The organism is Ralstonia sp. NFACC01 (genome assembly GCF_900115545.1).
Classification (GTDB): domain Bacteria; phylum Pseudomonadota; class Gammaproteobacteria; order Burkholderiales; family Burkholderiaceae; genus Ralstonia; species Ralstonia mojiangensis.
Genome location: NZ_FOWV01000013.1, coordinates 1 through 56,255, shown reverse-complemented (window position 1 = coordinate 56,255; position 56,255 = coordinate 1). Strand labels below are relative to the sequence as shown.

Genomic DNA, 56,255 nt, shown 5'->3' with positions numbered 1-56,255 from the left:
CCCACAGGTGGGCATCACCTCGTAGCCCGCAGCGCGCAGCAACACAGCGCGCGCGGCGACTTCCACCGGAGGCAGGGGCTGCCCCGAGTCTTCATCGCGCACCAGCCGGCCCAGTTGGGCAAACGGCTGGCGCAGCAGATGGTCCAAATCCAGCGAACCGCAGTACCGCATCACATCACCTTCTTCCAAAATGGCGGCGGCACCGCGGTGCGCCGTTACATCGATTCGTCCACCAGTTCAGGGCACGCAACAACCGTCCGGCGCACACGCGCATAGGCGGCACGCTGGGCCCAGATCGCATCGGTCAGGGCCGCGATGAGCGCGTCGCGGGGCAGGCTTTGCGATGCCACGCCGAACTGCGCCTCCACGGTACGTAGAGCCTCCGTCACTTCGCTTCGCCATCGGGCGTCGAGTCGCTGGGTCATGTTGTTCTCGTTGGGTCGGTTCTGGCGCGGTGGGCGGCGGGCTTGTGCCCACTCTGGCCGCGCTGGGAAGGGATTGGCGGAATGGGTTCCGCTCTTGTTTGTGAAGAACGGCACACGGGGCCGAAACTTGATTGCCGCGGCGGGGGGTAAACCGGCGCCTCCGTCGGACCTGGCGACACCCGGCGCCACTCCGCCAAACGGCCTCCCCCATTCGCGCAGCAACTTCGGCGGGTGCCCGTGGCCCAATCGGTTCTGCAACCGCCACCGAGCCACCGATGAAGATGGAGCGTCACGTGTCCCGACTGTCTTTTCTGCGCCGTGCCGTGCTGGCCCTTGCCTGCGCACTGGCCCTGCCCGCCGTCGCCACGGCCGGCGCGCCCGACCCGCGTCAATACATGCATGGCATCGGCGCGGTGCCTGGCGCAACGGCCAACACCTTCAACGTGTTCTTCAGTAGCTCCGGTCTGCCCCCGCGCGGCGCCGATCGCAGTGGCAGCTGGCCGCACGATGTCTATGTCGCGCAATGGCATGCCGACACGGGGGTGCTCGATGCCCCGCGCATCTTCATCCAGAAGCCCGAAGCGCAGGAGCCGGTGACGGTGGCCCGCAATCGCGCGGGCCAGGTGATGGTGTCGTTTGAAGACGGCTGGAATGCGCCGGAGAACGTTAACCAGCGCTTCGGCATCTACGACACCGCGTTGCGGCCCATCAAGCCGTATCCGCAACAGGTGGAATCCGGTGGCCACTCGGGCCATATCACGGCCGTGGGCGACCGTTTCGTGGTGTTCTATTCCGACGGCTGGATCACCGGCGGCGGTGTCGACAACCTCGGCAGCGGCAACGGTGTCTACCTGAAGGTCTACGACGGGCGCGGACGCCGCCTGCACAACGTCGATGTTGCCGATGGCCGGCGCGAATGGTGGCCCATGGTGGCAGGCGGCAGCACCAACGCGCTGCTGGCCTGGCAGCAGTTCGTGCCGGGCCAGACGGAGGCCAATCTGAAGATCGCCGTCTTTGATCCGGTGAGCGGACGCGTAACGGGCGAGCAGCTTCTGCACAAGCATCTGCAGTACTACACCTACAGCGTCACATGGATGCCGGCGATCGAGCGGTTCCTGCTGGTGGGCGTGGCCAAGGGCAACGGCTTTGCCGATCTGATCGACACTACGGGCAAGGTGCGCGCATCCATTTCATGCATGCCGGCAACCGTGCGCGAAGCCGGCATCGCCGTGAAGCAGAACACCGCCTACACGCCCGCCGCCGATGGCCGTCTGCTGCAACTGCAGGCGGGGCCGGATTCGCTCACGCTATCGGCTACGTTGCTGAACACCGACGGCAAGCGCGTGCAATGGCGCCCGGTGGGCAGCACCGGTTTGCTGCGCACGTCGGGCGCAATCGACTGGATGTCGCTGACGGAAAAGGGGCTGGAGCAGTTGCACTTCGACCCCACCAAGACGCAGCCGGCCAACGCGGTTGACCAATGCCGTTAGCGCGACAGGCTCAAGCGTCCGTAACAAGCACGCGCAGGCGTACGAGGCCATCCCACCTGGCGTGGATGGCATCGGCAATGCGGGCGATTTCGGCAGCCAGTGCCGGCGGCAGGACCAGGTCGACCTCCACCGCGCCATCGACGTAATGCAGCACGCAGTGGCGCGCGTCCAGCGGCGTGCCGGGCGGCAGCAGTTGTGCCAGCACGGCATGCAGCGCATCGCGATCGGGTAGCGGCACGGGGTCGGTCGCGATGTGCTCGCGCGGGTCGACGTGAATCTGCACGTCGAGCACCGCCATCGCCGTGTGTGCCGTCAGCACGTTGGTGCGGGCCCGGACGGCAATCGCATGGCCCTCGCTCACGGAGACACGCGGGTCCACCTCGATATGCGCGTCCACCAATGCCTGGTCTCCCGTCACACGCGTGCGCAGATCGTGCACATTGATCACGCCCGGCGTGGCTTCCAGGCTGACACGGATCGCCTCCACCTGCGCGGGCGGCAAGGCCCGGTCCATCAGGTCATTGAGCGCCTCCCAACCAAAGCGCACGCCCACACGGCCAATCATCAGCCCGACGATGCAGGCGGCCACCGGGTCGAGCCAGTGATAGCCCATCAGGTTGCCCGCCACGCCAATTGACGCCACCAACGACGACACCGCATCGGAACGCGCATGCCACGCATTGGCAATCAGCATGCGTGAGTTGATGCGCTTGGCCACGGCCAGCATGTAACGGAAAAGTCCTTCTTTGGCCGCCAGCGCGATCAGCGCCACCACCAGCGCCAGACCATGTACCGGCGTCGGCCCCTGCGGCGAGCGCAGGCTCTCCACGGCGGCCCAGATCATGCCCGCGCCCGCCCCGATCAGCAGCAGCCCCAGCCCGAGCGACGCGGCGTTCTCATAGCGCGCGTGGCCGTATTGGTGATCTTCGTCTGGTCCCTTGTGGCTGTTGCGGTTGGCAATGAAAACAATGCCATCGGCGATCAGGTCGGACAGCGTATGCAGCCCGTCGGCCACCAGACCCTGCGAATGCGACCACAACCCCGCCGCAATCTGCCCCGCCGAGAGCAGGCAATTGACGCCTGCACTCACCAAGGTTGAGCGTTCGGCGCTCTGCTGGCGCGCGGCCGCTGAAGGTGCTGTCGAGGATGTAGGCGTCATGGGAAATCGGTGCGATCAAGCGTGCGAAGCAATCGCGAGCATTGTGCCACGCAGCGGCGCGCCGCCCTGGTCCGAAATCATGGCTGCGATCACAACACGTAGCCACAAATCTGCACCAGAAAAGCGCAGATCGGGGTGTACGAATAGGACTTTTCCGATGTTCCGCCCTGGAGGCTTCGGCGATTCTCAGCAATGCGGCAAACACGTTGCCGCACGTTACACGCTCGGAGACACATCGACATGCAGACCCCAGTCCAACTCGTCATTGCAGATGATCACCCCGGTGTGGTGGCAGCCCTGCGACGCCTCGTGTCGGCGGTCGACGGCTTCGAGGTGGCGGGCGAAGCCACCAACGCCGATGAGCTGCTCGCCGTGCTTGGCCGCGTGCGCTGCGACCTTGTCATCACCGACTACGCCATGCCCGGCAGTCGCTATGGCGACGGCATCCTCCTGCTCGAATTCCTCGTGCGCCGCCACCCGGACCTGCGCGTGATGGTGCTCACCATGCTTGAGACCCGTGCACTGATGAGCAACATCCTGCGCGCGGGCATCAAGGTCATCGTCAGCAAATCCGACGAACCGCAGCACATCCTCGAAGGCATGCAGGCGGCGGCGGACGGTCGCATCTATCTCTCGCCAATGCTCAATGTCAAGCTGCTCTGCCGCAACGGCGAACCGCAGCCCGTCCACGACGACCCGGTCTCCAAACTCGGCAAGCGGGAGCTGGAAGTGCTGCGCATGTACGTGACCGGCAAGACGGTCAGCGAGATTGCCGTGCAGCTCAACCGCAGCGTCAAGACCATCAGCTCGCAGAAGCAGACGGCCATGCGCAAGCTCGAGCTTGGCACCGAGGCGGCGCTGTTCGACTTTGCCGTGCGCCACGGGCTGCTGGGCAGCAGCGAGGGCTGACACGATGATGGCGTGGCTCGCGCCCAGGGCGGCTGCCCACCTGCGCGTTGGTATCGTTGCGGGGTTGCTTGCCTGCGCGGCGGCATTTGTCTGGCTGGGCGGAGCGCGCAATGCCGACGCGGAGGACGCCTCACAGACCATTCAGCGGCTCAAGCAGTTTCCACCCAAGGTAACGGTCGGCGTGATCAGCGACGCCATGGCTCCACTCGAAGGCGTGGAAGCCGACCGGCTCAGCGGCTTCTCGGGTGATCTGCTGATGCATCTGATTCCGCAGGATCAGGTGCGCGTCATCCCGCGCGTCTTCGCACGGCGTGACGAGCTGCTCAAGGCGGCTTGCCGGGGCGACGTCGACATCATCATGAGCGTGGCACCCCGCTCGCAATACGATCACTGCCTTATCTATTCCGCGCCGTACCTGGAACGTCCCACCGCAGTGGTCGCGCGCATCGACAACGCGCAAGTCGCGCAGAACCCGTTTGCCTCAGGCATGCGCATCGCCGTCGAGCAAGGCTCTTCGCTCGAAGAGGAACTGGCGGTTCAGTACCCGAGCATCCGGCTGATCAGTACCCCCACGGCAGCCGACGCCCTCGATGCCGTGCTGCACGACGCGGCGGACGCTTACGTGGGTGTGACCTACCCCACGCGGGAGTTGATGTCGCAGCCGCGCTACCGGCGGCTGTCGATCGTGCAACTGGTGAACCAGCAGGTTGACGCGCTGCACTTTGCCGCGCCGCGTGAGCAGGCGATGCTAATCCGCTATCTGGACCGCCACCTTGCCCAGTTGCCCGACGCCACCATGAGCGAGCTGCGCGCGCGGTGGATCACGCAAGGCGGCGGTTCGTTGGCAGGCCTGCAGTTGTCGGCCGAGGAGCGGGCCATGCTGGCGTCGCTGCCGCCGCTACGCTACGCCGCCGACCCCGACTACATGCCGTACACCTTCAACGGATCGGGCGGCGGGATGCTCGGCATCTTTCCCGAGTACCAGAGCTTTCTCTCGCGGACGCTCGGGTTGCGCTTCGAGCGGGTGGCCGTGCGCGACTGGGCCGAAGCACTCGCGAAGGCGCATAGCGGCGAGGTCGACATCCTGCTCGGCATATCCGACCAGGATTCCCGCCCGCCGGGCTTTACGCTCACCCAGCCGATCGATGCCACGCCGATGGTGATCGTCGGGCGCACCGACGCGCTCACGGTGGCCGCGCTGCCCGAGCTTTCCGGCAAGACCGTCGCGCTGCCGACGAGCGAGACGCTGACCACCCTGCTGCGCGAGAACGTGCCCAAGGTCCGCATCCTGCCTGCCGGGTCTGTCAACGACGCGTTGTCCATGGTGGCGACAGGCGAGGCCGACTTCACCATCGCCAATCTGCCGGTGGCCGACGCGCTCATCCGCCATCACTTTCCGGGGGAACTGAAGGTCACGGGTTCTGCGAACACGATCGAGAGCATCGGCGTGGGCGTGTCGGCGCAATACGCCGCACTGGTTCCACTCATCAACCGCGCGCTCTTTGCCATGCCCCAAGGCGAGCAGGTGACCATCCGCAACAAATGGCTGTCGGTCAGCTACCAGCTTGGCCCGTCGGCGTCGGCCGTGCTCGCCAAGTTTGGGCCGGTAGCCGCCCTGGTGCTGGCGGCGCTGATCGCACTGTTCATCAAGCAGATGCAGCTACGCCGCGAAAACCACCAGCGCCGCCGCGCCGAAGAAAGCCTTGCCCGCCAACTGAGCTTCCAGCGTGCGCTGATGGAAGCGGTACCGTTCCCGCTCGTCGCCAAGGACGCGGCGCACCGTTACGTGGCGGTGAATGCGGCGTTCTGCAATATGTTCGGCCGGACACGCGTATCGCTGCTCGGGCGTACGCCGCAGGAACTGGGCCTGTATTCGGTCAGCACCACGGCGCCGCTGGCCGATATCAACCGGCGCGCTGTGCAGACCTGCGAAAGCACCCGCGAAGAACTCGTCATTGACACGCCTGACGGGCAATCACGCAACGTGCTGTACTGGATCGAACCGTTCCACCTGTCGGACGGACAACCTGCGGGCACCGTGGCCTCGCTGGTCGACATCAGCGAGATCCGGGAAGCGCAGGCGCGCGCGGAGCGCCTCGAGCAGCGCTTGCGCGAAGTCACCGAATCGCTGCCGGCGCTGGTCTATCAATTTGAGCTGCCGCCCGGCCAGACACGGGGCCGCATCACCTACGTCGCAGGCAAGGCCCACGAAACGCTGGGCGCACAGCCTCAGGATCTGCTGAGCTACCTATCCACGCCGGAACGGCTCATTCACGAAGACGACCGGCAGCGCATGCTCGACACGGTGCTCGTCTCGGCGCAGCAGTTGACGCCGTTCGACCAGCAATTCCGCCATGTCTGCGAAGACGGTGCGGTGCGCTGGCTGCACGCGCGGTCGATCCCGCATCGCGAGCCGGACGGCCGTACGGTCTGGAACGGCTACGTGAGCGACGTCACCACGGAGCGCGAGCAAGCCGACGCACTCGAAGCGGCCAAGAACGCAGCGGAATCGGCGTTGCATGCGAAGGATCGCTTCCTGGCCATGATGAGCCACGAAATCCGCACGCCCATGAACGGCGTGCTTGGGCTGGTCGAGCTGCTGCAGCAGACGAAGCTCGAAGGCGAGCAGAAGCAGATGGTCTCGATGGTGCAGGATTCGGGGCGCGCCCTGCTGCACATCCTCGATGACATCCTCGATTACGCAAAGGTCGAGGCCGGTCGACTGGACATCTCGCCGTCGCCCACAGACTTGCGCGAGGTCTTTGACGGCACGGTCGGCCTGCTGGCAAGCCGCGCCCACGAGAAGGCGCTCGCCGTGCACGTGGACGTGGCCGCCAACGTACCGGCCAGCGTCTCGGTCGACAGCATTCGTCTACGGCAGATCCTCTTCAACCTGCTCTCCAACGCCATCAAGTTCACCGACACGGGCAGCGTGCGGCTTTCGGCGGAGTGCACGCGCATCGAGAACGACACGGCGCACCTTGCCATCTGCGTCAGGGATACGGGCATCGGGATCTCATCCGAGGTCCAGGCCACGCTGTTTGCACCATTCGTGCAGGCTGAGCGCTCGACCACGCGGCGCTACGGCGGCACCGGTCTGGGCCTGGCGATTTCTCGCCAGCTTGCCGGCCTGATGGGCGGCAAGCTCGTCATGGAGAGTGCGCCCGGGCACGGCACGGCGGTCACGCTGCATTTAGCCGTGCCGATGCTTAAGGCACGGTATGCGTTGCCGCAACTGGCGGGCTGCAGCGTTGCCATTGTTGTGGACGACCCGGCTGTGCGGCACAGCCTCACGCAATTCGCGATCGCAGCCGGACTGCAAGCGGGCCCCGTCGCCAACGCCGACCTCCTCTTGAGCTCGACCGCCCAGGCGGATGCGCGCGCCATCCGCATCACCCCGGAAGCGTGTTATTCCGGACCCGGCAACACGCTGAGCATCAATCCTCTGAACTGGCACGCATTTGTGCAGGCGTGCGAGCGCGCGCTCCCCCCATCTGATCATCTGCAGGCGACCAGCGCCGCTGCACATGCGCTGCCGGCCCCAACACCCTGTGATGCGCCGGGCGCGCACATCCTCGTGGCGGAAGACCACCCGATCAACCGTGAACTGATCGCCAAGCAACTCCGGCTACTGGGTTATCGCGTCACGCTGGCCGAAGATGGCGTCGTCGCGCTCGAGCGTCTGCACGAACATCATTTCGATGCGTTGCTCACGGACTGCCACATGCCGCGCATGGACGGCTTCGACCTGGCGCGGCACATCCGCCACGAAGAGCGCGCCGGCGGCCCTCGCCTACCCATCATCGCCATCACGGCAACCACGCTCGCCGAGGAGCACGCGCGGTGCCGTGCCGTGGGAATGGACGCAAGCCTGCTGAAACCCACCACGCTTGTCACGCTGCAAGACGCGCTGTCTGCGCTATGGGAAGCCGCAGAACCTGCGGAAGCGCCCCTGGAGGGGCCATTCGCCCTGTCGCTCGACGATCTGCACGCCGCGCTGGGGGCCGACCCTGCCGTAGCCGGGCTGGCACAGGTCTTCCTGTCGTCGCTGGCCGAGGATGCGCAGCGGCTGCAGCCGCTGCTGGACGCAATGGACCGCGTAGCGCTGCGCCAGTGGGCCCATCGCACCGGAGGCGCGCTGGCGCTGCTGCACAACCCGAGCGTCGACGCCACGTTGGAAGCCTTCCTCCATGCTGTGCATGACGGTAGCGAGCGTGACATCCGCCTCTCGGGGCGCCATGTCATGCGGCTTCTTGCGCACATCAACGCGTTGTTGAGTGCCTTCGCGCCGGCAGCCCCTGACGTTGTGCACCGCACGCAAGTGACGGATTCCTAAGGGAAAACCGTTTCAAGCGATCGATGCATCGCTTTTAGATGAACCGTTCCAATCGGTCGATTGACTCGGTCTAGGCAGCCTCCTACGATGACATCGATCAATGTCACATTAAGAGGCGCCCAAGTGGTGCCCACGGAGACACCACGTGAACGCACGGACCGATTTTCCGCGCCCCGACGCTTTTGCGCCGACCCCGCGCAGCCCTGACGCCCCCATCCTGATCGATGCCGCCATCATCGGGACGGGATTTGCCGGCCTGGGCATGGCGATCCAGCTCAAGCAGAACGGCATCGACAACTTCCTGGTCTTCGAAAAAGCGGGGTCTGTCGGCGGCACGTGGCGCGACAACCATTACCCCGGCTGCGCGTGCGATGTGCAATCGCACCTGTATTCGTTTTCGTTCGCGCCCAATCCGGACTGGTCGCGCATGTATTCGCCGCAACCAGAAATCCGCGCGTATCTGGAGCGCTGCACCGATGAATTTGGCGTGCGCCCGCATGTGCGCTTCCATCACGAACTGGCGCGCGCGGCCTTCGACGACGCTGCGGGCGTGTGGAACCTGGAAATGGCCGACGGCCGCCGCTACCGTGCCCGCACGCTGATCTCCGGCATGGGCGGCCTGAGCCGTCCGGCCTGGCCGAACATTCCCGGCATCGAAAACTTCCAGGGCAAGGCTTTCCACTCGCAATTGTGGGAGCACGACTACGACCTGCGCGACAAGCGCGTGGCCGTGATCGGCACTGGCGCCTCGGCCATCCAGTTCGTGCCGCAGATTGCGCCAAAGGTCGGCCGCCTTGACCTGTATCAGCGCACACCACCGTGGATCCTGCCCAAGCCCGACCGCAAGGTGTCCCGCGCGGAGCATTGGCTGTTCCGCCACCTGCCGTTCACGCAAAAGCTGATGCGCACGAGCATCTATTGGATGTTGGAATCGCGCGTGCTCGGCTTTGTGATCCATCCGAAGCTGATGAAGGCGGTGGAGCGCATGGCGCGCGGTCATATCAAGCGCCGCATTGCCGATCCCGTGCTGCGCGAGAAGGTCACACCGAACTACACCATCGGCTGCAAGCGCATCCTGATCTCGAACGACTATTACCCGGCGCTTACGCGCGAGAACGTCGACGTCATCACCTCCGGCATCGCACGCGTCGAACCCAATGCCATCGTCACCACCGATGGCACGCGGCGCGAAGTCGATTGCCTGATCTTCGGCACGGGTTTTCATGCAACGGACCCGTTCCCGCGCGGCGTGCTGCTTGGCAGCCAAGGCGTGGACATTGTCGACGCGTGGGACAAGCACGGCGCCGAGGCCTACCTCGGCACCACGGTGTCGGGCTTTCCGAACTTCTTCATGGTGGTGGGCCCGAACACGGGACTCGGCCACTCGTCGATGGTGTTCATGATCGAGTCGCAGGTGGCGTACATCGTCGACGCGCTCAAGTCGATGCGTGCGCACAACGTGGCGGCCATCGACGTACGCCCCGACGTGCAGCGCCGCTTCAACGACGGCATCCAGAAGCGGCTGTCGAATGCGATCTGGTCTGCCGGCGGCTGCGTGAGCTGGTACCTCGACCCGAAGACCGGCAAGAACACGACGCTGTGGCCGGGATTCACGTGGCAGTTCCGTCGCGCGACCGCGCATTTCCGGCTGGCGGATTACCGCACGCGCCCGATGACGGTACCGAAGGGCGTGCCGTTGCGCGTGCCTGCCCGCACAGTGCCCGCCGCTCAGAACACCCCTAACGAAGAAGCGCTCGACCGCGTCTGACGCGCGCCAGCCCCAAGGAGACCACGCCATGAAGTCATTCAACAATCAGGTTGCCGCCATCACGGGTGCCGCGTCGGGCATGGGTCGCTCGCTGGCGCTGCAGCTGGCACGCGAAGGCTGCCACCTCGCGCTGGCCGATCGCAACGAAGCGGCGCTCGCGCAGACGCTGCAACTGGTGCGCGCGCATGAAGGCGACCGCATCCGCGTGACCACGCACGCCGTCGACGTGGCTGACCGCGCCGCCGTGTACCGCTGGGCCGAAGAAGCGGCCGCCGCGCACGGCAAGGTCAACCTGATCTTCAATAACGCGGGCGTGGCGCTGTCCAGCACGATCGAAGGCATGGAAGACGACGAACTCGCCTGGATCATGAACATCAATTTCTGGGGCGTCGTGCACGGCACCAAGGCGTTTCTGCCGCTGCTCAAGGCGACCGGCAACGGCCACATCATCAACACGTCGAGCATCTTCGGCATCTTTGCGCAGCCGGGCATGGGGGCCTACAACGCCAGCAAATACGCCGTGCGCGGCTACACCGAGGCGCTGCGCCAGGAACTGGATCTGATGAACTGCGGCGTGTCGGCCACGTGCGTCCATCCGGGCGGCATCAAGACCAACATTGCCAAGTCGAGCCGCGTCTCGCCGAGCATGAACGGCTTCCTGGTGCGCGACGAACAGCAGGGCAAGGCGGAATTCGAGAAGTTCTTCATCACCTCGGCAGACAAGGCCGCGGAGGTGATCCTGGACGGCGTGCGCAAGAACAAGCGCCGCGTGCTGATCGGCCCCGACGCCCACGCCGCCGATGTGATGGCCCGCGTGCTGCCGGCCGCATACCAGGCGCTGGTCGTGCGCGAAGCCCGCCGCACGCGCAAAAAGGCGCTGCGCGACGATACGGCGCCGGCCACCGCCCGCGCAAAGTAGGAGGCCGCCGATGAACACGGCCACCACCGGAGAATTGTTCGCCAGCCCCCCGCGCGCGAACCTGCTCAACGTTGCACGCGCCATGCTGCGCCCCGGCCGCATCGGCCTGCGCAGCATCGGCCGCGATGTGCTGATCGCACGCTACGCCAAGCCGCAATCGCGCTACCTGCCGTTGATGGGTACGCGCGTGCATTACACCGACGAAGGCGCTGCCAACGCCGAAGGCACGTTGCTGCTGATCCACGGTTTTGGCGCGTCACTGCATACGTGGGACGGCGTGCTGCCGCAGCTCACGCGGCGCTATCGCGTGATCCGGCTCGACCTGCCGCCATTCGGCATCACCGGCCCGCTGCGCGACGCACAAGGCCGCCCGCGCACGATGGAACTGCCGCTGTATCGCGACTTCATCGACGCGTTTGTCGATACGTTGGGCTTGTCGAAACTCACCCTGATCGGCAACTCGCTGGGCGGCATGGTGTCGTGGGATTTTGCCGTGCGGCACCCCGGCCGCGTCGAGAAGCTCGTGCTGATCGATTCGGCAGGCTTTCCGATGAAGCTGCCGATCTACATCGATCTGTTCAATCACCTGGGCGTGCGGCTGACATCGCCGTGGATGCTGCCCGAGGGGATCATCCGCGCCGCCACGCGCGATGTGTATGGCGACCCGTCGCGCGTGTCCGAACCCACGCTGCGCCGCTACGCCGATTTCTTCTATGCCGACGGTGCACGACAGGCCATCGGCAAGATGGTGCCGAAGTTCCGCTTTGACGATGTCGATACCAGCGGGCTGGCCTCGATCCGAGTGCCCACGCTCATCCTCTGGGGCCAGCGCGACCGGTGGATCCCGCCCGCGCATGCCGGCGAATTCGCCCGCCGCATTCCCGGCGCCACGCTGCGCATGTACCCGGCGCTCGGCCACATCCCGATGGAGGAAGACCCCGTGCGAGTGGGGACCGACCTCTGCGCATTCCTAGATCAGGGGCGCGCATCGATGCGCCTTTCAGAAACCACATTCCAGGAGAACCGCCCATGATGCCAGTCCGCCGCGACGTGCATCCTCACCTGCCGGCTGATCGCATCAGCAACTGGCACGAGCGAGGCACGCACGTCACCCACTTCCTGAACGCGCTGTCGATCTTCTTCCCGACCGGCGAGCGCTTCTTCATGGACAGCGTGCGCAACTACCGCCATCTGGTGACCGACCCCGAACTCAAGCAGGCCGTGGCCGGTTTCATTGGCCAGGAAGCCATGCACACGCGCGAGCACGTGCTCTACAACGACCTGCTCGACCGGGCCGGCCTGCCCGCCACGCGCATCGACCGCTTTATTGGCAAGTTCCTGAACGTGCTGCGCAAGTACACGCCCAAGTCGCACCAGTTGGCCGTGACCGTGGCGCTGGAGCACTACACCGCCATGCTGGCCGGCCAGGTGCTTTCACATGAAGACGGCCTGGGCCGCAACTCGGAACCCGGCTATCGCCAGGTCTGGCTGTGGCACGCCATGGAAGAGACCGAGCACAAGGCCGTCAGCTACGACGTATGGAATCTGGCCATCAAGCCGGGCGTGGGCCGCTACCTCACGCGCACGCTGACGATGTTGGTGACGACCGTTACCTTCTGGGCGATGGTCTTCTACGTGCACTTGCGGCTGATCTTTGCGGATCGCACCGTCAAGCACAAATTCCTCGGCCTCGGCAAGGCGTTCCATTTCCTGTGGATTCACCCGGCGCCGCTGCGCAAGATCATCCCGGAGTTCTTCGACTTCTTCCGACCCTCATTCCACCCGTGGGATGAAGACAACCGTGACGCACTCGAACGCCTGCCCAAGCTGATTTCGGAAATCGAAGCCTACGCCGCTGCAAACGGCGAAGCGCCGTCGCCGTCAATCCGCCGCAAGCTCTCAACCGCAGGTGCAGCGGGATCTTGAGCAGGCATTCAAAACGCCTGCAGCACCCGTCGTATCGGGATCAAACTAGAAATAGATAAGGCGCGCCCCACGCAAGGGCGCGCCGGAGACACTAGCCTTTGTCCGGCCCGGGTGCGCTGCCCGGCGGTTCATGCATGTGCTCGATGACCTGCGCCACGCGGTCGCCCAGGTATTTGTTGGCGGCCGTCTCAAGCGCGCGCATCAGTTCGGCTTCAACCGCCACCAGCGCCAGCGGACGGATGCGCCAGATCACGTCGACCAGACGCGGCACGTCTTCGACCGGCGGCAGATCGCTGCCGTACTTGTCGAGTTCGCGCACGACCATGGAGACGAGATCGTCGGCCACCGCCTGCGTATGCGGCCGGGCACGCTCGATGATGTCGAGCACTTCGACAAGCGGGAAACCGGCCTTTGCCATTTGCGCGCCGGCGAGCAGCGCTTTGGGGCTGCGCGCCAGGTAGCCGAGGCCGTCGGGTTCAAGCAGGCCAAGCGAGATGGCCCGCGCCAGCGCCTGACGCGACATGGCACGGCCAAAGAGCTTGGCCAGCGCCAGGAGCGAGTAGTGCTTGGGCGACTCATCCGACCACGGGCTGGCGATGGCGGATTCGAGCCCAAGGATGGAGCGTAGGTCATGGCCCTCGACGATGGCCTTGAGCAGCTCCTGGATGTTGGAGAGCGTGTAGCCGCGCCCGAGCAGGTGATTGATGAGCTTGAGCCGCCCCAGATGCGCCTGCGTGTAGATCCCCACGCGACCACGCCGCTCGGGCGGATCGATCAAGCCGCGGTCCTGATACGAGCGGACGTTGCGGACAGTGGTTTCAGCCGCGCGCGCCAGTTCATCGATGGTGAACTCGCGGGCAGGTGGAACGGCGGGCGGACCGGCATCGCCGGTTGGTTTGCGGGCAGGCATGCAAAAAATTCTACACGAGCGCGGCGACAGACCGCGTCGGTTGCCGGAACGTTTCCGGTGCGTTTCTCACGACGAGGAGACCGTCGATGTGGGACTTGACCTTGCGTCATCGTAATAGCACGCTCCGGGCTGCGGGCGCAGTGGTTGCGGCGCTGCTGCTGCAAAGCTGCGCCGCCGCCGGCGATGGCCACGGCGCCATCGAAGCCGACAAAGCCAAACAGCTTGAAGACGCGCGGGCCCAGGCGCGGGCGCCATTCCAGTCGGGCAACCTCGCCACGCGCGAGGTGCGGCCCGCCACGCTGCGCGATTCCGGCCAGCCCGATGCGATCTCGTATCTGCGTCATGTCGATTTCCGCTTCGATGGTGGCGTGGGCTTTCTGGTCGATCAGCTCGCGCTGCGCATGGTGCCGCGTGCGCCAGGTGATCCGGTGTGGCTCGACGATGTGTCGTCGTACACGCTGCAGCCGGTGAGCGGTTCGGTGCGCGTCACGGCCGAGAGCATGGCCGCGCTGTTCAACACCGTGGTGTTTGCGCGCGGGCCGGGCGAAGATCCGCCGCTGCGCGGCTTCAGCTTCGCGCTCGACGACGGCACGCTCGACATGCGCGCCGAGATGCGCCGTCGCGGCGCCTGGGTGCCGATCGAGCTGCGTGGCCCGCTCGTGCTGCGCGATCCGCAGACCATCGTGTTCCGCCCCAACGTGGTCAAGGTGCGCGGGCAGGACGCCGGAGCACTGATGGGCGCGGCGCATATCGAACTGGCCGATCTGTTGCCGGTGTCGACACCCGCCGTGCAATTGGCCGGCAGCGAAATCGTCATGCAGGTGCCCAAGCTGTTTCCGCCGCCTGCGCTGGATTTGAAGCTCTCCGCTATTCGCGTCACGCGCGAGGGGCTGCTCATGCAGATCGGCGATGGCAACCCGCAGATGCCTCCGCTAGCCAACGCCACCGACGCGCAGCGCCCGTACATCCTCTTCCGCGGCGGTGACATCCGGTTCATGCGCTCGATGCCGATGAACGCTCGCATCGATATTGTCGTGGCTGATCCGGCCAAACCCTTCGTGTTCAACCTGTACCGCTATCGCAATCAGCTTGTGGCGGGGTCGCTGCGCTTCTCGCCGGATGGCGGCATTCGCGTGCTGATGCCGTCGTTCGACACCCTGGCCGCTGCCAAGGCCGCCAAGGCGACCGCAACTGCCAAAGTCGGCAAGCCTGCCCTGCAACTCGCCAAGAGGACCGCGCCATGATCGCCCCCGCCTTCGCTCTCGCCGCTCTGATGTTGCGCCTGGCGTTGGTGACGCTCGGCTTGGCCGGCCTCGTGGCCAGTGCGCTTGCCCGCGCGACCGAGCCGCCAATGGCCAGCGCGCAACGCAAGGACTTGACCACGGTGCGCCAGCAATGGGCGCAGCGCTGCGATCCGTCCTCCGGAGCGCCCAACGCCAGCGGCCCTGCCGTTGCGCGCGACTCGGGCACGGCGCCGCCCGTCGTGCAGATGCGTGATGTCGATTTCCGCATCACCGGCGACATCGGCTTTCGCGTGCACCAACTCACCGCGCAGCTCGTGCCACACAAACCCGGTCAGCCCGTCGACATGGACGATCCGGGCCAGTTCGACATCCGCATCCTGGGCGGCGAAGTGACGGTGCCCAAGGATTCGCTCGACGCGCTGTTCAACCGGTATCTGCTCGACTATTCGCCGCGCTCGCTCAATGCGCTGTCGCTCACGCCGGGCGACGGCGTGCTCGACGTCTCGGGCGGGCTCAAGCTACGCAATCATTTTCCCGGCGTGTGGCTGCCGTTCGGCATGCGCGGCACATTGGCGCTCAAGGAATCACGTTACCTCGTCTATACACCCACCGAGGCCCGCGTGATGGGCATCCAGACGCTGGCGCTGCTCAAGGGAATGGGGCTGGAGTTGTCGCAGCTTGCGCCGCTCAATCGCGACGGCGCCAAGCTGGACGGTAATGACATGGTGCTGGATCAATACACGGTCTTCCCGCCGCCGCGACTGATCGGTCAGATGAAAACGGCGCGCGTCACGCCCGACGGGCTGGTGCTCGGATTCGGCCCCGCGCCCGCGATGTGTGCGTCTGCACCAACCGACGCGGCCAGCCGCATCTGGATCCAGTCCGGTGACCTGAAGATGTACAACGTGCTGGTCACCAACAGCCGCATTCTCGTGACCGATACATCAACCCGCGGGCCGCTGCGCTTCGACCTGTACCACTACCGCGAGGCCGCCGCACGCGGCACCACGCGCATGGACGCGGACGGCACGCTGCGTGTCGACCTCGCGCCGGCGATGGTCGTCCAGTAACGCCATCGTCAGCGCGCTACTTTTGGCAGACCGCGTGCAGGATCGCCTCGCCCTCTGAGCGCGGCACGACGGCTTCCCAGCGGGGGCCATCGATGTTTTTGGTGAGCACCGTGGCGTGCTGGCCGTCCTGGATCAGCGCGCTGACCGGCAGGATGCGCCCCTCTTTGCAGTCATAGACGGACGTGCGCGTGTCGTACTGGTACGCCCTGCCGTCTGAGAGCTTGCGCGGGGCGTCATAGGCGTCGCGCGTCGTGGCGCGCACGGTCCCATCCTTGTTGTGCTCGATGGAGTCTTTGTCCAGATAGAGCGAGCCGCCGTTGTCGGCCAGCGGGGCCAGCTTGACCCAGTTGTCGGCCGCCCTGGCCGTCGAGCTACCGATTGCCAGCGCAGCAGCCACCCAGTAGATCAGCGTCGTTCGTTCCATTCGCATCGCAACCTCCGTTTGCCTTCGCACAGACGTACGCGAAGCGAAGCAGCAGGGCTGCCTCGTTCTCCGCACATTCGAACTAGGCGTAGCAAACGGCATGCCCCAAGTGTGATGCTGCCGCGGCAGGCAACAAAAAAGCCCGCACGGGGCGGGCTTCTTCGGGAAGGCAGGGCGGCTTACTTGGCGGCAGCGGCCATGTAGTCGACGGCGGCTTTCACGTCGTCGTCGGAGCCGGCGTAAGTGCCCTTGGGCGGCATCGCGCCCTTGCCGTGCAGCGCGGAGTCATACAACTTGGCCTTGCCTTGGGCAATGCGCGGCGCCCAAGCGGCCTTGTCGCCAAACTTGGGCGCGCCAGCCACTCCGGCGGCGTGGCACATCTGGCAAGTCGAATCGTAGACCTTCTTGCCGACTTCACCCGCAGAGGCTTGCGGTGCGGCAGATGCAGCCGGCGCGGCCGGAGCTGCAGCAGGTGCCGGCGCAGCAGCGGCCGGAGCCGATGCTTCCGGTGCCGATGCAGCAGCCGGCGCTGCACTCGCGCCCGCCGGTGCAGCCGGTTCCTGCAGCTTGCCGCCAGCGGAGTTGGCCATGTAGACGATGGCGCGTTCGATTTCGTAGTCGCTAACGTCATCCGGCGACGTGCCGCCGCGCGCGGGCATGCCACCCTTGCCGGCCAGCGCCACCTTCGTCAGGCCATCCAGGCCCTGCGGCAGGCGCGGACCCCAGCTTGCCGCGTCGCCAAATTTGGGCGCGCCAGCCACGCCTGCCGCGTGGCAGGTCGCGCAGACTTCCTTATAGAGCTGCTCGCCCGTCTTGAAAACGCGCGGCGCATTCGGGTCTTTCAGTTCGAGTTGCGCAACGGGCTTGATGCGATCGTTGACGGCCTCTTCCGACATGCCGGAACCGCCCGCGCCTTCCCTGGCGCCCAGGCCAACGTAATTGGCAAGCAGGATGATGATGAGAATGGGAACGACAAAGGCGGCGATCACCGCGATGATCAGCTGCTTAGGGGTCTTGATCAGAGGCTCGTGTTCGTCGTGTTGCGCGTCGCTCATGCTCAACTCTCAGGATGGTGGAACCGCTCTTGGAGCCCTCAGAGCGCCGCCGGCAAGGTCACGAGCATCGCCGGCAGGGCGTGGGGGCCGCATTGGATCGCGATGAGGGCAGGAAGACCATGGCGATTCAATCGCCGCGTCGGCCCAGACAGACCTGTCCCCGTCTTTCTTCTGGCAAATAACGCGCGATTATATCCGTAATGCTTTGGCCTTTGACACGCGGGACAGCCCTAGGCGCCGCTTTTCGACCTGCGTCAAAAACCCAACGAAACGTTGCAGCAGCAGGCCCTCGCACCCAGGGTTCATGGGCGTGCGATGGACGCTTGCGCCCAAATGCGCTATCCTGCGGGGCTTCTCTTTCGGTGCGTTCTGTGCCGATATGCGCCCGTAGCTCAATGGATAGAGTACTGCCCTCCGAAGGCAGGGGTTGCTGGTTCGATCCCAGCCGGGCGCGCCAAAAATCAAAGATTTACGCAACTTGTACGGTTTTTCGACGCCAGAACCGCGCTTCTGCCGCAACGTGCAGGCCTGCCTATTCCCGAACCTTATTCAGCTTCCCAGCATTTTTCGATTCGTCGATCGCGCTGCGGGCACGCTTAGAAAATAGTCACCTCATCAGGAGTCGAGTCGTGAGCCGTTACTGGAGCGATATCGTTCAGCAACTCGTGCCCTATGTCCCGGGCGAACAGCCGGCCATCGCGCGGCCCATCAAGCTGAACACCAACGAGAACCCGTACCCGCCGTCGCCGCGCGTGGTGGCCGCGATCTCTGCAGAGCTGGGAGAGACGGGCGAGAATCTGCGCCGCTATCCCGATCCGCTGTCGCGCCGGCTGCGCGAGACGGTGGCCGCGCAGGTGGGCCTCCAGCCCGAGCAGGTTTTTGCGGGCAACGGGTCGGACGAAGTGCTGGCGCACGTCTTCCAGGCGCTGCTCAAGCACGACAAGCCGCTGCGCTTTCCGGACATCTCGTACAGCTTCTATCCGACCTACGCGCGGCTTTACGGCGTGCAGTGCGAAGTGGTGCCGCTGGCGGACGACTTCTCCATCCGCGCCGATGACTATCTTGGCGACGCAGGCGGCGTGCTGTTCCCAAACCCAAACGCGCCGACCGGCCACGCGCTGCCGCTGACGGAGATCGAACGGATCGTCGCCGCGAACCCGTCGTCGGTCGTCGTGGTGGATGAGGCTTATGTGGATTTCGGCGCGCAGTCTGCCATTGCGCTCATCGACCGCTACCCGAATCTGCTCGTTGTGCACACGACGTCGAAGTCGCGCTCGCTGGCCGGCATGCGCGTGGGCTTTGCGTTCGGGCATACAACGCTCATCGAAGCGCTCAATCGCGTGAAGGACAGCTTCAATTCGTATCCGCTGGATCGCCTTGCGCAGGCGGCTGCCCAAGCGGCTTACGAAGACGATGCGTACTTCCGCTCCACCTGCGCCCGCGTGATGGCGAGCCGCGCGCGGCTAACGCAATCGCTGCAGTCGCTCGGGTTCGAAGTCGTGCCGTCGATGGCGAATTTCGTGTTTGCACGGCATCCGGGCCACGACGCTGCCGCGCTCGCAGCACGGCTGAAAGAGCAGGCCATCTTCGTGCGCCACTTCAAGCTCGCGCGTATCGATCAGCATCTGCGCATCACGGTCGGCACCGATGGTGAATGCGACGCATTCTTAAAGGCGTTGCGGGATCTGCTGGCGTAAGCATGTACGGGTGTGCGGCAAATTGCCACCGGGGTTGACCGGCCATTTGGGGGACTGCGCGCGCACCGGCGACCGCATCCCTCGATCACACGGTGCATCTGCGACATTGCACGGTGTGGATCGAAGACCACGAACGCAACCCATTGCTGCACTCAGGTATGTGGAACATTGACCGTACGCAGATGCTGCCGGCCGATTGCTGTGCCAGAATGCACGAGCGGGTAAACGGCGCGCCGACGCCGTCCGCTGTCCCCTAGGGCGAGCCTGAGCACTGCGCGGGCGGCACGGGACGCCACACAACACACTCCCACAAAAGGAATCAGCATGTCCAATCGTCGTCAATTCCTGAAGAGCATCCCCATCGTGGCCGCCGCGGGCGCCGTCATGTCGATGTCGGACCTGGCACTGGCTGCGCCGATGGTGGCGGAAACCGACCCGCAAGCTAAGGCGCTGGGCTACGTGGCTGACACCACCAAGGCCGACAAGGCCAAGTTCCCGAAGCACACGCCGGATCAGCATTGCGGCAACTGCGCCCTGTACCAGGGCGGTACGGCTGCGCAAGGCGGTTGCCCGCTGTTCGCCGGCAAGGACGTCGCCAACAAGGGCTGGTGCAGCGCCTGGGCAAAGAAGGCTTGAGCGAAGCGGTATCGCGCGCAAGCAAAACGGACCCTGCGGGGTCCGTTTTTTTATGGCCGCGCCCTCTACAATGCGTGCCATGCCGTTCACATTCACACCCACCGTCCTCGTCATCGACGACGAGCCGCACATCCGACGCTTCGTCCGCGCTGCATTGGAGGAGGAAGGCTGCGAAGTGCATGAAGCCGACCGCGTCGAGCGCGGCTTGATCGAAGCCGGCACGCGTCAGCCGGATGCGGTGATCCTCGATCTCGGTCTGCCCGACGGCGATGGCATGCAGTTGATTCGCGAGTTGCGCACCTGGACGGAAGTGCCGGTGCTCGTGCTTTCGGCTCGCGTGGATGAGCGCGACAAGATCGACGCGCTCGATGCCGGCGCAGATGATTACCTGACGAAACCCTTCGGCGTGGGCGAGCTGGTTGCGCGCTTGCGCGTGCTGCTGCGGCGACATGCCAAGCGCGGCGAAGACGGCGGCAGCATCATCCGCTTCGGCGAGGTGGAAGTCGACCTGGCGCGCCGCCTGGTCAGCCGCAATGGCCAAGCCGTGCATCTCACACCGATCGAATACCGGCTGCTGGCAGTGCTGCTTGGCCGCCGCGGCACTGTGATGACGCACCGCGAACTGCTGCGCGAAGTCTGGGGCCCCGCGCATTCTGACAGCAGCCACTATCTGCGCATCTACATGGGCCACCTGCGCCACAAGCTTGAGCGCGATCCGGCGCGGCCCGAGCACCTGCTGACCGAAGTCGGCGTCGGGTACCGCTTCACGGCGTAAGCCGGTTCACTGCTCCTTGATGCCGGCGGCGCGCACGATGCGGCCGTTGCTGTCGTATTCGGCGCGAATGGCCGCAGCAAACTGCTCTGCCGTGCCGCCCGCCGGCACCACGGCGGCCTGCGTGAGGCGCTCGCGCAGATCGGGCGCAGCCAGCGCCTTGTTGATCTCGGCGTTCAATCGGGCAATCACGGGGGCGGGCGTCTTGGCCGGCGCGAACACGCCGAAGGTCGATGCCATGTTCGCCTTGGCATAACCCAGCTCGGTGAAGGTCGGCACATTCGGCAGCGTATCGAGCCGGTGCGGCGCACCCACCGCCAGCGGGCGCAGCTTGCCGCTCGTGATGTGTTGCATCAGGGTCGGGCCGACGTTGGTCGACATGACTTCCACCTGGCCGCCCAGCGCATCCGTCAATTGCTGGCCACCGCCCTTGTACGGGATGAGCGTGATATCCACGCGCGCCTGCGACTTGATCTGCTCTAGCGCGAGATGTCCCACCGTACCCAGGCCCGATGTCGACCAGCGGATCGAGCCCGGCTTGGTGCGCGACTGGCTCAGCATGTCGGCAAAGCTCTTGCCCGTGAACGACGGCGTGCCCAGCAGGATCATCGGCGCGTACATGACATTCGCCACGGGCGCGATGTCTTTCTGCGGGTCATACGGCAGCTTGCCGAAATGGGGATTGAGCGTGAGCGGGCTGACCGACGAGAAACCCAGCGTGTAGCCATCTGGCGCCGCCTTGGCCACGGCGTCCATGCCGATGCTGCCGCCGGCACCGGCGCGGTTTTCCACCACCACCGGCTGGCCCAGTTGCGCCGACAGCTTCTCGCCCAGCGCACGCGCCACGTTGTCTGAAATGCCACCGGTCGGGTACGCGACGATGATGCGGATCGTTTTAGCCGGATAGTCCTGCGCTTGCGCAGGCACGGTGGCAAGCATCGGCAGGCCGGCGCACAGCAGCACGGCAGAGGCAATGAGGCGACGACGGGCAGTACGTGCGGAAGTCATGGCGCAATGTCAGGGGAAGAAACGGAAAAGAACATTGTAGGCCGATGCCCAGGCAACCTCGGCCGCCGACGTACAAAAACTGCAGGCAAAAGAAAAGGCGCCCGAAGGCGCCTTTTCCGTTCCCAATCGCGTGACAGCGTCGATTAGAAGATGTGGCGGATACCCACGCCAACGCTCGTCTGGTTCGACTTGCCAACGCCGGTTGCGTTGCCGCCACCCGACAGTTCCGGCAGCGCTGCGTCCTTGACCTTGTTGTAGTCGACCGTGCCATACACTTGCGTGCGCTTGGACAGAGCGTACTCAGCCAGCAGAACGCCGGTGTAGCGCTTGCCGTCGTTGCCGGCGGTCAGAGCAGCGTTCTTGATGCTGTCGTAGTAGAACGCGCCCGTCAGAGCCAGGGCCGGGGTGACGTTGTACGTCACGCCCAGGATGCCGACGTGGTCACGACGCTTCGTGGCGCCCGGGGTCAGGCCAGCGCCCGAGGTGGCGTTGCCGTAGATGTTCAGGCCGAAAGCGCTGCCGCCGACGCAGTTTGCCGAGCTGTTCACGCAACCCGTGGCGTCGCTGCTGTCGATGTAGCCTGCGAACAGCTTGGCTGCAGCGATCGTGTAGTTACCGCCGATACCCCACACGGTTTGCTTGTTGCCAGCAACGTCCTTGTGCTGTTGAGCGAAGGCGCCGATGTAGGCCGGGCCGAATTCATAGGCCACCGTGCCGCCAACGTACGAGTTCTGGCTTGCAGCGCCAGCCACTTCGCCAAAGCCGTAGGCCAGGCCGACCGACAGGCCGTTCCACTTGCCTTCGTACTTCAGCATGTTGGATTCACGCAGACCGGTCAGGCCGTAGTACATCCACGAGTTGCCGTCGTAGTTACCCACGCCCAGCGGGTCGAAGTTGCCACCGGTCGTGAAGCCGAAGTTGTATTGACGGCCCAGCGTGATGGTGCCCAGATCCTTGTTGGACAGGCCCACGAACGATTGACGATTGAACAGCGTACCCGAGCTGCTCATGCGGCCCGAATCCGAGTTGAAGCCGCTTTCCAGCACGAACAGTGCCTTGTTGCCGCCGCCCAGGTCTTCCGAGCCCTTCAGGCCCCAGCGGCTGTTCGACACAGCACCGCTTTCCATCTGGGTCACGCTGTTGCCAGCTTGGTTGGCGTTGTTGATGTAGTGAATGCTGGTATCGACAATACCGTACAGCGTCACGCTCGATTGGGCGTAGGCAGAACCTGCGAACAGGGCGCCAACTGCAACCAGAATGGCAGACTTTTTCATGTGGGCTCGTAATAAAAGAGTTGTCTCAAACCGCCCGACCCCGTGTGCATGAGGTTGGGCTCCTCCGTTTCCTTAACTTCCGTGTCGGAAGTGCCGCGCAAATTTAACAAAAGCCCATATGCCCGGCAAAGTAATTCACGGAATCGTTCTACCAAGTGTGGTACGCGCGCATCGCTCTTAATGCGCCGCACCAAATCGGCCTGCGACAAGGCTTGCCAGCGCGTCGTGCCCTGCTGTGGTGCACCAAGGCGGCCCACAGTCTTTGAACCGCTCTCTTGATTAGACAAAAAGGTTGGGAGATTGCCGGGGGCGTTACGCCATTGGCGCGCTTTTCAGCGCGGTTCACGCTGACTTGCATCATTTCAGCGCCGACAACAAACCGTTCGTCGCACCACCGTGGATAGGGCATGCCCCCTGACCTAGGCTGTAGACCGTGGCAGGACATCAAATGACCACGCCTAAAACAGCACCGAAAATCAGTTGAAGAAGGAGTTCGCCATGCGACTCAAGCAAATGGGGTTGGCTGCCATGCTGGCGGTCGGAGCCCTCGCGGCTGGCAGCGCTTGGGCACAAGCCAGCCGCGTGGAAGTGTTCGGCCAGAACGCACGGGCCGAACGGTTTGACGTCTACAGCGACGGTGCCCGCACCGGACGCTTCGACACGTATACAGAAGGTGCGCGCAGCGGCCGCTTCGATCCGTATTCGGACGGCATGCGCAGCGATCCGGCCGGCCGCTCCCGCGACGGCGGCGGGACGGTCTACGGGTACCCGGTTCCGAATTGATGCGCTGATCGGCATTCACCGCGTTCATCGCGCGTTGATCACGCATTGATCACGCATTGATCAATTACGGGCCGGTCTCCAGGCATCCTCCGTTTTCCGCCTCTTGGCCCACTCTGGCCCCGCTGGTGATGCGCCAGCGGGGCTTTTTCATGCGCGCTCAGATGAGCTTGTCGAGCGTGATCGGCAATTCGCGCACGCGCCGGCCGGTGGCGTGATAGACGGCGTTGGCGATGGCCGCCGGCACGCCGGTGATGCCGATCTCGCCGATTCCCTTGGCGCCCAGCGGGTTGATGTGCGGGTCCGCCTCGTCGAGCACGAGAATGTCGATGTCCGGCACATCGGCGTTGACGGGCACGTGGTACTCCGCCAGGTTGTTATTGACGATGCGGCCGTAACGCGGGTCGAACAGGCTTTCTTCGAACAGCGCCATGCCCATGCCCCAGACGATGCCGCCCACGAGCTGGCTGCGTCCCGTCTTGGCGTTGAGCAGCCGCCCCACGCCGTAGCTCGCCACGATGCGTGAGACGCAGATCACGCCCAGATCCGCATCAACGTGCACCTCGGCAAACACCGCGCCGAACGAGTGCATTGAGTACTTCTGCTTTTCTTCGCCCGGCTGCACCTTGGCGGTTACCTCGATGGGGCGGCCGTAGCGCGCGACCACGGCAGCCACGGGCTCACGCGCCCCGCTGCGGGCGCTCAAGAAGCCGTCGACCACGGTGATCTCGCTTGCGGCAAGCCCGTGCAGCGGCGAGCTGGCATCGGCGATGGCCGCGGCAATCAGCGCATCGCGGGCCCGCGCGCCGGCGGCCTGCACGGCGGGCGATACGCTGGCCACACTCTGCGAACCGCCCGACACCGGCGCCTCGGGCATGCGCGTATCGCCCAGGCTGAAATGCACGCGGTCGACGGGCATGCCCATGGCATCCGCCGCCACCTGCGTCATCACCGTGTAGGTGCCGGTACCCAGATCCTGCGAGCCGGATTCGACCTGCGCCGTGCCGTCGGGCAGGTAGCGCGCGGTGGCGCCGGCCGCACTACGGTTGGCGGGGTACGTGGCCGTGGCCATGCCCCAGCCGATGCGTGTGTTGCCCTCGCGCATGCTGCCCGGCTGCGGGTTGCGGCGCGCCCAGCCGAAACGCTCGGCGCCGGCACGGTAGCACGCTGCCAGCGATTTGCTCGACCAGGGGATGCGTTTTTCCGGATCTTGTGCAGCGTCGTTGCGCAGGCGCAGTTCCACGGGGTCGAGACCCAGGGTGTAGGCCATCTCATCCAGCGCCACTTCCAAAGCGAACGTGCCGGTGGCTTCGCCCGGAGCGCGCATGAACGTCGGCGTACCGATGTTGAGCCGCGCGAGCCGATGCGTGGTCCGCTGGTTGGGCGTCTCGTAAAGCATGCGGGTGACGATGGCGCAGGGCTCGGTCCAGTCTTCGATCATCGACGTGGTGGTCAGCGAGTCATGCGAGATGGCGGTGAAGCGGCCGTCGCTGGCGGCGCCCACGGCGATGCGCTGCTCGGTGCGCGGGCGCCCGCCGACCGGGCCGAACATCTGCGGGCGCTCCAGCACCAGCTTGACGGGCCGCCCCGCCTGGCGCGCGGCCATCGCCGCCAGCACCACGTGCGACCACACCGAGCCCTTGCAGCCGAATCCGCCACCCACGAACGGGCACATCACGCGCAGCTTATCGGGCGACAAGCCGAGCGTCTTGGCGACGGTGCGGCGCACGCCCGAGACGTATTGCGTGCTGTCGTACAGCGTAAGCGAATCGCCCTCCCACACGGCGATGGTGGCGTGCGGCTCCATGGGGTTGTGCGTCTCCATGGGCGTCCCGTAGACGGCCTCGATGCGCTGCGCCGCCTGCGCCATACCGGCAGCCATATCGCCGCGTGTGGTGTCGGCCGATTGCGCCTGCACCTTGCCAGGCGAGTGCGCATCGGCGCGGGCGGTTTCGAAATCGAGCCGCGCGGGCTGCTGGGCCACCTCCACGCGCACCATGCGCGCTGCGGCCTGGGCATGTTCCAGCGTGTCGCCCACCACGAGCGCCACGGGCTGGCCGTTGTAGTGCACCTGGTCGTCCTGCAGCAAAGAAAGTGCGCGTCCGGCCGGGGGTTCGAGCGCTGGCTTGCCGCCGTTGGGCAGGCGAGGTGCGTTCTTGTGCGTCATCACCAGCAGCACGCCGGGCATGGCCTGCGCGACATGGGTATCGACCCGCGTGATCCGACCCGCAGGCACGGTGCTCTGCACCAGCACCGCATGCACCAGACGCGGCACCTGGAACTCTGCTGAATAGCGCGCCTGACCCGTGACTTTGAGCAGACCGTCTGTGCGGTCCAGCGGTTGGCCCACGTTGCTCATGCCACACCTCCTGTCGGATTAGCGGGATTGACCGCGATGGTGAGCGCCCGGGCCACCGCCCGCTGTGCGAGCGGCACCTTGAAGCCGTTGTCGCGCAGCGGCTGGGCGCCCTGCACGGCCAGCGCACCCGCCTGGGCAAACAACTGCGCATCCACGGCCTGGCCCGCCAGCATCTGCTCGGCCGCGTGCGCGCGCCACGGCTTGTGCGCCACGCCGCCGAGCACAATTCGCGCCTCCCGGATCGTCCGCCCATCGGTCTGCAATGCCAGCGCCGCAGCCACCGACACCAGCGCAAACGCATAACTGGCGCGGTCGCGCACCTTCAGGTAGTGCACGTGCGACCCGAACACGGGCGGCGGCAGATCGATGGCGATGATCAACTCGCCGGGTCCGAGTGTCGTCTCGATTTCAGGGTGCGCTTCCGGCAATCGATGGAACGCTTCGATGGGAATACGCCGCTCACCGTGCGCACCGTGCACCACCACCGTGGCATCCAGCGCGGGCAGCGCGACAGCCATGTCGGAAGGATGCGTCGCTACGCATGCCTCGCTCGCACCAAGGATGGCGTGCATGCGGTTGAAGCCCTCACGCGCGGCACAGCCGGAGCCGGGTTGCCGCTTGTTGCATGCCGGATACGCCGTGTCGTAGAAGTAATGGCAGCGTGTGCGCTGCATCAGGTTGCCGCCGTTGGTGGCCATGTTGCGTAGCTGACCCGAGGCGCCCGACACGATCGCTTCACTCAGGAGCGGATACCGCGAGCGCACCAGCGGATGCGCCGCCGTATCGGCATTGCGCGCCATCGCGCCCAGGCGCAGGCCACCGTCGGGCAACGCGCGAATCTGCGCGAGCGGCAGACGGCTTACGTCCACCAGCCGCTGGGGCTGCTCGACGCCGCCTTTCATCAGGTCCAGCAGGTTCGTGCCGCCGCCGATATAGCGCGCGCCCGGCTCATGGCCCAGGCGCACGGCAGCTTCAACGGAAGACGCACGGTCATAGGCAATCGATTGCATGGCGGCTCCTCAGGCAGCGTTGCCAGACTTGGCAGCCACCACGCGAATCGCCGCCACGATGTTGGGGTACGCGCCGCAGCGGCAGATGTTGCCGCTCATGCGCTCGCGTATTTCGTCTTCGGTCAGCGCCACGGGGCCGTCATTGCCCAGTGCTGCGGGCGACGTGACCGTGCTGGGCATACCGCGGCGCGCCTCGTCCAGCACCGCCACCGCCGAGCAGATCTGCCCTGGCGTGCAATATCCGCATTGAAAGGCGTCGTGTTCGAGAAACGCGGTCTGCACCGGATGCAGCGCCGTGCGGTCGACCACGCCTTCATGCGCGTGTGCCAATCCTTCGACGGTGGTGATGGCCTCGCCCTCGTGCATGATCGCCAGCGTCAGGCAACTGTTGATGCGCCGCCCGTTCACGAGGACGGTGCATGCGCCGCACTGGCCGCGATCGCAGCCTTTCTTGGTGCCGGTCAGGCCGAGCACTTCACGCAGCGCATCGAGCAACGTGACGCGCGGCTCCAGTGACAACGCATACGGCTTGCCGTTGATATTGAGCGATACCGGCCGCGCAGGCGCCAACGCAGCGGGACGTGCCGGGGCCGATGCAGAAGTGCCCGCACCGGCCGGTTCGTGCGGCAGCGCAAACGCCGAGGCGGCGGCTGCGGCGCTCTGCAGAAAGCCGCGCCGGCTCGGGCGTGCGGGTGCCCCATCCGGTTCGTGGGCAGGATCATTCGATGCTGTTAAGGGGTGATCAGACATGGCGCGCGCTCCACCGGCCGAGGCGGCCGTAGCTGGGGACATGCGTCAGGGGAAAGCAAGCGGAATACCCGGCACCCGGGCGTTGGAAAGCCACTGAGCAGTGGCTTCGCGAGGGGGAATTGCTGCGGCGCGTGTAAGGCTTACGCGCCGCGTTGCAGTGCGGTTACTTGCCCAGGCCGACGCGGTCGCGCGACACATCCATGACCATGCGGGTCAACAGGTACAGGCGCGGAACGATGGAGTTGAGGTCGACATATTCGGCGTCATTCGAGTGCGCGCCAAAGCTCGCCAGACCGAAGCGCTCGATCACGGGCGCCTTGGTTTTCGACGCAGCAAACGCGGCATCGGTGCCGCCGCCTTCGGCCTTGTCGTCAATCTCCAGCGTCTTGCCAAGTTCGCCGTAGATCTTCTGGGCGTGTTCGGCCAGCGCGCGCGACGCCGGGGTCGCTTCCAGCGGCGGGCGGCGGCGCTCGAACCGGGCCGAGACCTGCGTATCCGGAATCAGCTTGTTCCTGATGCGCTCGTTGACGGTCTCTTCCAGCTTGTCGGCATCGGCCGCGCGCAGCAGGCGCACATCAGCCTGGGCACTGGCCACGGCCGGAATCACGTTGCGGTTGGTGCCCGCCTGCGCCACCGTCCAGTTCACCTTCAGGCCCGTTTCCGGCTTGGACAGATCGCGCATCTGCAGCACCTGGTGCGACAGCTCATACAGCGCGTTGCGGCCCTGCTCCGGCGCGCCGCCCGCGTGCGAAGCCTTGCCCTTCACATCCAGCAGGATCGCGCCGATGCCGCTGGTGGCCAGCGACAGCTTGTCGGAGGTCACGCGCGTGCCTTCGCACGAGAACACGGCGTCCTGCTCGGCGCCCAGCTTGGCCTGCATGGCCCGCGCGCCCGGCGAGCTGATCTCTTCGTCACCGTTGATCAGCACCGTAAGCGTGCCGTATTGCTTGAAGTTGACGGCCTGCAGAATCGACACCGTGTGCAGGATGACCGCCACGCCGTTCTTGTCGTCGGCAATGCCCAGGCCGTAGGCACGCTCACCGTCGATGCGGAATGGCTGCTGCGCGAGCATGCCCTTCAGATAGACGGTGTCCATGTGCGCGATCAGCATGATGTTGCGCTTGCCCTCGCCCTTGAAGCGCGCGAGCACCATCTTGCCGATCTTCTCGGGCGTGTCGGCCATGCGATAGGCATGGTCGCTGGGGTCGATGAGCTTGACGTCGCCGCCCATGCCGCGCAAGCGCTCGGCGATTACGCTGGCAATCTTGTCCAGACCTTCGATGTCCTTGCTGCCCGATTCAATCGAGACCAGAGTCTTCATGGTGTCGATCAGCGCAGGTTTTTCCTGCTGGGCACGCTTGTAGATTTCAGCCGGCGGCACGGCGGCAGCCTGGCCGGCAGCCAGCGCACCCACCAATGCGACAACGGCCAGCACTGCAGGGCGCATGCCCTTGGGCAACAACGGGGCTCTCATGGATGTTTCCTCACCTGTTCTTAGTTATGGTCTGCAACAAATCGGCGATTTTCTCACGCCCGCCTGAGGATTGCCCGAGGGCCATCCCCCCTTTGGCTAGACGCATGACACCGCGCAAAGGAATACTGATAGAGATGCGCAAAACGAAAGCGCTGGGCTGACACTCTCGCTACAATTGCTGCCATGCAATACATCCATGTCGTCAACGGCGATGTTGCCGGCGCCACACTCAAGCAGGCGCTCGCACAGGCTGGCCGCCCCGATTCCGTAGTCGTACTGCGCGACGATCTCGCCGTCGGGCCGCTGGTCGACGTCGACAGTGTCGCCATGGCCCGCTCCGGCTTCTGGCAGCGCGTGGCGCCCAATAGCAACATCGATTTCGCCGCCGAGATGCGCGACGCACTCGCGTCGCTCGCCGACCTGCGCGATGCCACCACGGAAGTCGCCATCTGGCATGGCCAAAGTGCCTCGGACCAGCTCATGCTGCGCCGGGTGGCGTTCCATCTGCACCAATCGCCCCAGCGCATCAATGAAGTCGGCATGGATGTGCGCGAACTTGAGGCCCCCAACGGTCAAGGTCCGCTGACGACCATCGGCATGTACTCGGGCGCCCGGTTGGCGCGGCGGTTTTCGACCATTGCGCCGGTGTCGGTGCTGCGCATCGGCCGCCTGGCCTACGAATGGCAGCAGACCGTGCGCGAGAATGCCGACACGCGGCTGTGGAAAGGCAACACGCTGGTACCGGTGTCCTACGGCACGGTGGATGAAGTGATCCTGGAGCACGTTCCGACCGACTGGGCCAGCGCACGCGACGTGGTGGGCAGCATCATGGGCGCCATCGACGGGCTGCTCGCCAGCGACTGGTTCGTCTTCTGGCGCTGCCGCGAACTGGTCGGCAACGGTCAGTTGCTGCTGCGCGGCGAGGCCGATTCGCTCAGCACCTGCGAGCTGCGTCGCAATGTGAGCGTGGCCGTGTAAGCGCCGCCCGAAACCTGGATCTGCCCTGAGGAGCGCCGAAAGCGCTCCTTTTTATTTGTTCGCGCTGCTTACGCCTAAAACGCGTTCGTAACCGGCGCGGGTCAGCCGTCTCGGCGCAGGCCTGCGCGTGCGGGACAATCAATCGGGGCGTCAGGGTCGCCGCCGTCGACTTCGTTGGCGAGATCGGTATCGGGCTGCGTGCCTTCCACGTCGCTATGGACGTCGCCTTCGCCCCACGGCATGCCGGATTCGCGCAGGCGCTTGCGCTGGGTGCGGTCGCGCTGAAACATTTCGGCCAGCTCGTCGCGCCCCTGCTGTGCCAGTGACACAAGCTTCTTCTGATCGCGGTAAACGGGGTAGACCTGCTCCATTGAATTGAGCGTGTGCCGGCGGAACGTCTGGGCGATGCGGTGCGCCTCGTACGGCTCCTTGCCCAGCCCTTCCAGCACGCGGCGACTGAGCATAAGCGAGCCTTCGAACATTTCACGCTCGATCACCTCCACGCCGCGGTCCCGCAGTTGGTACACGTGCGACACGTTGCGCGCCCGCACATACAGCTTCAGGTGGGGAAAGCGCTCGCGCACGCGGTCGACCACCTCCAGGTTGGTCTCCATGTCGTCGATGGCGACGACCATCATGCTGGCCTTGTCGGCGCCGGCGGTTTCCAGCAGATCCATGCGCGTGGCGTCGCCGTAAAAGACCTTGAAGCCGAAGCGGCGCAGCATGTCGATCTGGTCCGGATCGTGATCGAGCACAGTGGCGCTATAGCCCTGGCTGTAGAGCATGCGGCCGACGATCTGCCCGAAACGGCCGAAGCCCGCGATGATGACCTGGTTGTCCTGGGGCTCGATGGCGTCGGGCGCGCGCTTCTTTCCGTCCATCAGACGCGGCACCAGCACCTTGTCGTGCAGGAGCAGCAGCAATGGCGTCGCGGCCATCGACAGCGCCACCACGAGGTTGAGCGCAGCGGCCGTCTCCGCCCCGAGCACGTTGCCAGCCACACCGGGGCCGAATACAACGAACGCAAATTCACCGCCTTGCGAGAGCAGGAATGCAAACAGCCATGCCTGCCCACGCGCAATGCCAAAGCGGGTGGCCAGCAGGCGCAGCGCGCCAATCTTCACCGCCAGGAACACCGCAACCAGCCCGATCACGGCGACCGGCTGGCGCATCAGTACGCCAAAGTCGATCGACATGCCGACGGCCAGGAAGAACAGGCCCAGCAGCAGGCCTTTGAACGGCTCGATGTCGGTTTCGAGCGCGTGGCGGTATTCGGAATCGGCCAGCAGCACGCCGGCAATGAAAGCGCCCAGCGCCATCGACAAGCCCACGCTATGCATCAGCAGTGCAATGCCCACCACCAGGAGCAGCGAAAACGAGGTGAACATCTCGCGCATGTTGGTACGGGCAATGGCGCGCAGCACCGGCCGCAACACCGTGCGACCGCCAAAAATGACTGCCGCCACCACGCCCACCGCCTTGGCCGCAGCCACCCAGCTATGGCCGCCGGATGCGTCGCTTGCATCGGTCGCCAGCAGCGGCAGCAGCGCGATCATCGGGATGGCCGCGATGTCCTGGAACAGCAGAATGCCGAAGCTGGCCGTGCCGGCAGGCGTGCGCATGAGGTTGCGCTCGGAAAGCGTGGCCAGCGCAATCGCCGTGGACGACAGCGCCAATCCCAGCCCGGCCACCACAGCCGCGCGCCACGGATGGCCCACCGCCATGACCGCCAGCCCCACGGCTAACGCGCACACCACAATCTGCAGGCCGCCGTAACCGAAGATGCTCCGCCGCAGCGACCACAGCCGCGCCGGCTCCAGCTCCAGGCCAATCACAAACATCATCAGCACGACGCCGAATTCCGAGAAATCCAGAATCGACTGCACGTTGGTGATGAGCCGCAAGCCCCACGGCCCAACGATCACCCCAGCCAGCAGATAGCCGAGCACCGAACCCAGCCCCAGCCGGCGCGCCAGCGGCACCGCCGCCACGGCCGCAGCCAGGTAGATGACGAAATTGACAAGCAGATCGTGCGATTGCATGGGCAAGGAAGAGATCGGAAACGTCAGACGGCGGAATCGCCGTCAGCCGGGAGCCAGGGTTGCAGCGCGGCGCGCACCTGAGCGATATGGGCGTTGATGGCCTCGGCAGACACATCGTCGGCGTCGTGCAGCACATGCGGTGGCTGCCATTGCATGCCGCAGAGCGCCGCGGTCTGCTGCAGCGGCAGCAGGAACATGTCGAACGTGTGGCCGTGAACGCCATCCGGGTTGTAGGAATGCGCGCGGCCGCCGGTGGTGGCCAGCACCATCAGATGCTTGCCGCGCAAGGCGGTGCCGCCGGGCCCGTAGGCCCAGCCCATCTCCAGAACCACGTCGATCCACTCCTTGAGCAGCGACGGCGTGGCGTACCACTGCACCGGAAACTGGAAAACGATCAGCTCCGCAGCCTCCACCGCTTCTTGCTCGACACGCACGTCGATGTCGAAATCGGGGTAATGCCAGTAAAGGTCACGCATGGCCACACCAGGCAAGCTGGCCAGCGCACGCGCGAGTGGCTTGTTGGCACGCGAACGGCGCGGCGCGGGATGCGCGTAGATCACAAGAATGCGCGAGGGCGTCATGGAAAATCAGGAGGCGGGGGCGTCTTGATGGCGCATCTTCGCACGGCTATTGTTGAGCGGCGTTACGAACCGGGCGGGAGATTTGGCAGTGATGCCTCGTGGGCAGCACTTTTAAAAGCGCTTCTTTCCTCGCTTTTGCGCGACGCAGCATTTTCGTTGTTACCACACCACACGGCTGGAAGCCGTGCTCGGATGCGCTAAATCAATGATTTATCGGGAAATTCTGTGGAAAGTCTGACGCCAGACTTACGGGGAAACCCTGATTGCACTACAATGATATGGTGCATTGCACAACACTCAGTTGCATCCGATTGAGTGCCCCGGAGGTGCCATCCGCGCCTCCGACTCATCACCTCGCTGCCTTGCACTGAAAGGCGCGATCAGAACAGGAACTGTGTCGTGAACCCGCTCGAACTGAGCAAGGCCATCGGCGTCGTCACCCAGGACGACATCGACAAGACGGAAGCAGCGCAAGGCGCGCCGCGTTCCACCGTGCTGGTGCGCGAGCTTGCTGCGCACCACCGGTCGCGCCTGCTCAAACACCTGCTCGCCCTGGGCGAGGAAGACCGCCTGCTGCGATTCGGCCAGGTGGTACGGGATCACGTCATCGAGGCATACGTCGACAGCATCGATTTCGACCACGACAAAGTCTTTGGCGTCTACAACGAGCGCCTGGAGCTGACCGGCGTGGGCCACCTCGCCTACCTGCGCGATAACCCGCAAGGGCGCGTGGCGGAGTTCGGCGTGTCGGTGTCGGAATCGGCGCGCGGCAAGGGCGTGGGCAGTGCGCTGTTCCAGCGTGCCGCCATGCATGGCCAGAACACCAAGGTGCGCACGCTGTACATGCACTGCCTATCGCGCAACGCGGCCATGATGCACATCGCCAAGAAGGCCGGCATGCGCGTGCAGTACGCCTATGGCGAGGCTGACGCGTACCTCGAACTGCCGCCTGCAGACACGATGAGCTTGCTGACGGAGGCCATCGACGAACAAGTGGCCGATCTCGACTACATGCTCAAGCGCAACCTGCGCGACGTGCGCCGTTTCGGCCAACGCTTCTGGCGCTCCCTGGTGCCGCAAAAGCGCACCGTGTGATGGCATCGCAGCGCAAGAAACGCCCGGCTTCCACCGGGCGTTTTGTTTTGCGTGACGCGCTTTGATTGCTCGCAATTTAATGCAAGCCATTTCAATAAAATAAACTCAGCAAAAAGCGTCACCATTATCCAGGCGCATATTTTGTGATGCCAATTCGACGCGGCATTACGCATATTGAGTAATTTGAATTAAATCCCTCAAGCCCCTCGCCATTTGGCTCGATAGAGCAGTCGTTATCGATTATGACGGGGACAATCATGCGCTTCTCGAAAATGAAGGTGGCCACCCAACTCGCGTGGGGGTTCGGCTTGACGATGGGGCTGCTTGTTCTGCTCATGGCATTCAGCCTGCAGCGCATGTCGGATTTTCGACGGCTGCTGGAAGACTCCACGGAGGTCAACGCCGTGGAAGCCAAGCTCGCCGCAAAAATGTATTCGAGCGTTACCGAGCGGGCACTGGCTTATCGGAATATTGTGTTGCTGGAGCAGCATGACGAAATCCAGACCGAACTGACCCGCGTTGAAAAACAGGAAGGCACCTACGCCGAAGCCGACCGCAAGCTCGGCCGCATGTTCGACACGTTGCCGGACACCACCAGCGAAGAAAAAACGCTGCTTGCGCAAATCCGGCAACAGGCGGAATTAGCCGCACCGTTCGCAACGCGCGTCAAGGCACTAATTGCCTCCGGCCACAAGGAAGACGCGTACAAGGTGCTGCGCTTCGAATTCCGCCCCGTGCAGCGCGCTTGGTGGGATCTGCTCAGCAAGCTGCAGGCGTTTGAAGAAAAGCTCAACGACGAAAACACCGCCAAGGCCAAGGCGAGCTATGTCGACAGTCGTAACTGGCTGGTGGCCCTGAGCGTGGTGGCGCTCCTGGTGAGCCTCGCGGCCAGCGCGCTCATCACGCGCGGGTTGCTGCGCAAGCTCGGCGGCGAGCCGGGCACCGTGGCCGATATTGCCAGCCAGATCGCTGGCGGCAACCTGGCCGTGGTCATCGACACGCGTCCGGATAATCCGGCAAGCCTCATGCACGCCATGAAGCGCATGCGCGACAGCCTCGCGACGATTGCCGAACAGGTGCACACCAGCACCGACACGTTGGCCACGGCATCGGAGCAGATCGCCACCGGCAACTTCGATCTGTCCACCCGCACGCAGGAACAGGCCTCCGCGCTGGAGGAATGCGCTGCGTCGATGGAAGAACTCAACGCCACCGTCAAACAGAATGCCGAGCATGCACGGCACGCCAACCAGCTCGCTGCCACAGCCGCCGAGGTCGCCACGCAAGGTGGCACGGTGGTGGCACGCGTGGTGGACACCATGGGCGCAATCAGCGAATCGGCACGCAAGGTGAGCGAAATCATCGGCGTGATCGACAGCATTGCGTTCCAGACCAACATCCTTGCGCTCAATGCGGCGGTGGAAGCGGCGCGCGCCGGCGAGCAGGGGCGCGGCTTTGCCGTCGTTGCCAGTGAGGTGCGCGGGCTGGCGCAGCGCTCTGCGGCGGCGGCCAAGGAGATCAAGGTGCTGATCAACGACTCTGCCCACCATGTGGACGCAGGCAGCGCGCTGGTGGAGCAGGCCGGCACCACCATGCGGGACGTGGTGAGCAGCATCCACCGCGTGACCGCCATCGTGACCGAAATCATGGGCGCGACCGACGAACAGGCCGGCGGCATCGACCAGATTCACCGCGCCATCACGCAGATGGACGAAGTCACCCAGCAGAACGCCGCGCTGGTTGAAGAAGCAGCGGCGGCGGCGGAATCGATGCGCGAGCAGTCGAACCGACTGGTGGGTGTGGTGAGCGTGTTCAAGCTGGCAAACCACGCGATTGCATCAACTCCCGCGCCGCGTATCGGCTACCACCAGCCAGCCCTGTTGCCGGCCTGAGCCGGAGGACGCCGCGATGAAATCTGCCCTCTCCTCCTGCGCAGGCCCCGCACGGAATGTCTACTGGCATACCGGCGCGGTGGCTGACGAAGCCCGCGCACACCAGTTCGGCCATGCGCCGCTCACGTTGTGGCTCACGGGCCTGAGCGGGGCGGGCAAATCCACCCTCGCCTACGCGCTGGAAAAGCGCTTGTACGAAACATGCCAGCGCTGCGCCGTGCTCGACGGCGACAACCTGCGCCATCACCTGAACCACGATCTCGGCTTTACCGAAGCCGACCGCACGGAAAACCTGCGCCGCGCCGCCGAGGTGGCGCGCCTCATGAACGACGTCGGCCTGATCGTCGTGACGGCGTTCATCTCGCCGCTGCGCTCCGATCGCGAGATGGCGCGCGAGATCATCGGCGCAGACCGGTTTGTGGAAGTGCACGTCTGCACCGCGCTCGATGTGTGCGAGGCACGCGACCCGAAAGGGCTGTACGCGCGGGCGCGCGGCGGACAGATCCCGCAGTTCACCGGCGTGTCGTCGCCGTATGAGGCGCCGGTGGCGCCCTCGCTGCAGCTCGATACCGGCGCAATGGCACTGCCGGTGGCCACCGCCGCGCTGCACGCGCACATGTCCGCCTGGCTGGACACCCGTCAACCGGAGACCGTTCGATGACCGCCCTTCCCCGTCCCGTCCTGATGATTCCGCTGCGTCGCTGCGGCAGCCACGCGCTGCGCCTGCGCCTGAACTTCAATCCGGCGTTCTACGCGCCGTATCCGCTGCACATCGTCGACTTCATGCCGCTGGTGCCGCTGTACGGCAATCTGCAGGACGATCGCGCGTACTTCCGCCTCGTAACCGACGTGATCGGCCTGCAGGCTGCGAGCATGGTGAAATGGCCCGGCATGGTGTTCGATCCGGTGGAGGTATTCGAAACCCTGCGCGACCAACCGCGCAGCGTGCATCGGGTGGTGTGGGAACTGCTGCTGCGGGCGGGCGCACAGCATGGCGCCCGGGTGGTCATGGACAAGTCGCTCGACAGCGTGCACTACGCCGCAGAGCTGATGACGCTATTCCCCGACATGCGTTTCCTGAACGTGGTGCGAGACCCGCGCGCGCAGGTCGCGTCGATGAACCGCGCGATCATCCACGACTTCGACACGCTGCTGAACACGCAGACCTGGGTGGCCGCGCACCGCGCCGCCAATGCACTCATCGCCCGGTATCCGGAGCGCACGTGCACCATCCGCTATGAAGATTTCCTGGTCGATCAGGAAAGCACGTTGCGCCGCGTATGCAGTTTCCTGGAGATCGATTTCCTGCCGCAGATGCTGGATGTTTCACGCTCGGCCGAAGCGCGGCAGATTTCTCGGTTGTCCGCGTTGTGGACGTCCAATTGTTTCGCGCCCATCACGGCCAATATCGACAAATTCCACCAGCAGTTGTCGATGGACGAAATCACGATCATCGAAACCCTGGCACGCGACGACATGGCGCGCTATGGCTATGCCCCGCTGACCGCCGCCAACGCGCATATCGAAACGCGCGAACTGGAGGCTGCGCGCATGCGCTCCGAAGCCGACCGCCAGACGGCGTGGCGCGCTCTGGAAGCCGACAACTACCGCGATTTCGTCTTGCGCCGCCACCGTGCCGATTTTCTGAGCGGCGTGCGCGAGCGGCTCATGCTCCAAGCGATGACGGCGGCGGCCGTCAAACCCACGGTACCGCATCGGCTGGAGGTGCTGGCCGACCCGGCTGCGTTTGAAGTCGCGGACTAGCCCGTCTAGGGCAATTGCGTGCTTGTCAGCCGCGCAGGTGCCTTCCCTACGATTGGGGTGAGGCACCTCTCGCTCTCCAGTGGCGGCCATCTGCGTCGCCCGCGAGCCGATGCCGAGGCAAGAAGGAGACGACGATGAAGACAACATCCGCGCAATTGATGCTGCTGACAGCGGCCATGCTGCTCTGCCTGGGCGCCACGCCCGCTGCGGCACAGGAAGCGGCCATGGGCGACATGACGATGATCAACCCATCCGCCCTGAAGTGGGTCGACGCGCCGCCGAGCCTGCCCAGGGGCGCCAAGCTGGCCGTGCTCTACGGCGACCCCGGCAAAGATGGCCCCTACGTCATCCGCCTGAAAGCACCGGGCGGCTACAAGGTGCCGCCACACTGGCACACCCAAACCGAGAACCTCACGGTGATCTCGGGCACGCTCTACCTGGGCAGCGGCGACGCCATGGACATGAGCGCCGCACACCCACTCAAGACCGGCGGGTTCCACAACCTGCCCGGCGGCATGCACCACTACGCCTTCACCAAGACGACGACGGTGGTGCAGATTCATGGCACGGGGCCGCTGGACGTCAAATACGTCAACCCGCAGGACGATCCGTCGGCCAAGCAGTGAAGCCTGACGCGCCTCCGCTCACGATCGCCAGCCGCCGGCAAGGTACATAAACAGCCGTTAACACGCGGCGGCCGGGCGCTGGCTACCATGCCCCTCCACAGGTCACGCAACCACGGAGGGGCACATGGTCACCAAGGCCCAGGTCAAACCGAAAACCGATTTCGAGCGCTGGCAGGATTACATCAACACCTCCACCCAGCACCCCGACCGCTGGAACGGCTACGACTGCGATATCCAGTCTGCGGTGGCGGAATACAACCGCTACCTGATGGGCAATGCGGGTTATCTGCCGCTGGACTGGCAGATCGTCAAGGCGATGGTGTGGGTTGAAACAGGGGCAGATTCAGAAGCGTGGCAGACCAAGCCGATGCAGATCGGCAACTTGGGGGACCCGGGGTTGAATACCCTGCTGCGCGGCGAGGAAGGCAGCGACCTGATCGTCCCTCCGGCCATCCGCACCCGGTTGAACGCGGGCCTGGCCCGAACGGTGCCAGCTTGGAACATTCGCGCTGGCATCGGCTACCTGCTCACGCGCATGGCGAAGTTCGACGTCCGGAGCGTGCGCGACACCGACGACAAGGTCTATGAGGTCGCCGTCAAGGCGGGCGACAGCCTCGACAAGATCGCCCGCGCGCAAGGTTCAACCCTGACGGAGATGCGCGCGCTCAACCCGAATGCCGCAACACTCAAGCCCGGACAAGTGGTCAAATACCGCAAAGCCGCCATGCGCAAGGTGATCACCGGCTGGCGGCCGTTGACGACGCAAAACATTGCCGTGCTATACAACCACGGCGACGCCGCGTACATCCGGAAACTCGATTACGTGCTCACGCTCATCCCGAAGATCGGAACCGCCGCATGCAAGTAGGCCGCCTCCTCATCGCCGTGTCGCTGCTGGCAGCGCAATCGGCCATGGCTGCAGATACCCTGACCGGAACCTTCCGCGGTGATGGCCGTGCGTGCTACGGAGCATTGTTCGTCCGGCCGAAGACCATCGAGTGGAACGCCAGCTTCTTCAAGTGCGGGCCCACACGCTACAAAGTGATCGAGCAGGATCTGTCGGGCGAGCATCCGCACGCGGCGTTCAAGATTGAAGACCACCGCAAGCGCTGCGGCCTGGCCGTCATCGAGGTCTCGCGCTACAGCGAGTTCTCGTGGAGCGTAAAGGGCTACCCAACGATGGAGGCGTACCAGAAGCGCGACGAACCCGGCTGGAAGGACTCCGCCGATCCTGCACGCCAGGTCGCCCTGTGCGGCATGCGCAAGGAATAGCGCAACCAACGCGCCGCCGCCATGCAGCCGCTCCAACGCTTCGCCCTGGAGAAACACAGCGGCCCGTATGAGCGGTGGCCCATGCGCACGCGCGTGATTATCGACGGCGTGCCGCACCCCACGCTCACCATCCCCGGCTACGAACTGCTACGGCAGTACCAGACCGATCTCGGCTTCGTCCTCATCACCAGCTACGACTGCCCGTTTGAAGAGGCGGTCTCCGTCACACTCGTTGCTCCGGACCTCTCACGGGCCATCAGCACAGGCACCATCGGTGCGGCGTACTACACGTTCTGGCTGGATGACGTCGAATGGATCGACGCGAACCACTTTCGCCTCACTTGCGAAGACGCCGTGGGCGATTGGCTGGTCACGCTGCGCGCCCGGCATATCCCGGTGTTATCTCCAGCCGTCTTCATCAAGCGCCGCGTGGCACCGCCGGTCGAACCTGCGGTGTAGAGTGAAACGCCGCCCTTTCACCGACACCCGCACCGCCATGACCGACGACGAACGCGCCATCCGCAACGTAGTGGACACTTGGCTCGCTGCCAGCAGAAGCGGCGATCTGGCCACCGTGCTCAGCCTGATGACCGACGACGTGCTGTTTCTCACGCCCGGCCAAGCGCCCTTCGGCAAGGAAGCCTTCGCCAAGATGTCTGAAGGCATGAAGGACGTGCACGTCGACGGGACGAGCGATATTCAAGAGGTGCAGGTGTTTGGCGACATCGCCTATCTGCGAAATGCGCTGCACATCGTCATCACGATGCCGGATGGGAAGGTGGCGCGGCGCTCAGGGCAGACGTTGACGATTCTGCGCAAAGGGGCGGATGGGAAGTGGCGGCTTTTGCGGGATGCGAATTTGGTGATGGCTGACAATGCCTGATACGGGCGCACATCTCAGACCACCACCGGCAACGCCGTCGTATCTTTAATCCGCTCAAGCGCAAAGCTGCTCTTCACATCAATCACCGCCGGGTGCGCAAGCAACTGGTCGCGGATGAAGCGAGCGAAGTGCTCCATGTCTTCCACGAACACCTTGAGCAGGTAGTCCATCTCGCCGGTCATGGCGTAGCACGTGACCACCTCCGGCCACGTCGCCACGGCGGCGCGAAAGATGTCAGACGGGCCTTTCCCTTTGGGCGCACCGCCCTGCTTTTCCAGCCGCACGTTGATGTACGCCGACAGCCCCAGCCCGATCTTGGTCGGGTCGAGCAGCGCAGCGTATTGGCGGATGACGCCGGACTCCTCCAGGCGCCGGATGCGTCGCAAACACGGACTGGGCGACAGATTCACCCGCTCGGCGACTTCCAGATTGGTGAGGCGGCCGTTGTTCTGCAGGACTTCCAGGATCTTGCGGTCGATCTTGTCGAGTTCCACTTTATTCATTTTGTTGCTCCGCACCAATTAATTCGGCAATTTTCTTGCGCAAATTTAGCAAGGTGGGCACAACTTCGCAATTTTTGCGTGGACCGACACTTCTACACTGCGAGGATCGTCAAAGACCTGAGCGCTCCAAAGCGCGCCCCACAGGAGACTCACCATGCAATTCACGCCTTGGGAAAACCCGATGGGCACCGCCGGTTTCGAATTCATTGAATACGCCGCGCCGGACCCCGTTGCCATGGGCAAGCTGTTCGAGAACATGGGCTTTACCGCCATCGCGAAGCACCGTCACAAGAACGTGACGCTGTATCGCCAGGGTGAGATCAACTTCATCATCAACGCCGAGCCGGATTCGTTCGCGCAGCGCTTTGCGCGCCTGCATGGCCCGTCGATCTGCGCGATCGCGTTTCGCGTGCAGGACGCGGCGTTCGCCTACAAGCGCGCGCTGGAGCTGGGCGCCTGGGGCTTCGACACGCACAGCGGTCCGATGGAGCTGAACATTCCGGCCATCAAGGGCATCGGCGATTCGCTGATCTACCTGGTGGACCGCTGGACCGGCAAGAACGATGCGAAGGCCGGCGACATCGGCAACATCAGCATCTACGACGTCGATTTCGTGCCCATCGCGGGCGCCAACCCGAACCCCACCGGGCACGGCCTGACCTACATCGACCACCTGACGCACAACGTCTACCGTGGCCGGATGAAGGAATGGGCCGAGTTTTACGAACGCTTCTTCAACTTCCGTGAAGTGCGCTACTTCGACATCGAAGGCCAGGTCACGGGCGTGAAGAGCAAGGCGATGACGAGCCCGTGCGGCAACATCCGCATCCCCATCAACGAGGAAGGGACGGAGAAGGCCGGTCAGATCCAGGAGTATCTGGACATGTACCACGGCGAGGGCATCCAGCACATTGCGCTGGGCTCGACCAACCTGTCCAACACGGTGGATGCACTGCGCAGCAACGGCATCACGCTGCTCGACACGATCGACACGTATTACGAACTGGTCGACAAGCGCATCCCGGGTCATGGCGAGGACGTGGCAGAACTGAAGAAGCGCAAGATCCTGATCGACGGCGCCCCGGGCGATCTGCTGCTGCAGATCTTCTCCGAGAACCAGCTTGGCCCGATCTTCTTCGAGTTCATCCAGCGCAAGGGCAACCAAGGTTTTGGCGAGGGCAACTTCAAAGCGCTGTTCGAGTCGATCGAACTCGACCAGATGCGCCGCGGCGTGCTCAAGGCCGACGATCAGCCGGCCTGAAGACCCTCAAACTTCAGGCGTGCTGTACCCGCACCCCGATGGTTCGCCGTCGGGGTGTTTTTTTTATGGGCATAGGCTGCAGCCGCGCATGCGGCACTGACATGGCCCGGTAGCCAAATCGACCCGCACCCGCCTTGCGCCTCATTGAGGATGCGGATTGGCGTGGGCAATAAAAACGGCGCCCGAAGGCGCCGCTTGCGTGCGGAGATTTAGACGAAGCGTCACTCGCCCTTGGTGGCCGACGGGCCGCCCGGCATGGCCGCCGCTGCAGGCGTGTTCTTCTGCGCCTTGCGAGCATCGTGACGGGCCTTCATGTAGGCGCGGATTTCGTCTTCGGTGATCTTGCCGTCGTGGTTGGCGTCGATCTGGTCAAAGCTCTTGGCAAGGCGCGGCATGCCGGCCTGCACTTCGTCCTTGCTCAGGGAGCCGTCGTTGTCCTTGTCGGCGGCCTTGAACTTGGCGTCGAAGCGTTGCGCCATCTTTTCGTGCATCTCGCCCTTGTGGGCCTTGTGCCAGGCGGCAAGCTCGTCCTTGCTGAGTTGGCCGTCGTGGTTGGTATCGATCTGGTCGAAGTTCTTCTCAAGCCAGGTGTGGCCCTTGGCCTCATCGCGCGAGATCTGGCCGTCGCCGTTGGTGTCGAGCGCCTTCAGGCCGCCGCCGTGGCGGCCCGGCTTGCCGGCAGGGGCATTGGCTTGCGGCGCAGCCTGCGCCGCGGCCGGTGCTTGTGCACTGGCGGCTGGGGCGCTGGCATCCTGGGCGCGGGCGTTCATGCCCGACATGGCCAGGAACAGGGCCGAGGTGGCTAGGAAGGCTTGGACAGCACGTTTGTTGGTCATGGTCAGCTCCTTTTCACATGGACTGTGTAGCGGATTAGAACCCGACAATGCCGACGCGTTGCCGGCTTTTACACGCTGTTACCCCGATGACATGCGCTGTAATATGCGCCCGCCACCGCCTGGCCGGCCGCTAGACGCCTATTGGTCGGCGCCCGGCTGAGGGGTATCGCCTTTGCGTGCAGCGGCCGCCGCGCGGTGGCGCGGGCCGACGATACCGCCGCCTTGGCTGGCAGGCTCGTCACCCGTGTTGATCTGCGCGGGCGCAATGGGCAGCATGGCGCCCGGCATAGCGGTGTTGGCCGGATTGTTGGCAACCGGCGGCGCGGGTGGTGTGACGGGCGTCGATAGCGGGGCTGCGGCGCCGGCGGGCGGCAGCGGCATTGCCGGCGCATTGCGATTGGCCGGCGACACGCCCGCCACGGCGCTGGCCGGCAGCGGAATCTCCTGGCGCGCGCCATTGCGCTCGATCACCACCGAACGCGCCTTGATTTCAACCAGCTTGAGGTTGGACGACAGCGACTTGCCGGCCCGCACCGCCTGCGGTGCGCCACCGTCCACCGACACGATGGCCGCGCCTGAACCATCCGCCAGATCGGCTACCACGCCCATTACCTGCACATCGCGCGGGCCATTCTGCGGGCCGCCGCCAAAGAGCGTGACGGCCGCGCCAGTCTCCAGCGCATCGGTCTGGGCCACACGCGCCTCACGCGGGGCGCCCAGCGAGCGCAGCGACGACAGCGTCAGCACCCAATGCGTCAGGAGCGCACACAGGGCAGCAAACAGTACAAGACTGAGCAGGCGGGACGACTGTCGAGCGTTCATGAAATGGGGCGAGGCACCGTAGGAATACGCCGATTCTATCCGCCCTTCATGCCGGTTCGGTGAACAGCTTGGAGGTGCGGCTCTAGAGCCATCGCAGCATGACCCTGCCGTGCAATATATGGTCATATGTCACGGATATACTGTGTCTCTTCCCCTTATTGCCAACTCTGTCGCCATGATGCAAGGCCAACTTCGCTCTTCCTTCCGCCAGCGCGCCCTCGCCCGACAAGCAGCGCGTGGCTTCACCCTGATCGAAATCATGGTGGTGGTGGTGATCCTGGGCATCCTCGCCGCGCTGGTGGTGCCGAAGATCATGAGCCGTCCTGACGAGGCGCGCATCATCGCCGCCAAACAGGACATCGCTTCCATTTCGCAGGCGCTCAAGCTCTATCGCCTGGACAACGGCCGCTATCCGACCACCGAGCAGGGCATTGGGGCGCTGGTCGCCAAGCCGACCACCGAGCCGATTCCCAACAACTGGAAAGGCGGCGGCTATCTGGAACGCCTGCCCAAAGACCCGTGGGGCCACCCGTATCAATATCTGAACCCGGGTGTGCGCGGTGAAGTGGACATCTTCAGCTTCGGTGCCGACGGCCAGGCCGGCGGCACGGGCAACGACGCCGACATCGGCAACTGGGACAACTAAGCCAGCGCAGCGCCCTCAGCCGCCCGCTCACCATGCTCGATCACCCACGCCGCCGGCATCCTCGCGGCTTTACGCTGCTGGAGTTGCTGGTGGTGGTGGTCATCATCGGCATCGTGCTGGCCGTGGTGGCCGTCAACGCCACGCCCAACCCGCGCTCGCAACTGGCCGATGACGCGCAGAAGCTGGCCCGCCTGATCGAACTGGCACAGGAAGAGGCGCAGCTCACCTCGCGCCCCGTGGCGTGGGAAGGCGATGCGCAGGGCTGGCGCTTCTATGAATCCACCCCCAACGGCTGGCGACAGCTCAACCGCGATGTGCTCGCGCCGGGCCATTGGCGCCAAGGCATGGACAACGTACAGATCGTCGCCGGTGCCGGTGCCGCTGCGGTGCCGGGGGCGCCGCAGCGCCTCGTGTTCGGCCGTGAGGCGATTGGCCTGCCGTGGCGCGTGGCACTGACCTCGCAGGGCTCGCGCGTGGATGTCGTGTCCGACGGCGGCCCGCGCGTGCTGACGGAGACGGAACCGCAATGACGCGCAGCCACCGTCCCACGCGCACGCGCGGCTTCACCCTGCTCGAAGTGCTGGTGGCGCTGACCATCGTGGCCGTGGCGCTTACCGCCACCATGCGCGCCATGGGCAGCATGACCACCGCCAGCGATTCGCTGCAGATGCGCATGATCGCTACCTGGAGCGCCGAGAACCACCTCGCCAACCTGCGCCTGGCACGCGTCTTCCCAGACCCTGGTGCACGCGGCTTTGCGTGCCCGCAAGGCGATACGCAACTGTGGTGCGAAGAGACCATCGCCACCACGCCCAACCCGGTGTTCCGCCGCGTGGAGGTGTCCGTCTATCCGGACGCGTCCAAATCCGTGCGACTGGCCTGGCTCGTGACTCTATTGCCGAACGATGCACGCAATGTCTTCTAACCGTTCGGCGCGCGGCTTCACCCTGCTCGAGCTGCTGGTGGCGATCACGCTGCTGGCCATCCTGGCCGTGATCGCCTGGCGCGGGCTGGACAGCATGACCCGCACGCACGAGGCGCTGGCCCAACGCGACGAACGCATCGAAGCACTAAAAACCGCCTACGCCCAGTTCGACGCCGATTGCACCCAACTGGCCGATCCGAACACGCTGTCGCGCTCACCGGTGGAAGTCGACGCCAACCGCGTGCTGATGGTGCGCGACCGCCGCGACGACAGCCAGCCACCCGCCTGGCAAGTGGTGCTCTACCGCATCGTCGACGGCCGGCTCGAACGCCTCCAGACCCAACCGATCACCAACCGCGGCGACCTGCGCAATGCGATGGACAACCTGCGCCAGGGCGGTGTGGGTGCTGCGCGCTACCTGCTCGCCACCAACGTCGACAGCATCAGCGCGCGCGCGTGGATCGAACCCGGCGGCTGGATGGACAACACGGGCGCGCTGTCTGCGGCATTGTTCCCGGCAGGCAGCAACACCACCACCCTCACCGGCTTGCCGTCGGCTTCCACGCCGAGCGCGTCGGCGCCGTCGGCCAACACCCCGGGCGTGGTGGTGCCGGCCGCCTCGGTGCGCGCAGTGGAACTGGCATTGCTCGTGCGCATGACGCCGCAGGGCACGCCGCAGCGCTTCACGCGCATCTGCATGACGGGGCTTTGACATGGCGCAATGCTCCCGTCGACTTGCTCAACGTCATCCACATGCCCCGCGCCAGCGCGGCGCGGCCATCATCACGGCGCTGCTCGTCGTCACGCTGGCCGTGGTGATCGTGTCGGGCATGTTGTGGCGCCAGCAGGTGGAGATTCGTGCAGTGGAAAACCAGCGCCTGAAAGCGCAGGCCACGTGGATCGCGCGGGCGGGCATCGACTGGGCGCGCCTCATCCTGCGCGATGACCAGCGCCGCACTGGCGCGGTGGACCACCTGGGCGAAATCTGGGCCGTGCCGATCCAGGAAACGAAGCTGTCGGACTTCCTCGGCAGCTCGCTGCGCACGGATACGGCCGGCGAAGAGTCATACCTGTCGGGCCGCATCTTCGATGCCCAGGCGCGCTTCAACCTGATGAACCTGCTGACGGCGCAGACGCTGGGCGCCCGCACCCTCATTACGGGCCGCGACAAGGACGCCATCAAGGCGTATGGCCTGCTCCTGCAATCGCTCAACATCGACCCGAGCCTGGCCAATATCACGGCGACGTACCTGGCGCAGATGCTGGGTGGCTTCCAGTCGATCGAAGGGATGCAGGGCGGCCAGCAAGGCGGCGAAGACAGCGGCGGCGGCGGCGGAAGCAACAGCAACGGCCCGCGGCCGCTCGATGACGTGGCCAGCCTGTTGACGATTCCCGGCTACACAGCCGACATGATCGCCAAGCTGCGCCCCTACGTGATCGTGTTGCCCACCCGCACGCAGATCAATGCCAACACGGCCAGCGCCGAAGTGCTGGCCGCCGTCATCCCGAACCTGAGTCTGGACCGCGCCCGCTCGCTGGTGCAGGCGCGCGACCGCGCTTACTTCCGCAACATCGGCGATGTCACGAACCAGTTGCGCGGCATCGCGCCCGGCGTCGACACCACTGCCGCGGCCAATCTGCTGGACGTGCAGACCCACTATTTTCTGGTCTACGGCATGGCCCGCCATGAGCGCGCCCGGATCGGAGAAGTGGCGCTTGTTTCACGTGGCGATCCGATCAACAATAACGCGACCCGCATCGTCTGGGTCCGCCGCATCGACGAGATTCCGTCATGACGGCGGCGCAACACCCCTCTACGTGCGTACGCGCCGCTTGTAGACAGACCCTAGCCTTCGCCGTATTGTCATCCGCATCGTTCAGCATCGCGGGTTTTGCGCAATCCGGCGCTTCCGTTGGCAGTTCGCATTCACACTCTCAAGATCAATAGAGGAGCGGTTTGACGACCTCCCTGTACGTGCGCCTGCCGCACCGGCCCATTCAATCGCCCGAACGCTGGTCGGCGGGCGCGCTTGCCTCCGTGCCCTTCGCGCTGGTGCGTGAAGAGGGCGCGCTTGGGGCCCAACGTGTTCAGCGCGAAGGTACGTCGCGCACCGACGAACTGCCCGCGGCTGATCGCCTGATCCTTCTGCTGCCCGCCGCCGATGTGCTGCTGGTGCCGACCAACGTGCCGCCGCTGGCGCTGCCCAAGCTGCGTCTGGCATTGCCCAACTTGGTGGAAGACCGCCTCGTGCAGGACGCGCAGCAATGTCATATCGCCCTTGGCCCCCGCCTGGGCGACGCCCCTGCGCGTGGCTGGCGCGCGCCCCGCGAGCCGCAATCACGCGCGTTGATGATTGCCGACCGCGCCTGGGTCCGCTTCATTCTCGATACCTTTGCCGGCCACAAGCACCGCACCTGCCATCTGCTGCCTGCGCAGCTTTGCGTGCCGTTTGAAACGCCTGCCGCAGCGGCAGCGCTGATTGCAGAATCGGCAAACGCCGTCGAACGCGCAGAGCCATCGCTCGACGCTTCCGCGGCCGCCGAGCCTGCAGTCGAATTGCCCGTGGCTGACGCCGTTGCGGCAATCGCACCGGCAACCATCGCGCTTGACGCTGCGCCATCGTCCGACCCGGACGCGCCCGTGGCCGTCGACATCACCGTACGCACGGGCCGCGCCGAGGGTTACGGCCTGCGGCTGCTGCCGGCCAACGTTGGCAGCTGGCTGGGGATTGCCCCTACGCCGGCCACGCTGATGGTCTCGCCCGCATTGCGCGAGCTGGCGCCCGGCTTGTCAGCCGACCCGGCCACCGCCACGCTGGACTGGTCCACCTGGGCTGCCGGCGCCCGCGACGCCCTCGCCTCCGGCGAAGCCGATCTCTGCCAGTTCGACTTTGCGCGCGGCGGCGTGGCCGGCATGGACTGGAGCCTCTGGCGCCTGCCCATCGCGCTGGCAGTGCTGATCGTGGTCGTGCAGCTCATTGGCATGAACGCACGCTGGCTCACGCTGCGCGCGGAGCAGAAGCGGCTCGATACCGCCATGCGCGCGCAGTTGCAGACGGCATTCCCGAATACGCCGGTGATCCTCGATCCGCCCGCGCAGATGCGCCGCCAGGTCGAGCAACTGCGCTTGGCCGCCGGCAAATCGGCGCCGGAAGACTTCCTGCCGCTGGCCGATCGCTTTGCCCAGGCTGCGACCGGGCTCGCGCCCGATGCGCTGCTCGCACTCGATTACCACGGCCGCGCGCTCACGGTCACGCTCAAGGACGGCACCGACACCGCCAGCCTGCGCACCGCCGCCCGCAATGTCGGCCTGAACATGGACACCGCCGAGGCCCCGCGCGGCGCCGAGGCGACCGTACCGGGCTCGCGCTGGACGGTCTCCATCGCCCAATAACGATTCCTCCATGGCGACTTCCTCCTCTCCTTCCCGATCGTCATCCCGCCGCCTGCCGCGCATTGGCGTGCCGGACTCGGTGCGCGATGCGGCCACGACCTTCTGGATGCAGCGCGAACCGCGCGAGCGCCGCATCCTGGCCGGCGGCGGCGTGGTGCTGTTGCTCGTGATCGTCTACCTGGTGCTGTGGGAGCCGGCCTTTGAAGGTCAGCGCCGCATCGAGAAAGCCCTGCCGCAGATGCGTACCCAACTCGCCGAAATGGAAACGCTGGGCCAGGAAGCCCGCGGCCTGTCTGCCATTGCCGCTGCGCCCGTGCCGCGCGGTGCTGAACTGCAGCAGGCGCTCAACACGAGCCTCACCAACCATGGCCTGAAGGCCACGCGGATGGCGATGTCGGGCGAGAGCGTGCAGGTGCAACTGGACAAGGTGCCCTTTGGCGCCGTCGCCGAATGGCTGCAGGAGGTGCGGCAGGCGCAGCGCATGAAGGTGATCGACACGAACATCAAATACGTGGGCGCAACGGCCCTGGTCAACGTGACGGCGACGCTGCAAGGCCCTGCCGCCACGGGCCACTGACGGGTCCGATCGTGCCGATGGGGATTGAATCGCTACCGCCGCTGCGCCTGCGCCGCCGTGCCGAGTCCGACAAGCGCACGAGCCTCGGCTGGCGCGTGCTGTGGTGTGGCGTGGCGCTGCTGGCCGTGGGCTTGACCGTGGTGGCGCAGTATCCGGCCGCGTGGGCGGCCGAGCGCGTGGCCGCGGCCACGGGGCATCGTGTGTTGCTGGCTGACAGCCAAGGCAGTATCTGGCACGGCAGCGCAACGCTGGCGCTGACCGCCGGCAACGGGGGGGCTGATGCGACCGTGCTGCCGGGCCGCCTGTCGTGGTCGATCGACATGCTGCCGCTGCTCACCGGCACGCTGCGCGCGCACCTGACGCACGATCGCGCGCTGGAGAAGCCGGTCACGCTGACGGTCAGGCCGGGGCACTGGGACGCAGAGGCTGGCACGGTCGCGTTGCCTGCGTCGTTGCTGGAAGGCATTGGCGCGCCGTTCAACACGCTCAAGCTGGATGGCCGGCTGCGGGCGCAGTGGACGCCGCTCTCAGGCCAATTCGGTCGTGGAAAAGGCCAGCCAGACACCGCCCAGGGCGCGCTGACTGTCACGCTTGAGCAGGTATCATCCAGCCTCAGCCGGGTGCGGCCGCTGGGCAGTTATCAGGCCGTGGTGTCGTTTGGCGGCGTGAGCGGTGCGCCGATGCAGTTGTCGCTGTCGACGCTGGCCGGGCCGCTCACTCTGCAGGGCCAGGGCACCCTGGGGCCCAGCGCGCATTTTGACGGGGTGGCCAGTGCCACGCCGGAGTCGGAACCGCAATTGATTGGCCTGTTGAGTCTGCTGGGCCCGCGCGACGGGTCGCATCATCGACTCCGCTTTTGATCCTCAAGCCGGCGCGCGAGCCAGCGTGCCGACAACCATGAACGAGACCATGTACAACGCCTCTTCCCGACTCACCGTTCGCGCCATCGTCCTGGCATGCTGCGCAACAATGGTGGCCGGCTCGATGCCAGTCTTCGCCGCCCCGCCGAGCGCGGCATCCGCCCAGAACGGCGCCGCCGGCAACCCCGGGGATGAGGTCTCGCTGAATTTCGTCAACGCGGATCTGGACTCGGTGGTCAAGGCCGTGGGCCAGGCCACCGGCAAGAACTTCATCGTCGACCCGCGCGTGAAGGGCACCGTCAACCTCGTCACCGAAAAGCCGGTGACGCGCTCGCAAGCGCTCGAATCGCTGGGCTCGATCCTGCGCATGCAGGGCTACGCGATTGTCGAAGGCAACGGTTTCACCAAGGTCGTGCCGGAAGCCGATGCCAAGCTGCAGGGCTCGCCCACCAGCGTGGGCGCGGCAGGCGCGCGCGGCGGCGAGCAGGTCGTCACGCAGGTCTTCCGCCTGCAGCATGAATCGGCCAACAACCTGGTGCCGGTGCTGCGCCCGATGATCGCGCCCAACAACACGATCACCGCATACCCGGCCAACAACACGCTGGTCATTACCGATTACGCCGACAACCTGCGCCGCATCGGCCGCATCATCGCGTCGATCGACACGCCCGTGGCTGGTGAGACCGAACTGATTCCGCTGAAGAACGCCGTGGCCATCGACGTGGCAGCTACGCTGCAGAAGCTGCTGGACCCGTCGGCTGGCGGCGCAGCTGGTGCCGGTGCCGGCGCGGCGCTGTCGGACCCGAGCCTGCGCACGTCAGTCGTGGCAGAGCCGCGTTCGAATAGCGTGATGGTGCGTGCGTCGAGCGCGGCCCGTCTTGCCCAGGCCAAACAGCTGATCGCCAAGCTTGACGTGCCGAATGCGCGCCCGGGCAACATCTGGGTGGTGCCGCTCAAGAACGCCAACGCGGTGCAGCTGGCCACCACGCTGCGCGCGATCGTGGCGGCCGACGCCACGCTGTCGGCCTCGGCATCGACCGGGCCGGGCGGCCAGAGCGCCGCCCAAGGCGCAACCTCGCAGCCGGCCGGCGGCGTGAACACCTCGCAGAACCAGAACACACAGAACACCAACTACGGCAGCGGCTCGGGTTCGGGCAGCGGCTCGGGCAGCGGCAGCTCTTCGTTCCGCGCCTCGTTTGGGCAGAACAACACGCCGACCACCGGCGGCATCATCCAGGCCGATCCGGCCACCAACGCGCTCATCATCACCGCCAGCGAGCCGGTCTATCGCAACCTGCGCGCCGTGATCGACGACCTCGACGCGCGACGCGCCCAGGTCTATATCGAATCGATGATCGTGGAAGTGACGGCCACCAAGGCTTCGCAGTTGGGCATCCAATGGATGGCCGGCGCAGGCGGGCCGACCACCTTTTTTGGCGGTGGCACCAACTTCGGCTCCGGCGCCAATAACCTGATCAACCTCGCGGGCACGATTGCCACCATTACCAGCGGCGGCATCGGCAGTACGGCCGCGCAGACTGCCATTGGCACGCTCTCCAACAGCGTTGGCCAACTCAACGGCGGCAACTTCGGGGTGTTCAACAGGGGCAGCGGTTTGGGCGCCATCCTCAGCGCGCTGGGTTCGGATGGTTCGGTCAACGTGCTGTCCACGCCCAACCTGATTACGCTCGACAACGAAGAGGCCAAGATCCTGATCGGCCAGAACGTGCCGATCACGACCGGTTCATATGCGCAGACCGGCGGCGCAGCTTCGGTCACGCCGTTCCAGACGTTCGACCGCAAGGACGTCGGCATCACGCTGCGCGTCAAGCCGCAGATCACCGACGGCGGGCTGGTGAAGATGCAGATCTTCCAGGAGTCGTCGGCGGTGGTGCCGGGCACGCAGAATGCCACGCAGGGCCCGACCACCAATGTGCGCTCGATCGAGACCAATGTGCTGGCCAACGACGGCCAGGTGGTCGTGCTGGGCGGCCTGCTGGAAGACAACTACCAGGACGGCGAGCAGAAAGTGCCGGGCCTGGGCGACATCCCGCTGCTTGGCGCGCTGTTCCGCTCGGAGAGCAAGACGCGTGTGAAGACCAACCTGCTGGTGTTCCTGCGCCCGATCATCTTGCGCACGGCCGATGCCACGGGCGCGTTGTCGGACAACCGCTACAACTACATGCGCGATACGCAGCAGGGCTTTGTCTCGCCGAACATGCTGCCGACCACCTCGGACAAGGACACACCGGTGCTGCCCACGCCCAGCGCCATGCGCCCGGCTGACAATTACGGCGATGTGTCGATCGTGCCGAAGGGCCCGGCCGGCACGCAGGTGCCCCCGGGCGCCCCGATGCCGATGCCGCAAGGCACCACGCGCAGCCAGCCGCGCCTGCAGAACTTCGCGGCGCCCACCTCCGGCGGCTACGATGGCAATGCGCCGCGCAACGGTGGCTGACAACGGACAACGAACCATGGCAACGCAAGCTCCCACCACCGACGTCAGCACGCTCGAGCCGCCCTCGCAGTCAGCCGTGCGGCTGGTGCCGTATGCGTTTGCGCGCGATGCGCGATTGCTCGTCGCCCGCCAGGACGTCGACACGCTGGAGGTGTGGGTCTGCCCCGAAACTTCGCGCACGGCGCTGGCTGAACTCGGTCGCGTGTTCGGCGCGCTGCAGTTGGTGACGCTTAGCACGGCGGCGCTGTCCACCGCCACGCAGACGGCGTACAACGCGCAAGACGGCAGCGCAGCGCAGGTGGTGGGCGAAGTGGAAGGCGAAGTCGACCTCTCGCGCCTGATGCAGGACATTCCTGCCGTGGAAGACCTGCTCGAATCCGAAGACGACGCGCCGATCATCCGCATGATCAACGCGCTGCTTACGCAGGCCGCGCGCGAAGGCGCATCGGACATTCACATCGAGCCGTTCGAGAATGCATCCGTCGTGCGCTTTCGCGTCGATGGGACGCTGCGCGACGTCGTGCGCCCGAAGAAGGCGCTGCATGGCGCGCTCATTTCGCGCATCAAGATCATGGCGCAGCTCGACATTGCCGAAAAACGCCTGCCGCAGGATGGTCGCATCACGCTGCGCGTGGGCGGACGCCCCGTAGACGTGCGTGTGAGCACGCTGCCCACCGGCCACGGCGAGCGCGCGGTGCTGCGTCTGCTCGATAAAGAAGCCGGCCGGCTCGACCTCGGCAAGCTCGGCATGGGCGCCGGCACGCTGGCGCGCTTCGACCACCTGATCAACCAGCCGCACGGCATCGTGCTCGTGACCGGCCCGACGGGTTCGGGCAAGACGACCACGCTGTACGCGGCGCTGTCGCGGCTCGATTCTGCTTCCACCAACATCATGACGGTGGAAGACCCGATCGAATACGACCTCGACGGCATCGGCCAGACGCAGGTCAACCCAAAGATCGACATGACGTTCGCCAAGGCCCTGCGCGCCATCCTGCGCCAGGACCCGGACGTGGTGATGATCGGGGAAATCCGCGATTTGGAAACGGCGCAGATTGCCGTGCAGGCTTCACTCACGGGCCACCTGGTGCTGGCGACGCTGCACACGAATGATTCGGCTTCAGCCGTGACGCGCCTGATCGACATGGGCATCGAGCCGTTCCTGCTGTCTTCATCGCTGCTGGGTGTGCTGGCGCAGCGGCTGGTCCGCCGCCTGTGCGTGCATTGCCGCCGCGAAGAAGTGCTCGAACTCACGCCTGCGGAAGTGGAAGCCGTGGCCGGCACGCCGGTTGCCGATGGCGTGGGGCCCGCCGCACCGGCACGCAAATCGGTGTGGCATCACGTCGGCTGCGACCGTTGCAGCAACTCCGGCTACCAGGGCCGCACCGGCGTGTACGAACTGCTGACCGTCACGCCAGAAATCCAAACCATGATCCACCGCCAGGCCGCTGAATCCGAGATCAAGGCATTCGCCATCGGCCAGGGCATGCAGACCATGCGCATGGATGCACAGCGCTGGATCGACACCGGCGCCACATCGCTGGAAGAAGTGCTGCGGGTCACACGCGACTAAGGCGCGATCAAACGAATAGCGCATGCCAGCCTTCCGCTACGAAGCCGCCGACGCCGCCGGCAAGACCGACAAGGGTGTCATCGAAGCCGACAGCGCACGTCAGGCGCGCACGCTGCTGCGCGCACGCGGGCTGACTCCGCTGCTGGTCGACGTACTGGGCGCACAGGCCACCAAGCGCAGCGGGTCCAGCTTCGGCAAACGGCTCTCGGCGCAGGAAAACGCGCTCGTCACGCGCCAGCTCGCCAGCCTGCTGGTGGCGGGTCTGCCGCTCGATGAAGCGCTGGCCGCGCTGGCCGATCAGGCCGAACGTGCGTACGTCGGCGAGCTGCTCGCGGCCATCCGCGCGGAAGTGGTGGGCGGCAGCTCACTCTCGGTGGCGCTGGCGCAGCATCCAAAGGATTTTCCGGACATCTACCGCGCCCTCGTTTCAGCGGGCGAGCACTCGGGCAATCTTGGCCTCGTGCTCTCGCGCCTGGCGGACTACATCGAGAGCCGCAACGCGCTGACCTCCAAGATCAAGCTGGCATTCACGTATCCGGCGATCGTCACGGTGGTGGCGTTTGCGATCGTGATCTTCCTGCTGTCATACGTGGTGCCGCAGGTGGTGAGCGTGTTTGCCAACACCAAGCAGAAGCTGCCGACACTCACGATCATCATGCTGTGGCTGTCGGATTTTGTACGGAACTGGGGCTGGCTGGCAGCGATCGTTCTGGTGGCGATCGGCGTGCTGATCCGCAATCTGCTCAAGCAGCCGGCATTGCGGCTGTCGTGGCACAAGTGGCTGCTGACCGCGCCGCTGTTCGGCAAGCTCGTTCGCGGTTACAACACCGCGCGGTTTGCCAGCACGCTGGCCATTCTCACCAGTGCCGGTGTGCCGATCCTGCGGGGCCTGCAGGCCGCGGGGGAGACGCTGAACAACGTCGCCCTCAAGACCAATGTGGAGGATGCGTCCACACGCGTACGGGAAGGGACTTCGCTGGCGCGGGCGTTGGCGGCGCAGAACCAGTTTCCGCCTGTGCTGGTGCATTTGATTCGTTCGGGTGAGGCGACGGGCAATCTGCCTGCGATGTTGGAGCGGGCTGCGCAGGGCGAGGCTCAAGAGCTGGAGCGTCGGACGTTGTTCCTCACGGGCTTGCTGGAGCCGGCTTTGATTTTGACGATGGGCGTGGTGGTGTTGCTCATCGTGTTGGCTGTGTTGATGCCGATTATTGAGATTAACCAGCTGGTGCACTAAGTTTTTTTGCTCGTGGTCCACCCCCCTTTCGTTCCCTGCCGGGACCGACTCACTTTTCTTTGTCTTGCCAAAGAAAAGTAAGCAAAAGAAAGGCGCGCCCGAGATGGCGACCCATCCCTTGAATTTGTGTGACCGTGCGGGGAAGGAGGCAAACTCGCTGCGCTCAGACAAGCCTCCTTCCTTGATCCGCCCGCTCACAAAAATTCAAGGCGCCATCAAGGGCTCAACGTCAAAAGAGAAAGGCCAACCCATCGCGCGGTTGGCCTTGTCGTTTGGGCTGGCGCCCAGAAGGTTTGGCTTTTGTTTGTTGACTTTCCCTGCCCCAGATGGCGCCTTGAATTTCTGTTGCAGGGAGGAAAAAGGAAGGGAAACTGTCTGAGCGAAGCGAGTTTTTCCCTTCCCCTCCCTGCGACAGAAATTCAAGGAGGGGGTCGCCATCTTGGGCGCGCATTTCTTTGCTTACTTTCTTTGGGCAAGACCAAAGAAAGTGAGTCAGCCCCGGCAGGGGATGAAACAAGGGATGCACCACCACGACCAAAACAAAAACAACTAGCACCCCACAGACGTCACGACATCACCACATCCCCCACCGGCGCGCGGGCACTGTCCTTCCACTCCCGCACGTAGCTGGGTGTGCC

Annotated in this window: 53 protein-coding genes and 1 tRNA gene (1 of these 54 running past the window's edge); 36 read left to right on the top strand and 18 right to left on the bottom strand. The window is 65.2% G+C overall.

Going from position 1 to position 56,255, the window contains the following annotated elements; translation table 11 throughout:
* A protein-coding gene (locus BM136_RS23485; RefSeq protein ID WP_024977450.1) for a hypothetical protein crosses the window boundary here: on the bottom strand, positions 1-171 show its 5' portion. 57 nt of this gene lie to the left of the window's left edge; only the first 171 of its 228 coding nucleotides appear in the window; the start codon lies at positions 169-171; the stop codon falls past the left edge of the window.
* Between the two features lie 44 nt (positions 172-215).
* Positions 216-425: a hypothetical protein gene (locus BM136_RS23480; protein ID WP_092976453.1), complete on the bottom strand. Its 210-nt coding sequence runs from the start codon at positions 423-425 to the stop codon at positions 216-218.
* A gap of 275 nt (positions 426-700) precedes the next feature.
* On the opposite strand from BM136_RS23480, the gene BM136_RS23475 reads away from it, so the two are divergent.
* Positions 701-1,915 carry a hypothetical protein gene (locus tag BM136_RS23475; RefSeq protein ID WP_092976451.1) on the top strand — a complete coding sequence of 405 codons (1,215 nt, stop codon included), beginning with the start codon at positions 701-703 and terminating at the stop codon, positions 1,913-1,915.
* A gap of 10 nt (positions 1,916-1,925) precedes the next feature.
* Here the strand turns inward: BM136_RS23475 and BM136_RS23470 are convergent, their stop codons facing one another.
* Entirely contained in the window at positions 1,926-3,074 is a 1,149-nt protein-coding gene (locus tag BM136_RS23470; RefSeq protein WP_092976448.1) for a cation diffusion facilitator family transporter, read from the bottom strand.
* Positions 3,075-3,314: 240 nt separating this feature from the next.
* On the opposite strand from BM136_RS23470, the gene BM136_RS23465 reads away from it, so the two are divergent.
* From BM136_RS23465 to BM136_RS23440, 6 genes are all read left to right on the top strand, one after another.
* Positions 3,315-3,983, top strand: coding sequence for a response regulator (locus BM136_RS23465; RefSeq protein WP_092976446.1), 669 nt, complete (start codon positions 3,315-3,317; stop codon positions 3,981-3,983).
* A 7-nt stretch (positions 3,984-3,990) separates the two neighbouring features.
* Complete coding sequence (locus tag BM136_RS23460; protein WP_092976501.1) at positions 3,991-8,319, top strand: ATP-binding protein; 4,329 nt, start codon at positions 3,991-3,993, stop codon at positions 8,317-8,319.
* A 145-nt stretch (positions 8,320-8,464) separates the two neighbouring features.
* Complete coding sequence (locus BM136_RS23455) at positions 8,465-10,087, top strand: flavin-containing monooxygenase (protein ID WP_092976443.1); 1,623 nt, start codon at positions 8,465-8,467, stop codon at positions 10,085-10,087.
* Positions 10,088-10,115: 28 nt separating this feature from the next.
* A complete protein-coding gene (locus tag BM136_RS23450; protein ID WP_092976440.1) occupies positions 10,116-11,006 on the top strand; it encodes an SDR family NAD(P)-dependent oxidoreductase in 891 nt (296 codons plus the stop codon).
* Positions 11,007-11,016: 10 nt separating this feature from the next.
* A complete protein-coding gene (locus BM136_RS23445) occupies positions 11,017-12,039 on the top strand; it encodes an alpha/beta fold hydrolase (protein WP_092976438.1) in 1,023 nt (340 codons plus the stop codon).
* Entirely contained in the window at positions 12,036-12,932 is an 897-nt protein-coding gene (locus tag BM136_RS23440; RefSeq protein WP_092976435.1) for a metal-dependent hydrolase, read from the top strand. Before BM136_RS23445 ends, BM136_RS23440 begins: the two co-directional genes overlap by 4 nt.
* 91 nt (positions 12,933-13,023) lie before the next feature.
* Here the strand turns inward: BM136_RS23440 and BM136_RS23435 are convergent, their stop codons facing one another.
* Entirely contained in the window at positions 13,024-13,842 is an 819-nt protein-coding gene (locus tag BM136_RS23435; protein WP_092976432.1) for a MerR family transcriptional regulator, read from the bottom strand.
* 86 nt (positions 13,843-13,928) lie between these two features.
* Between BM136_RS23435 and BM136_RS23430 the strand changes: the two genes are divergently transcribed.
* Entirely contained in the window at positions 13,929-15,086 is a 1,158-nt protein-coding gene (locus BM136_RS23430) for a hypothetical protein (RefSeq protein ID WP_092976429.1), read from the top strand.
* Positions 15,083-16,156, top strand: coding sequence for a DUF2993 domain-containing protein (locus tag BM136_RS23425; protein ID WP_092976426.1), 1,074 nt, complete (start codon positions 15,083-15,085; stop codon positions 16,154-16,156). Before BM136_RS23430 ends, BM136_RS23425 begins: the two co-directional genes overlap by 4 nt.
* A 16-nt stretch (positions 16,157-16,172) precedes the next feature.
* Here BM136_RS23425 and BM136_RS23420 read toward each other — a convergent pair whose 3' ends face one another.
* Complete coding sequence (locus BM136_RS23420) at positions 16,173-16,586, bottom strand: surface-adhesin E family protein (protein ID WP_092976424.1); 414 nt, start codon at positions 16,584-16,586, stop codon at positions 16,173-16,175.
* A gap of 173 nt (positions 16,587-16,759) precedes the next feature.
* Positions 16,760-17,635, bottom strand: coding sequence for a c-type cytochrome (locus BM136_RS23415; protein WP_092976421.1), 876 nt, complete (start codon positions 17,633-17,635; stop codon positions 16,760-16,762).
* Positions 17,636-18,016: 381 nt separating this feature from the next.
* Between BM136_RS23415 and BM136_RS23410 the strand changes: the two genes are divergently transcribed.
* From BM136_RS23410 to kdpE, 4 genes are all read left to right on the top strand, one after another.
* Positions 18,017-18,092: transfer RNA gene (locus BM136_RS23410), tRNA-Arg, on the top strand.
* Positions 18,093-18,264: 172 nt separating this feature from the next.
* Entirely contained in the window at positions 18,265-19,332 is a 1,068-nt protein-coding gene (hisC, locus tag BM136_RS23405) for a histidinol-phosphate transaminase (protein ID WP_092976418.1), read from the top strand.
* Positions 19,333-19,656: 324 nt separating this feature from the next.
* Complete coding sequence (locus BM136_RS23400; protein WP_004628878.1) at positions 19,657-19,968, top strand: high-potential iron-sulfur protein; 312 nt, start codon at positions 19,657-19,659, stop codon at positions 19,966-19,968.
* A gap of 70 nt (positions 19,969-20,038) precedes the next feature.
* A complete protein-coding gene (kdpE, locus tag BM136_RS23395; RefSeq protein WP_024977386.1) occupies positions 20,039-20,743 on the top strand; it encodes a two-component system response regulator KdpE in 705 nt (234 codons plus the stop codon).
* Between the two features lie 6 nt (positions 20,744-20,749).
* Here kdpE and BM136_RS23390 read toward each other — a convergent pair whose 3' ends face one another.
* Together BM136_RS23390 and BM136_RS23385 are read right to left on the bottom strand one after the other, a co-directional pair.
* A complete protein-coding gene (locus tag BM136_RS23390) occupies positions 20,750-21,748 on the bottom strand; it encodes a Bug family tripartite tricarboxylate transporter substrate binding protein (RefSeq protein ID WP_092976415.1) in 999 nt (332 codons plus the stop codon).
* 143 nt (positions 21,749-21,891) lie between these two features.
* The gene (locus tag BM136_RS23385; RefSeq protein ID WP_092976412.1) at positions 21,892-23,022 is read right to left on the bottom strand and encodes a porin; all 1,131 of its coding nucleotides are present in this window, start codon (positions 23,020-23,022) and stop codon (positions 21,892-21,894) included.
* Between the two features lie 498 nt (positions 23,023-23,520).
* Here BM136_RS23385 and BM136_RS23380 point away from each other — a divergent pair, with 498 nt between their 5' ends.
* Positions 23,521-23,805 carry a hypothetical protein gene (locus BM136_RS23380; protein ID WP_024977383.1) on the top strand — a complete coding sequence of 95 codons (285 nt, stop codon included), beginning with the start codon at positions 23,521-23,523 and terminating at the stop codon, positions 23,803-23,805.
* 157 nt (positions 23,806-23,962) lie between these two features.
* Here BM136_RS23380 and BM136_RS23375 read toward each other — a convergent pair whose 3' ends face one another.
* The 4 genes from BM136_RS23375 to BM136_RS23360 all read right to left on the bottom strand — a co-directional run bounded on the left by BM136_RS23375 (position 23,963) and on the right by BM136_RS23360 (position 29,395).
* Positions 23,963-26,161, bottom strand: coding sequence for a xanthine dehydrogenase family protein molybdopterin-binding subunit (locus tag BM136_RS23375; protein ID WP_092976409.1), 2,199 nt, complete (start codon positions 26,159-26,161; stop codon positions 23,963-23,965).
* On the bottom strand, positions 26,158-27,171 hold the full coding sequence (locus BM136_RS23370) for an FAD binding domain-containing protein (RefSeq protein WP_092976406.1): 1,014 nt from the start codon (positions 27,169-27,171) through the stop codon (positions 26,158-26,160). The genes BM136_RS23375 and BM136_RS23370 overlap by 4 nt, the downstream gene beginning before the upstream one ends.
* A 9-nt stretch (positions 27,172-27,180) precedes the next feature.
* Complete coding sequence (locus BM136_RS23365) at positions 27,181-27,921, bottom strand: 2Fe-2S iron-sulfur cluster-binding protein (protein ID WP_092976403.1); 741 nt, start codon at positions 27,919-27,921, stop codon at positions 27,181-27,183.
* 163 nt (positions 27,922-28,084) lie between these two features.
* The gene (locus BM136_RS23360) at positions 28,085-29,395 is read right to left on the bottom strand and encodes a M20/M25/M40 family metallo-hydrolase (RefSeq protein ID WP_092976400.1); all 1,311 of its coding nucleotides are present in this window, start codon (positions 29,393-29,395) and stop codon (positions 28,085-28,087) included.
* Between the two features lie 183 nt (positions 29,396-29,578).
* Between BM136_RS23360 and BM136_RS23355 the strand changes: the two genes are divergently transcribed.
* Positions 29,579-30,373 carry a DUF1835 domain-containing protein gene (locus tag BM136_RS23355; protein WP_009239689.1) on the top strand — a complete coding sequence of 265 codons (795 nt, stop codon included), beginning with the start codon at positions 29,579-29,581 and terminating at the stop codon, positions 30,371-30,373.
* Positions 30,374-30,474: 101 nt separating this feature from the next.
* Here BM136_RS23355 and kefC read toward each other — a convergent pair whose 3' ends face one another.
* Both kefC and BM136_RS23345 read right to left on the bottom strand, forming a co-directional pair.
* Positions 30,475-32,415, bottom strand: a complete 1,941-nt coding sequence (gene kefC / locus BM136_RS23350) for a glutathione-regulated potassium-efflux system protein KefC (protein WP_092976397.1) — start codon at positions 32,413-32,415, stop codon at positions 30,475-30,477.
* Between the two features lie 23 nt (positions 32,416-32,438).
* The gene (locus BM136_RS23345; RefSeq protein ID WP_092976394.1) at positions 32,439-32,996 is read right to left on the bottom strand and encodes a glutathione-regulated potassium-efflux system oxidoreductase KefF; all 558 of its coding nucleotides are present in this window, start codon (positions 32,994-32,996) and stop codon (positions 32,439-32,441) included.
* Positions 32,997-33,395: 399 nt separating this feature from the next.
* On the opposite strand from BM136_RS23345, the gene BM136_RS23340 reads away from it, so the two are divergent.
* The 9 genes from BM136_RS23340 (at position 33,396) to BM136_RS23300 (ending at position 40,528) form a co-directional block, all read left to right on the top strand.
* Positions 33,396-34,091 (top strand): GNAT family N-acetyltransferase, encoded by a 696-nt coding sequence (locus BM136_RS23340; RefSeq protein ID WP_027680412.1) that lies wholly within the window; start codon positions 33,396-33,398, stop codon positions 34,089-34,091.
* A 257-nt stretch (positions 34,092-34,348) separates the two neighbouring features.
* The gene (locus BM136_RS23335) at positions 34,349-35,983 is read left to right on the top strand and encodes a methyl-accepting chemotaxis protein (protein ID WP_254775741.1); all 1,635 of its coding nucleotides are present in this window, start codon (positions 34,349-34,351) and stop codon (positions 35,981-35,983) included.
* A gap of 16 nt (positions 35,984-35,999) precedes the next feature.
* The gene (gene cysC / locus BM136_RS23330; protein ID WP_092976392.1) at positions 36,000-36,644 is read left to right on the top strand and encodes an adenylyl-sulfate kinase; all 645 of its coding nucleotides are present in this window, start codon (positions 36,000-36,002) and stop codon (positions 36,642-36,644) included.
* Positions 36,641-37,747 carry a sulfotransferase family protein gene (locus BM136_RS23325; RefSeq protein ID WP_092976390.1) on the top strand — a complete coding sequence of 369 codons (1,107 nt, stop codon included), beginning with the start codon at positions 36,641-36,643 and terminating at the stop codon, positions 37,745-37,747. Before cysC ends, BM136_RS23325 begins: the two co-directional genes overlap by 4 nt.
* Positions 37,748-37,881: 134 nt before the next feature.
* Entirely contained in the window at positions 37,882-38,373 is a 492-nt protein-coding gene (locus BM136_RS23320; RefSeq protein WP_092976388.1) for a cupin domain-containing protein, read from the top strand.
* A gap of 124 nt (positions 38,374-38,497) precedes the next feature.
* Positions 38,498-39,241, top strand: coding sequence for a LysM peptidoglycan-binding domain-containing protein (locus BM136_RS23315; protein WP_092976385.1), 744 nt, complete (start codon positions 38,498-38,500; stop codon positions 39,239-39,241).
* A complete protein-coding gene (locus BM136_RS23310) occupies positions 39,232-39,645 on the top strand; it encodes a hypothetical protein (RefSeq protein ID WP_092976382.1) in 414 nt (137 codons plus the stop codon). The genes BM136_RS23315 and BM136_RS23310 overlap by 10 nt, the downstream gene beginning before the upstream one ends.
* A gap of 21 nt (positions 39,646-39,666) precedes the next feature.
* Complete coding sequence (locus BM136_RS23305; protein ID WP_092976379.1) at positions 39,667-40,104, top strand: hypothetical protein; 438 nt, start codon at positions 39,667-39,669, stop codon at positions 40,102-40,104.
* Positions 40,105-40,141: 37 nt separating this feature from the next.
* A complete protein-coding gene (locus tag BM136_RS23300) occupies positions 40,142-40,528 on the top strand; it encodes an SgcJ/EcaC family oxidoreductase (RefSeq protein ID WP_092976495.1) in 387 nt (128 codons plus the stop codon).
* Positions 40,529-40,542: 14 nt separating this feature from the next.
* Here BM136_RS23300 and BM136_RS23295 read toward each other — a convergent pair whose 3' ends face one another.
* Positions 40,543-41,031 (bottom strand): Lrp/AsnC family transcriptional regulator, encoded by a 489-nt coding sequence (locus tag BM136_RS23295; protein ID WP_027680403.1) that lies wholly within the window; start codon positions 41,029-41,031, stop codon positions 40,543-40,545.
* Positions 41,032-41,185: 154 nt separating this feature from the next.
* On the opposite strand from BM136_RS23295, the gene hppD reads away from it, so the two are divergent.
* Positions 41,186-42,292, top strand: coding sequence for a 4-hydroxyphenylpyruvate dioxygenase (hppD, locus tag BM136_RS23290; protein WP_092976376.1), 1,107 nt, complete (start codon positions 41,186-41,188; stop codon positions 42,290-42,292).
* Between the two features lie 221 nt (positions 42,293-42,513).
* Here the strand turns inward: hppD and BM136_RS23285 are convergent, their stop codons facing one another.
* Entirely contained in the window at positions 42,514-43,128 is a 615-nt protein-coding gene (locus BM136_RS23285; protein WP_092976373.1) for an EF-hand domain-containing protein, read from the bottom strand.
* 138 nt (positions 43,129-43,266) lie between these two features.
* Positions 43,267-43,950, bottom strand: a complete 684-nt coding sequence (locus BM136_RS23280; RefSeq protein ID WP_092976370.1) for a type II secretion system protein N — start codon at positions 43,948-43,950, stop codon at positions 43,267-43,269.
* Between the two features lie 175 nt (positions 43,951-44,125).
* Between BM136_RS23280 and gspG the strand changes: the two genes are divergently transcribed.
* The 11 genes from gspG (at position 44,126) to gspF (ending at position 55,617) form a co-directional block, all read left to right on the top strand.
* Positions 44,126-44,596, top strand: a complete 471-nt coding sequence (gene gspG / locus BM136_RS23275; RefSeq protein WP_092976368.1) for a type II secretion system major pseudopilin GspG — start codon at positions 44,126-44,128, stop codon at positions 44,594-44,596.
* 32 nt (positions 44,597-44,628) lie between these two features.
* Positions 44,629-45,126, top strand: coding sequence for a GspH/FimT family pseudopilin (locus BM136_RS23270; protein WP_092976365.1), 498 nt, complete (start codon positions 44,629-44,631; stop codon positions 45,124-45,126).
* A complete protein-coding gene (gspI, locus tag BM136_RS23265; RefSeq protein ID WP_092976362.1) occupies positions 45,123-45,521 on the top strand; it encodes a type II secretion system minor pseudopilin GspI in 399 nt (132 codons plus the stop codon). The genes BM136_RS23270 and gspI overlap by 4 nt, the downstream gene beginning before the upstream one ends.
* Positions 45,502-46,233 (top strand): PulJ/GspJ family protein, encoded by a 732-nt coding sequence (locus BM136_RS23260; protein WP_175537208.1) that lies wholly within the window; start codon positions 45,502-45,504, stop codon positions 46,231-46,233. Before gspI ends, BM136_RS23260 begins: the two co-directional genes overlap by 20 nt.
* A 1-nt stretch (position 46,234) precedes the next feature.
* Positions 46,235-47,317, top strand: coding sequence for a type II secretion system minor pseudopilin GspK (gene gspK / locus BM136_RS23255; protein ID WP_092976359.1), 1,083 nt, complete (start codon positions 46,235-46,237; stop codon positions 47,315-47,317).
* A gap of 161 nt (positions 47,318-47,478) precedes the next feature.
* Entirely contained in the window at positions 47,479-48,915 is a 1,437-nt protein-coding gene (gene gspL, locus BM136_RS23250) for a type II secretion system protein GspL (RefSeq protein ID WP_092976356.1), read from the top strand.
* A 10-nt stretch (positions 48,916-48,925) separates the two neighbouring features.
* Positions 48,926-49,492: a type II secretion system protein GspM gene (gspM, locus tag BM136_RS23245; RefSeq protein WP_092976353.1), complete on the top strand. Its 567-nt coding sequence runs from the start codon at positions 48,926-48,928 to the stop codon at positions 49,490-49,492.
* 17 nt (positions 49,493-49,509) lie between these two features.
* Entirely contained in the window at positions 49,510-50,352 is an 843-nt protein-coding gene (locus tag BM136_RS23240; RefSeq protein WP_092976350.1) for a type II secretion system protein N, read from the top strand.
* Positions 50,353-50,389: 37 nt separating this feature from the next.
* Complete coding sequence (gspD, locus tag BM136_RS23235) at positions 50,390-52,810, top strand: type II secretion system secretin GspD (RefSeq protein ID WP_092976347.1); 2,421 nt, start codon at positions 50,390-50,392, stop codon at positions 52,808-52,810.
* A gap of 16 nt (positions 52,811-52,826) precedes the next feature.
* Positions 52,827-54,383 carry a type II secretion system ATPase GspE gene (gene gspE / locus BM136_RS23230; RefSeq protein WP_092976490.1) on the top strand — a complete coding sequence of 519 codons (1,557 nt, stop codon included), beginning with the start codon at positions 52,827-52,829 and terminating at the stop codon, positions 54,381-54,383.
* 22 nt (positions 54,384-54,405) lie between these two features.
* Entirely contained in the window at positions 54,406-55,617 is a 1,212-nt protein-coding gene (gene gspF / locus BM136_RS23225) for a type II secretion system inner membrane protein GspF (protein WP_092976344.1), read from the top strand.
* 229 nt (positions 55,618-55,846) lie between these two features.
* Here the strand turns inward: gspF and BM136_RS23215 are convergent, their stop codons facing one another.
* On the bottom strand, positions 55,847-56,134 hold the full coding sequence (locus BM136_RS23215) for a hypothetical protein (RefSeq protein ID WP_254775740.1): 288 nt from the start codon (positions 56,132-56,134) through the stop codon (positions 55,847-55,849).
* Positions 56,135-56,255: the final 121 nt, after the last annotated feature.

What these genes read in the sequence shown, in the direction of transcription:
- BM136_RS23355 (WP_009239689.1), top strand. Translation starts at nt 29,579, where the DNA reads ATGCAATACATCCATGTCGTCAACGGCGATGTTGCCGGCGCCACACTC.
- BM136_RS23435 (WP_092976432.1), bottom strand. Translation starts at nt 13,842, where the DNA reads ATGCCTGCCCGCAAACCAACCGGCGATGCCGGTCCGCCCGCCGTTCCA.
- BM136_RS23465 (WP_092976446.1), top strand. Translation starts at nt 3,315, where the DNA reads ATGCAGACCCCAGTCCAACTCGTCATTGCAGATGATCACCCCGGTGTG.
- BM136_RS23365 (WP_092976403.1), bottom strand. Translation starts at nt 27,921, where the DNA reads ATGTCTGATCACCCCTTAACAGCATCGAATGATCCTGCCCACGAACCG.
- gspI (WP_092976362.1), top strand. Translation starts at nt 45,123, where the DNA reads ATGACGCGCAGCCACCGTCCCACGCGCACGCGCGGCTTCACCCTGCTC.
- BM136_RS23375 (WP_092976409.1), bottom strand. Translation starts at nt 26,161, where the DNA reads ATGAGCAACGTGGGCCAACCGCTGGACCGCACAGACGGTCTGCTCAAA.
- BM136_RS23325 (WP_092976390.1), top strand. Translation starts at nt 36,641, where the DNA reads ATGACCGCCCTTCCCCGTCCCGTCCTGATGATTCCGCTGCGTCGCTGC.
- BM136_RS23430 (WP_092976429.1), top strand. Translation starts at nt 13,929, where the DNA reads ATGTGGGACTTGACCTTGCGTCATCGTAATAGCACGCTCCGGGCTGCG.
- BM136_RS23315 (WP_092976385.1), top strand. Translation starts at nt 38,498, where the DNA reads ATGGTCACCAAGGCCCAGGTCAAACCGAAAACCGATTTCGAGCGCTGG.
- hppD (WP_092976376.1), top strand. Translation starts at nt 41,186, where the DNA reads ATGCAATTCACGCCTTGGGAAAACCCGATGGGCACCGCCGGTTTCGAA.
- BM136_RS23270 (WP_092976365.1), top strand. Translation starts at nt 44,629, where the DNA reads ATGCTCGATCACCCACGCCGCCGGCATCCTCGCGGCTTTACGCTGCTG.
- gspE (WP_092976490.1), top strand. Translation starts at nt 52,827, where the DNA reads ATGGCAACGCAAGCTCCCACCACCGACGTCAGCACGCTCGAGCCGCCC.
- BM136_RS23335 (WP_254775741.1), top strand. Translation starts at nt 34,349, where the DNA reads ATGCGCTTCTCGAAAATGAAGGTGGCCACCCAACTCGCGTGGGGGTTC.
- gspF (WP_092976344.1), top strand. Translation starts at nt 54,406, where the DNA reads ATGCCAGCCTTCCGCTACGAAGCCGCCGACGCCGCCGGCAAGACCGAC.
- BM136_RS23280 (WP_092976370.1), bottom strand. Translation starts at nt 43,950, where the DNA reads ATGAACGCTCGACAGTCGTCCCGCCTGCTCAGTCTTGTACTGTTTGCT.
- BM136_RS23320 (WP_092976388.1), top strand. Translation starts at nt 37,882, where the DNA reads ATGAAGACAACATCCGCGCAATTGATGCTGCTGACAGCGGCCATGCTG.
- BM136_RS23390 (WP_092976415.1), bottom strand. Translation starts at nt 21,748, where the DNA reads ATGACTTCCGCACGTACTGCCCGTCGTCGCCTCATTGCCTCTGCCGTG.
- BM136_RS23360 (WP_092976400.1), bottom strand. Translation starts at nt 29,395, where the DNA reads ATGAGAGCCCCGTTGTTGCCCAAGGGCATGCGCCCTGCAGTGCTGGCC.
- BM136_RS23240 (WP_092976350.1), top strand. Translation starts at nt 49,510, where the DNA reads ATGGGGATTGAATCGCTACCGCCGCTGCGCCTGCGCCGCCGTGCCGAG.
- gspG (WP_092976368.1), top strand. Translation starts at nt 44,126, where the DNA reads ATGATGCAAGGCCAACTTCGCTCTTCCTTCCGCCAGCGCGCCCTCGCC.
- BM136_RS23475 (WP_092976451.1), top strand. Translation starts at nt 701, where the DNA reads ATGAAGATGGAGCGTCACGTGTCCCGACTGTCTTTTCTGCGCCGTGCC.
- BM136_RS23425 (WP_092976426.1), top strand. Translation starts at nt 15,083, where the DNA reads ATGATCGCCCCCGCCTTCGCTCTCGCCGCTCTGATGTTGCGCCTGGCG.
- gspD (WP_092976347.1), top strand. Translation starts at nt 50,390, where the DNA reads ATGAACGAGACCATGTACAACGCCTCTTCCCGACTCACCGTTCGCGCC.
- BM136_RS23400 (WP_004628878.1), top strand. Translation starts at nt 19,657, where the DNA reads ATGTCCAATCGTCGTCAATTCCTGAAGAGCATCCCCATCGTGGCCGCC.
- BM136_RS23310 (WP_092976382.1), top strand. Translation starts at nt 39,232, where the DNA reads ATGCAAGTAGGCCGCCTCCTCATCGCCGTGTCGCTGCTGGCAGCGCAA.
- kefC (WP_092976397.1), bottom strand. Translation starts at nt 32,415, where the DNA reads ATGCAATCGCACGATCTGCTTGTCAATTTCGTCATCTACCTGGCTGCG.
- BM136_RS23370 (WP_092976406.1), bottom strand. Translation starts at nt 27,171, where the DNA reads ATGCAATCGATTGCCTATGACCGTGCGTCTTCCGTTGAAGCTGCCGTG.
- BM136_RS23260 (WP_175537208.1), top strand. Translation starts at nt 45,502, where the DNA reads ATGCACGCAATGTCTTCTAACCGTTCGGCGCGCGGCTTCACCCTGCTC.
- BM136_RS23305 (WP_092976379.1), top strand. Translation starts at nt 39,667, where the DNA reads ATGCAGCCGCTCCAACGCTTCGCCCTGGAGAAACACAGCGGCCCGTAT.
- BM136_RS23380 (WP_024977383.1), top strand. Translation starts at nt 23,521, where the DNA reads ATGCGACTCAAGCAAATGGGGTTGGCTGCCATGCTGGCGGTCGGAGCC.
- BM136_RS23420 (WP_092976424.1), bottom strand. Translation starts at nt 16,586, where the DNA reads ATGCGAATGGAACGAACGACGCTGATCTACTGGGTGGCTGCTGCGCTG.
- gspK (WP_092976359.1), top strand. Translation starts at nt 46,235, where the DNA reads ATGGCGCAATGCTCCCGTCGACTTGCTCAACGTCATCCACATGCCCCG.
- BM136_RS23450 (WP_092976440.1), top strand. Translation starts at nt 10,116, where the DNA reads ATGAAGTCATTCAACAATCAGGTTGCCGCCATCACGGGTGCCGCGTCG.
- BM136_RS23480 (WP_092976453.1), bottom strand. Translation starts at nt 425, where the DNA reads ATGACCCAGCGACTCGACGCCCGATGGCGAAGCGAAGTGACGGAGGCT.
- BM136_RS23385 (WP_092976412.1), bottom strand. Translation starts at nt 23,022, where the DNA reads ATGAAAAAGTCTGCCATTCTGGTTGCAGTTGGCGCCCTGTTCGCAGGT.
- BM136_RS23445 (WP_092976438.1), top strand. Translation starts at nt 11,017, where the DNA reads ATGAACACGGCCACCACCGGAGAATTGTTCGCCAGCCCCCCGCGCGCG.
- BM136_RS23440 (WP_092976435.1), top strand. Translation starts at nt 12,036, where the DNA reads ATGATGCCAGTCCGCCGCGACGTGCATCCTCACCTGCCGGCTGATCGC.
- BM136_RS23285 (WP_092976373.1), bottom strand. Translation starts at nt 43,128, where the DNA reads ATGACCAACAAACGTGCTGTCCAAGCCTTCCTAGCCACCTCGGCCCTG.
- BM136_RS23345 (WP_092976394.1), bottom strand. Translation starts at nt 32,996, where the DNA reads ATGACGCCCTCGCGCATTCTTGTGATCTACGCGCATCCCGCGCCGCGC.
- BM136_RS23415 (WP_092976421.1), bottom strand. Translation starts at nt 17,635, where the DNA reads ATGAGCGACGCGCAACACGACGAACACGAGCCTCTGATCAAGACCCCT.
- cysC (WP_092976392.1), top strand. Translation starts at nt 36,000, where the DNA reads ATGAAATCTGCCCTCTCCTCCTGCGCAGGCCCCGCACGGAATGTCTAC.
- BM136_RS23470 (WP_092976448.1), bottom strand. Translation starts at nt 3,074, where the DNA reads ATGACGCCTACATCCTCGACAGCACCTTCAGCGGCCGCGCGCCAGCAG.
- kdpE (WP_024977386.1), top strand. Translation starts at nt 20,039, where the DNA reads ATGCGTGCCATGCCGTTCACATTCACACCCACCGTCCTCGTCATCGAC.
- gspM (WP_092976353.1), top strand. Translation starts at nt 48,926, where the DNA reads ATGGCGACTTCCTCCTCTCCTTCCCGATCGTCATCCCGCCGCCTGCCG.
- BM136_RS23460 (WP_092976501.1), top strand. Translation starts at nt 3,991, where the DNA reads ATGGCGTGGCTCGCGCCCAGGGCGGCTGCCCACCTGCGCGTTGGTATC.
- BM136_RS23295 (WP_027680403.1), bottom strand. Translation starts at nt 41,031, where the DNA reads ATGAATAAAGTGGAACTCGACAAGATCGACCGCAAGATCCTGGAAGTC.
- BM136_RS23300 (WP_092976495.1), top strand. Translation starts at nt 40,142, where the DNA reads ATGACCGACGACGAACGCGCCATCCGCAACGTAGTGGACACTTGGCTC.